This is a genomic window from Streptomyces sp. NPDC046379 (assembly GCF_055587785.1).
In genome coordinates this window covers 1-57671 of record NZ_JBVJFP010000011.1, presented here as the reverse complement: position 1 = coordinate 57671, position 57671 = coordinate 1, and the positions used below count along the sequence as shown (strand labels likewise).

At 73.6% G+C, this 57671-nt stretch carries 48 protein-coding genes (1 of these 48 running past the window's edge); 20 read left to right on the top strand and 28 right to left on the bottom strand.

Annotated features, from left to right (window positions below):
- Positions 1–1883, bottom strand: the 5' portion of a protein-coding gene (locus tag ACZ6KF_RS20085; RefSeq protein WP_469157882.1) for a SpoIIE family protein phosphatase. Its footprint begins 214 nt before the window's first position; 1883 of the gene's 2097 nt are visible here — the first part of the coding sequence; its start codon is at positions 1881–1883; its stop codon lies off the left edge, out of view.
- Between the two features lie 126 nt (positions 1884–2009).
- Complete coding sequence (locus ACZ6KF_RS20080) at positions 2010–3284, bottom strand: DUF6777 domain-containing protein (RefSeq protein WP_469239478.1); 1275 nt, start codon at positions 3282–3284, stop codon at positions 2010–2012.
- 119 nt (positions 3285–3403) lie between these two features.
- Between ACZ6KF_RS20080 and ACZ6KF_RS20075 the strand changes: the two genes are divergently transcribed.
- Positions 3404–4825, top strand: a complete 1422-nt coding sequence (locus ACZ6KF_RS20075; protein WP_469239618.1) for a lipase maturation factor family protein — start codon at positions 3404–3406, stop codon at positions 4823–4825.
- A 171-nt stretch (positions 4826–4996) separates the two neighbouring features.
- Here the strand turns inward: ACZ6KF_RS20075 and ACZ6KF_RS20070 are convergent, their stop codons facing one another.
- From ACZ6KF_RS20070 to ACZ6KF_RS20050, 5 genes are all read right to left on the bottom strand, one after another.
- Positions 4997–5110 (bottom strand): hypothetical protein, encoded by a 114-nt coding sequence (locus ACZ6KF_RS20070; protein ID WP_469239616.1) that lies wholly within the window; start codon positions 5108–5110, stop codon positions 4997–4999.
- 171 nt (positions 5111–5281) lie between these two features.
- The gene (locus ACZ6KF_RS20065; protein ID WP_469239476.1) at positions 5282–6196 is read right to left on the bottom strand and encodes an amidohydrolase family protein; all 915 of its coding nucleotides are present in this window, start codon (positions 6194–6196) and stop codon (positions 5282–5284) included.
- Complete coding sequence (locus ACZ6KF_RS20060) at positions 6193–7176, bottom strand: aldo/keto reductase (protein ID WP_356629100.1); 984 nt, start codon at positions 7174–7176, stop codon at positions 6193–6195. Before ACZ6KF_RS20060 ends, ACZ6KF_RS20065 begins: the two co-directional genes overlap by 4 nt.
- Positions 7173–7931: an SDR family NAD(P)-dependent oxidoreductase gene (locus ACZ6KF_RS20055; RefSeq protein WP_469239474.1), complete on the bottom strand. Its 759-nt coding sequence runs from the start codon at positions 7929–7931 to the stop codon at positions 7173–7175. The genes ACZ6KF_RS20060 and ACZ6KF_RS20055 overlap by 4 nt, the downstream gene beginning before the upstream one ends.
- On the bottom strand, positions 7928–9268 hold the full coding sequence (locus tag ACZ6KF_RS20050; RefSeq protein ID WP_469239472.1) for an enolase C-terminal domain-like protein: 1341 nt from the start codon (positions 9266–9268) through the stop codon (positions 7928–7930). Before ACZ6KF_RS20050 ends, ACZ6KF_RS20055 begins: the two co-directional genes overlap by 4 nt.
- Before the next feature lie 158 nt (positions 9269–9426).
- Here ACZ6KF_RS20050 and ACZ6KF_RS20045 point away from each other — a divergent pair, with 158 nt between their 5' ends.
- Positions 9427–10182 (top strand): FadR/GntR family transcriptional regulator, encoded by a 756-nt coding sequence (locus tag ACZ6KF_RS20045; RefSeq protein ID WP_469239470.1) that lies wholly within the window; start codon positions 9427–9429, stop codon positions 10180–10182.
- Here the strand turns inward: ACZ6KF_RS20045 and ACZ6KF_RS20040 are convergent.
- Entirely contained in the window at positions 10166–13183 is a 3018-nt protein-coding gene (locus tag ACZ6KF_RS20040; protein WP_469239468.1) for an alpha-mannosidase, read from the bottom strand. The two genes, ACZ6KF_RS20045 and ACZ6KF_RS20040, sit on opposite strands and share 17 nt — an antisense overlap.
- A gap of 233 nt (positions 13184–13416) precedes the next feature.
- Between ACZ6KF_RS20040 and ACZ6KF_RS20035 the strand changes: the two genes are divergently transcribed.
- Positions 13417–14763: an amidase gene (locus ACZ6KF_RS20035; protein ID WP_469175088.1), complete on the top strand. Its 1347-nt coding sequence runs from the start codon at positions 13417–13419 to the stop codon at positions 14761–14763.
- A 52-nt stretch (positions 14764–14815) separates the two neighbouring features.
- On the opposite strand, the gene ACZ6KF_RS20030 is transcribed toward ACZ6KF_RS20035, so the two are convergent.
- On the bottom strand, positions 14816–14989 hold the full coding sequence (locus tag ACZ6KF_RS20030; protein WP_356629112.1) for a hypothetical protein: 174 nt from the start codon (positions 14987–14989) through the stop codon (positions 14816–14818).
- A gap of 659 nt (positions 14990–15648) precedes the next feature.
- Between ACZ6KF_RS20030 and ACZ6KF_RS20025 the strand changes: the two genes are divergently transcribed.
- Together ACZ6KF_RS20025 and ACZ6KF_RS20020 are read left to right on the top strand one after the other, a co-directional pair.
- A complete protein-coding gene (locus tag ACZ6KF_RS20025) occupies positions 15649–15912 on the top strand; it encodes a hypothetical protein (RefSeq protein ID WP_469239467.1) in 264 nt (87 codons plus the stop codon).
- Positions 15909–16064, top strand: a complete 156-nt coding sequence (locus ACZ6KF_RS20020) for a hypothetical protein (protein ID WP_356629194.1) — start codon at positions 15909–15911, stop codon at positions 16062–16064. Before ACZ6KF_RS20025 ends, ACZ6KF_RS20020 begins: the two co-directional genes overlap by 4 nt.
- Here the strand turns inward: ACZ6KF_RS20020 and ACZ6KF_RS20015 are convergent.
- The 5 genes from ACZ6KF_RS20015 to ACZ6KF_RS19995 form a co-directional block, all read right to left on the bottom strand.
- A complete protein-coding gene (locus ACZ6KF_RS20015; RefSeq protein ID WP_469157890.1) occupies positions 16043–17518 on the bottom strand; it encodes an SDR family NAD(P)-dependent oxidoreductase in 1476 nt (491 codons plus the stop codon). The two genes, ACZ6KF_RS20020 and ACZ6KF_RS20015, sit on opposite strands and share 22 nt — an antisense overlap.
- A gap of 102 nt (positions 17519–17620) precedes the next feature.
- Positions 17621–18958 (bottom strand): wax ester/triacylglycerol synthase family O-acyltransferase, encoded by a 1338-nt coding sequence (locus ACZ6KF_RS20010; protein ID WP_469239464.1) that lies wholly within the window; start codon positions 18956–18958, stop codon positions 17621–17623.
- Between the two features lie 120 nt (positions 18959–19078).
- Complete coding sequence (gene glgC, locus ACZ6KF_RS20005; protein ID WP_356629118.1) at positions 19079–20299, bottom strand: glucose-1-phosphate adenylyltransferase; 1221 nt, start codon at positions 20297–20299, stop codon at positions 19079–19081.
- 52 nt (positions 20300–20351) lie between these two features.
- Positions 20352–21524 (bottom strand): glycogen synthase, encoded by a 1173-nt coding sequence (gene glgA / locus ACZ6KF_RS20000; protein WP_469239462.1) that lies wholly within the window; start codon positions 21522–21524, stop codon positions 20352–20354.
- A gap of 37 nt (positions 21525–21561) precedes the next feature.
- Complete coding sequence (locus ACZ6KF_RS19995) at positions 21562–22332, bottom strand: (2Fe-2S)-binding protein (protein ID WP_469239461.1); 771 nt, start codon at positions 22330–22332, stop codon at positions 21562–21564.
- Positions 22333–22560: 228 nt separating this feature from the next.
- On the opposite strand from ACZ6KF_RS19995, the gene ACZ6KF_RS19990 reads away from it, so the two are divergent.
- Positions 22561–23808, top strand: a complete 1248-nt coding sequence (locus ACZ6KF_RS19990) for a DMT family transporter (RefSeq protein WP_469239459.1) — start codon at positions 22561–22563, stop codon at positions 23806–23808.
- Here the strand turns inward: ACZ6KF_RS19990 and ACZ6KF_RS19985 are convergent.
- A complete protein-coding gene (locus ACZ6KF_RS19985; RefSeq protein WP_469239457.1) occupies positions 23798–25105 on the bottom strand; it encodes a transglycosylase family protein in 1308 nt (435 codons plus the stop codon). The genes ACZ6KF_RS19990 and ACZ6KF_RS19985 overlap by 11 nt on opposite strands.
- A 383-nt stretch (positions 25106–25488) precedes the next feature.
- Here ACZ6KF_RS19985 and gndA point away from each other — a divergent pair, with 383 nt between their 5' ends.
- Positions 25489–26937, top strand: coding sequence for an NADP-dependent phosphogluconate dehydrogenase (gene gndA, locus ACZ6KF_RS19980; protein ID WP_469175102.1), 1449 nt, complete (start codon positions 25489–25491; stop codon positions 26935–26937).
- Between the two features lie 552 nt (positions 26938–27489).
- On the opposite strand, the gene ACZ6KF_RS19975 is transcribed toward gndA, so the two are convergent.
- From ACZ6KF_RS19975 to panD, 3 genes are read right to left on the bottom strand one after another with little or no spacing between them, the layout of a single operon-like run.
- A complete protein-coding gene (locus ACZ6KF_RS19975) occupies positions 27490–28122 on the bottom strand; it encodes an aspartate/glutamate racemase family protein (RefSeq protein WP_469239455.1) in 633 nt (210 codons plus the stop codon).
- 5 nt (positions 28123–28127) lie between these two features.
- The gene (locus ACZ6KF_RS19970; protein WP_469239453.1) at positions 28128–28472 is read right to left on the bottom strand and encodes a GNAT family N-acetyltransferase; all 345 of its coding nucleotides are present in this window, start codon (positions 28470–28472) and stop codon (positions 28128–28130) included.
- Between the two features lie 30 nt (positions 28473–28502).
- Positions 28503–28922, bottom strand: coding sequence for an aspartate 1-decarboxylase (gene panD / locus ACZ6KF_RS19965; protein WP_469239451.1), 420 nt, complete (start codon positions 28920–28922; stop codon positions 28503–28505).
- Between the two features lie 391 nt (positions 28923–29313).
- Between panD and ACZ6KF_RS19960 the strand changes: the two genes are divergently transcribed.
- Genes ACZ6KF_RS19960 through ACZ6KF_RS19945 form a run of 4 tightly spaced genes read left to right on the top strand, consistent with a single transcriptional unit; the run spans position 29314 to position 34394 of the window.
- Positions 29314–30603: an extracellular solute-binding protein gene (locus ACZ6KF_RS19960; protein ID WP_469175106.1), complete on the top strand. Its 1290-nt coding sequence runs from the start codon at positions 29314–29316 to the stop codon at positions 30601–30603.
- Between the two features lie 10 nt (positions 30604–30613).
- Complete coding sequence (locus ACZ6KF_RS19955; RefSeq protein WP_469239449.1) at positions 30614–31636, top strand: carbohydrate ABC transporter permease; 1023 nt, start codon at positions 30614–30616, stop codon at positions 31634–31636.
- Entirely contained in the window at positions 31636–32529 is an 894-nt protein-coding gene (locus tag ACZ6KF_RS19950; protein WP_356629140.1) for a carbohydrate ABC transporter permease, read from the top strand. The genes ACZ6KF_RS19955 and ACZ6KF_RS19950 overlap by 1 nt, the downstream gene beginning before the upstream one ends.
- A 47-nt stretch (positions 32530–32576) precedes the next feature.
- Positions 32577–34394, top strand: a complete 1818-nt coding sequence (locus ACZ6KF_RS19945) for a CocE/NonD family hydrolase (RefSeq protein ID WP_469239447.1) — start codon at positions 32577–32579, stop codon at positions 34392–34394.
- A 24-nt stretch (positions 34395–34418) separates the two neighbouring features.
- On the opposite strand, the gene ACZ6KF_RS19940 is transcribed toward ACZ6KF_RS19945, so the two are convergent.
- Together ACZ6KF_RS19940 and ACZ6KF_RS19935 are read right to left on the bottom strand one after the other, a co-directional pair.
- Positions 34419–35477 (bottom strand): LacI family DNA-binding transcriptional regulator, encoded by a 1059-nt coding sequence (locus ACZ6KF_RS19940; RefSeq protein WP_469160739.1) that lies wholly within the window; start codon positions 35475–35477, stop codon positions 34419–34421.
- A gap of 123 nt (positions 35478–35600) precedes the next feature.
- The gene (locus ACZ6KF_RS19935; protein WP_469239445.1) at positions 35601–37130 is read right to left on the bottom strand and encodes a glycoside hydrolase family 43 protein; all 1530 of its coding nucleotides are present in this window, start codon (positions 37128–37130) and stop codon (positions 35601–35603) included.
- A gap of 675 nt (positions 37131–37805) precedes the next feature.
- Here ACZ6KF_RS19935 and ACZ6KF_RS19930 point away from each other — a divergent pair.
- Positions 37806–38021, top strand: coding sequence for an MbtH family protein (locus ACZ6KF_RS19930; RefSeq protein ID WP_469239443.1), 216 nt, complete (start codon positions 37806–37808; stop codon positions 38019–38021).
- Between the two features lie 309 nt (positions 38022–38330).
- On the opposite strand, the gene ACZ6KF_RS19925 is transcribed toward ACZ6KF_RS19930, so the two are convergent.
- Both ACZ6KF_RS19925 and ACZ6KF_RS19920 read right to left on the bottom strand, forming a co-directional pair.
- On the bottom strand, positions 38331–38492 hold the full coding sequence (locus ACZ6KF_RS19925) for a hypothetical protein (RefSeq protein WP_469239441.1): 162 nt from the start codon (positions 38490–38492) through the stop codon (positions 38331–38333).
- Positions 38493–39014: 522 nt separating this feature from the next.
- Positions 39015–40535 carry an MFS transporter gene (locus ACZ6KF_RS19920; protein ID WP_356629150.1) on the bottom strand — a complete coding sequence of 507 codons (1521 nt, stop codon included), beginning with the start codon at positions 40533–40535 and terminating at the stop codon, positions 39015–39017.
- 45 nt (positions 40536–40580) lie between these two features.
- Between ACZ6KF_RS19920 and ACZ6KF_RS19915 the strand changes: the two genes are divergently transcribed.
- Entirely contained in the window at positions 40581–41537 is a 957-nt protein-coding gene (locus ACZ6KF_RS19915; protein WP_356629152.1) for a helix-turn-helix transcriptional regulator, read from the top strand.
- Positions 41538–41560: 23 nt separating this feature from the next.
- On the opposite strand, the gene ACZ6KF_RS19910 is transcribed toward ACZ6KF_RS19915, so the two are convergent.
- The 4 genes from ACZ6KF_RS19910 to ACZ6KF_RS19895 all read right to left on the bottom strand — a co-directional run bounded on the left by ACZ6KF_RS19910 (position 41561) and on the right by ACZ6KF_RS19895 (position 47687).
- On the bottom strand, positions 41561–42220 hold the full coding sequence (locus ACZ6KF_RS19910) for a ScbR family autoregulator-binding transcription factor (protein WP_469160743.1): 660 nt from the start codon (positions 42218–42220) through the stop codon (positions 41561–41563).
- Between the two features lie 159 nt (positions 42221–42379).
- Positions 42380–43144, bottom strand: coding sequence for an SDR family oxidoreductase (locus tag ACZ6KF_RS19905; protein WP_356629156.1), 765 nt, complete (start codon positions 43142–43144; stop codon positions 42380–42382).
- Positions 43141–46557 (bottom strand): carboxylic acid reductase, encoded by a 3417-nt coding sequence (gene car / locus ACZ6KF_RS19900; RefSeq protein WP_469239439.1) that lies wholly within the window; start codon positions 46555–46557, stop codon positions 43141–43143. Before car ends, ACZ6KF_RS19905 begins: the two co-directional genes overlap by 4 nt.
- Before the next feature lie 221 nt (positions 46558–46778).
- Positions 46779–47687, bottom strand: a complete 909-nt coding sequence (locus ACZ6KF_RS19895) for a quinone oxidoreductase family protein (RefSeq protein WP_469239437.1) — start codon at positions 47685–47687, stop codon at positions 46779–46781.
- 218 nt (positions 47688–47905) lie between these two features.
- Between ACZ6KF_RS19895 and ACZ6KF_RS19890 the strand changes: the two genes are divergently transcribed.
- Positions 47906–48652 (top strand): ScbR family autoregulator-binding transcription factor, encoded by a 747-nt coding sequence (locus ACZ6KF_RS19890; RefSeq protein WP_356629162.1) that lies wholly within the window; start codon positions 47906–47908, stop codon positions 48650–48652.
- Here the strand turns inward: ACZ6KF_RS19890 and ACZ6KF_RS19885 are convergent.
- Positions 48622–49437: an aminotransferase class IV family protein gene (locus ACZ6KF_RS19885; RefSeq protein ID WP_356629164.1), complete on the bottom strand. Its 816-nt coding sequence runs from the start codon at positions 49435–49437 to the stop codon at positions 48622–48624. The genes ACZ6KF_RS19890 and ACZ6KF_RS19885 overlap by 31 nt on opposite strands.
- A 149-nt stretch (positions 49438–49586) precedes the next feature.
- Positions 49587–50474, bottom strand: coding sequence for a ScbA/BarX family gamma-butyrolactone biosynthesis protein (locus ACZ6KF_RS19880; RefSeq protein ID WP_356629166.1), 888 nt, complete (start codon positions 50472–50474; stop codon positions 49587–49589).
- A 268-nt stretch (positions 50475–50742) separates the two neighbouring features.
- Here ACZ6KF_RS19880 and ACZ6KF_RS19875 point away from each other — a divergent pair, with 268 nt between their 5' ends.
- The 6 genes from ACZ6KF_RS19875 to ACZ6KF_RS19850 all read left to right on the top strand — a co-directional run.
- Positions 50743–51885, top strand: a complete 1143-nt coding sequence (locus ACZ6KF_RS19875) for an IS701 family transposase (protein ID WP_469160749.1) — start codon at positions 50743–50745, stop codon at positions 51883–51885.
- 169 nt (positions 51886–52054) lie between these two features.
- The gene (locus tag ACZ6KF_RS19870; protein ID WP_469239434.1) at positions 52055–53269 is read left to right on the top strand and encodes an IS701 family transposase; all 1215 of its coding nucleotides are present in this window, start codon (positions 52055–52057) and stop codon (positions 53267–53269) included.
- A 369-nt stretch (positions 53270–53638) separates the two neighbouring features.
- Positions 53639–54841 (top strand): 3-deoxy-7-phosphoheptulonate synthase, encoded by a 1203-nt coding sequence (locus ACZ6KF_RS19865; protein ID WP_469239431.1) that lies wholly within the window; start codon positions 53639–53641, stop codon positions 54839–54841.
- Positions 54842–54893: 52 nt separating this feature from the next.
- The gene (locus ACZ6KF_RS19860; RefSeq protein ID WP_469160751.1) at positions 54894–55553 is read left to right on the top strand and encodes an isochorismatase family protein; all 660 of its coding nucleotides are present in this window, start codon (positions 54894–54896) and stop codon (positions 55551–55553) included.
- Entirely contained in the window at positions 55550–57478 is a 1929-nt protein-coding gene (locus tag ACZ6KF_RS19855; protein WP_469160752.1) for an anthranilate synthase family protein, read from the top strand. The genes ACZ6KF_RS19860 and ACZ6KF_RS19855 overlap by 4 nt, the downstream gene beginning before the upstream one ends.
- Before the next feature lie 97 nt (positions 57479–57575).
- A partial coding sequence (locus ACZ6KF_RS19850; protein WP_346073301.1) for a chorismate synthase occupies positions 57576–57671 on the top strand: 96 nt, incomplete at its 3' end.

Below are 57671 nucleotides of genomic sequence, written 5' to 3'. Positions count from 1 at the left end.
CCCCCCGTGAGGTTCCGCAGGGTCAGGATGGCGGCGCCCTCGGTGTGCATCAGGGCGTTGGTGATCAGCTCGTCGGCGACGAGTTCGACGTCGTCGGCGCGGTCGGCCGCGCCCCAGGCGCGGGCCGCGGCACGGATCATGTGCCGGGCCTCGCGCAGCGCCTCCGGGTCGCCGGGGGCGACGTGCTGCTGGAGGCGTCCGCCGGTCTGCGGGGTGTCCGGCCCGCGACGGCGCAGCAGGAGCAGCGCCACGTCGTCGTCGCCGCCGCGTTCGTCGGCCATGCCGATGAGCACGTCGGCGAGCCGGCGGACGTCCCGGGGGCCGGAGGCCATGAGGGCGGTGAGTTCCCGGAAGCCGTCGTCCAGGTCGGTGCCGGGCTGTTCGACCAGGCCGTCGGTGCAGAGCAGGAGCGTGTCGCCGGGGTCGAGTTCGAGGGTGGCGACGGGGTACTCCAGACTGCCGAACTCGGCGGACAGCCCGAGCGGCAGACCGCCGGCGACCGGGACGCGGCGGCAGTCACCCGCGTCGTCGCGGATCAGCGGATCGATGTGACCGGCCCGCACCGCCTGGACCACCCCCGTGGCCAGGTCGGCCTCCGCGTACAGGCAGGTGGCGAAGCGGTCGGTGTCCAGCTCGTGCAGGAAGACGGAGGCGCGGGCCATGACCGCGGCGGGCGTGTGGCCCTCGGCGGCGTAGGCGCGCAGCACGATGCGCAGCTGGCCCATGACGGCCGCGGCGTGCGTGTCGTGGCCCTGGACGTCTCCGATGACGGCCCCGACCCGCCCGCCGGGGAGCGGGATCAGGTCGTACCAGTCGCCGCCGATGTCCCGGCCGAGGGAGGCCGAGCGGTAGCGGACGGCGACGTCGGCGCCGGGGACGCTGGGGATGGTGCGCGGGAGCATGGCCTGCTGGAGGCCGGTGGCGAGGTCCTTCTCCTGCTCGTAGAACATCGCCCGCTGGAGGTTTTGCGCGATGCTGCTGCCGAGCGCGACGAGGATGTTGCGCTCCTCGGGCGTGAACCCGCTGCGGTCGTTGTAGAGCAGGCCGATGGCGCCGATCGGCCGCGCCTGGACGATGAGCGGCAGATAGGCGGCGGCGGTGACGCGCAGGTCGGTGAGGTGCGGCCACAGGATCGGGTAGCCGCGGGCGAACTCCTCCGGCGACTCGATGAACCGGGGGGTGAGAGTGCGGACGACCTCGCTCATCGGGTACGGCTCGTCGATCCGGGTGACCAGGGTGCCCGGCACGAAGCTGCCCTCGGGCCCCTCGGCGACCAGCCGGATCCGTCCGGCCTCGACCAGGCCCATGACCAGGCTGGTCGCGCCCAGGTGGGTGACGCCGTAGGTGTCCTTGAGCACGTCGATGACGTCCTGGACGGTGCGGGCGTGCGCGAGGGCGGCGGTGGTGACCTGGATGACGTCGGTGCGGTCGAGGCGGGTGTCGGCCGGGACCATGACGCCGTGGGTCGCCGGGTCGCTCAGTTCCTCGGTGGCGTCGCGGACGATGCCGATGATCCTGGTCGGCCGGCGCGAGGCGTCGCGGCGGATGTAGCCGTGGGTGTGGGTCCAGCGCAGGGTGCCGTCGCGGCGGCGGACGCGGAAGTAGGCGGCGTAGTTCTCGCTGCCGTCCTTGATGGCCTGGGCGACCATGGCGTCCAGGCGCTGGTTCTCGGTCGGCGGCACCCGGACGGCCAGGCCCTCCGGCCGGCCGTTGAACTCGCCGGGCAGCAGATCGAAGATCTCGTGCGCCTGGGCGTCCATGTGGAACAGCCCGGCGTCCAGATCCCAGTCGAAGCTGCCCATGCGGTTGAGCGCCAGAATCGGATCGGCGTGGGCGGGCCAGTCGTCCGGGAGTGACTGGGCGCTCGCTCCCCGATCAACCATGCGCCCACCTTGCCAGTATTTGCCCGGATATTCGACCGGGTCGGATCGGACCGGTGACCGGACCGGTACTCGTTGACCGGTGACGTCGGTGACGTCGGTGCCGGTTCGGTGACACGGGTCGGCGCGTCAGTCGGCGAACACGCCGGTCGGGCTGCCGAAGATGCTGCCGTCCGCCTCGCCGGCGCCATCGCCGCCGCCGTCGCCGTCGCCGTCCGGGCCATCCGGCTCGTCGGGGGCGTCGGGGACGAGTCCGCCGCCGTCGGGCGGGTCGGGCGCGTCCGGTACGGTCGCGGGTCCCGCGTCGCCCGCCCCGGCCTCCGGCCTCGGTACGGCGTCCGCGGCGTCCGCGGGCTCCGGGACCCCGGCCCCGTCGTCCGCCGCCCGGGACGGATCGGCAGGACCACCCGGCTCCCGCGGCGACCCCGAGGCGGTGTCGGCGAGCACCGGCGGCTCCTCGGGGTCCGAGGACTCCGAGGACTCCGAGGACTCCGAGGACTCCGAGGCCGGGTCCGGGGCGTTCGCCGCCGACCGGTCCTCGGCCGGGCTCGCGCCCACGCTCGGGCTCGCCGCCCGGTCCGTGCGCTCCGCCCCGTACGGCCCCGGCATCACCCGGTCGTGCCGCACGTCCGCCCCCACCTCGCGCTCCACCCACGCGCCGTCGTCGATGTCGACGATCGTGAACGTCCCGACGGCCCGGGGCGCCGGCGTCACCACGACGACCCGCTCCGGCCGGTACCCCGCCCACGTCCCGGCCGCACCGCCGACGGCGCTCCGCGTCGGGACCGGCGGCGCGAGCGGATTGCCGCAGGCGCAGCGCACCCGCGGGACGCCCCGCGTGTCGACGAGCACGGCGGTGCCCGCCTGGAGGGCGGCCTGGTACGCCACGGCCCGGCCGGCGCGGTATCCGTGCCCGGTGACGCGGGTGTCGGCGCGCAGCACGACCGGGGTGAGCGCACGCAGGTGGGCCGGGATCGCCGCCTCCACGATCCCGGCCGCCCCGGCGAAGGCGCGCGCCCTGTCCGGGTCCGCGGTCGGCAGGCGGTCGACGTCGCAGTCGGCGGCCCGCCGGCGACCGGCGTAGAGGCCGGGCGTGCCGCCGGAGTGGCGGCGTACGCCCGTGAGGGCTGCCGCGGGGTCGGCGCCGGAACGGGAGCGCGCGGCCGGGGGCGTTCGGGTGAGCGGTGGCGGGGTAGCCGGGGAGGTGGCCGTGGCGTCCGTGAAGGGGCCGGGTCCGCGGGCCGCGGCCGGCAGGAGGACGAGTCCCGCGCCGGACGGCGCGTCGTACCGCGCGGCGCGTTGGTCCCCCGGCCGGGCGATCTGGCCGACGACGCCGCACCCGGCGACGAGCAGCGTCGTCAGGAGGGCGCAGGCCGCGCCGAAGGCTCCGGTGGGTCTGTGCACCGTGTTCTCCCGACTCGTCCGGGCAGTTCGTTCACTATTGTCTGCTTCACTCGCTCGGGTCACGCAAACGGAAGAGACGCTGACGCGCGGTGACGAGGGCAGGAGAGGAGCGCACGGGCGTGGACTGGTTCACCGCATCCGACTACTGGCTGAGCCGGCTGGTCTTCCAGCGGGCGCTGGCCGCCGTGTACCTGGTGGCGTTCCTGACGGCGGCCCTCCAGTTCCGGGCGCTGATCGGCGAGCGCGGGATGCTGCCGGTGCCGCGGTTCGTGGAGCGGACGTCGTTCCGGCAGGCGCCGAGCCTGTTCCGGCTGCACTACTCCGACCGCTTCTTCGCCTGCTGCGCCTGGGCGGGGTGCGCGGTGTCGGCGGCCCTGCTGGCGGGGCTGGACTTTCTGCTGCCGCTGTGGGGCGCGATGCTGCTGTGGCTGGTCCCCTGGGCGCTGTACCTGTCGATCGTCAACGTGGGCCAGACCTGGTACGGGTTCGGCTGGGAGTCGCTGCTGCTGGAGGTCGGTTTCCTCGCCGTGTTCCTCGGCAACGACGAGGTCGCGCCGCCGGTCGTGGTGCTGTTCCTGCTGCGCTGGATCCTGTTCCGGGTGGAGTTCGGCGCGGGCCTGATCAAGCTGCGCGGCGACGCGTGCTGGCGGAAGCTGACGTGTCTGGACTTCCACCACGAGACCCAGCCGATGCCGGGCCCGCTGAGCTGGTTCTTCCACCGTCTGCCGAGGCCGCTGCACCGGGTGGAGGTGGCCGCCAACCACGTCACGCAACTCGTGGTGCCGTTCCTGCTGTTCGCCCCGCAACCGATCGCGTCGGCCGCCGCCGCGCTGATGGCCGTCACGCAACTGTGGCTGGTGCTGTCCGGGAACTTCTCCTGGCTGAACTGGATCACCATCGTGCTGGCCCTGTCGGCGATCCGCTTCCCCGGCGAGTCGCCCTCCGCGCCCGGCGCGCCGCTCTGGTTCGTCGTCGTGGTCCTGGCCGTGGCCACGCTGATCGCGTTCCTCAGCCACCGGCCGGTGCTGAACATGGTCTCCCGCCGCCAGGTCATGAACCGCTCCTTCGACCCGCTGCACCTGGTCAACACCTACGGCGCGTTCGGCAGCGTCAACCGGGTCCGGTACGAGATCGTGATCGAGGGCACGGCGGACCCGGTGGCGCGCGAGGACTCCGACTGGCGCGAGTACGAGTTCAAGGGCAAGCCCGGCGATCCCCGGCGCTGGCCGCGCCAGTTCGCCCCGTACCATCTGCGGCTCGACTGGCTGATGTGGTTCGCGGCGCTCTCCCCCGCCTACGCCGGAGCGTGGTTCGGCGCGCTGGTGGAGCGGCTGCTGGAGAACGACCGCGACACGCTGAGGCTGCTGCGCCGCTCCCCCTTCCCTGCCGACGAACCGCCGCGCTTCGTCCGCGCCCGGCTGTTCCGCTACCGCTACACGACCTGGCGCGAGCTGCGGGAGACGGGCGCGTGCTGGGAGCGGACGTTCGTGCGCGAATACCTGCCCCCGACGCGGCTGGCGAGGGCGGCCGGGGGTGCGTGAGGCGCGTCGTCAGCGCTTGGCCGCGACGTGGTAGGCGTTCAGCGGGTCGTCCTCGACCGTCTTGACGTCGACGGCGCGGAAGCCGGCCTCCGCGACCATCCGGAGGGCCGTCTGCTCGCCCCGGACGGCGCCCAGCCGTCCCGGCGAGGTCGTCGGGGCCGGCCTCGGTGGTCAGCGAGGCGGCGTGCCCGGGCGGGAGCCGGTACGCGCCCCGCTCCGGCTCGTACTCCACGACGCCGCCGACTCGCGCACGTACCGCTCGTCCAGGCCGGCGGCCGCGGCGATCTCCGCGCCGGTCGACGGCGGAAGGCCGGCCGGCGTCGAACGGGCCGTCCTGATGGCCGACGCCGTTGAGCAGCGCGAGCGCCCCCCTTCCGCCGATCCGCATTCGCCGCATTACGCCGGCATTCTCCCGGCGAGTCGCCCGCACGGGGAAGGCGGGACGGCCTGTCCGGGTCAGAGGCCGTAGACGCGGACGGCGGTGCCCTCGAAGACCTCCGTCCGCTCGGGCCCGCTCAGGCCCTCGGTCAACTCGTGCGCCGCGGCGAGCACTTCGCCGTAGTCCGCCGCCAGGGTGCTCACCGGCCAGTCCGAGCCGTACATCAGCCGGCCGGGACCGAAGGCCTCCAGGACGGTGTCGGCGTACGGGCGCAGGTCCTCGACGGTCCAGGAGGCGGGGTCGGCCTCGGTGACCAGGCCGGAGAGTTTGCAGACGGTGTTGGGCAGGGCGGCGAGGGTGCGCAGGTCGCGGGCCCAGGGGTCGAGGGAGCCCGAGGCGACGGGCGGTTTGCCCGCGTGGTCGAGGACGAAGGTCAGGCCGGGGAGGGCCCGGGCCGCCCCGGCGCAGGCGGGGAGTTGGTGCGGGAGCACGACGAGGTCGTAGACGAGTCCGGCGTCCGCGACGGCGGCGAGGCCGCGGCGCACGTCCGGGCGCAGCAGCCACTCCGGGTCGGCCTCGCCCTGCACCTGGTGGCGGACGCCCTTGAGGCGGCGTCCGCCGGGGAGGGCGCGGAGGCGGGCGAGTTCTTCGGCGACGTCGGGGCGGGTGAGGTCGGTCCAGCCGACGACGCCGGCGATCAGGCCGCGCCCGGCAGCCGGCCCGTGCCGTTCCTCCCGTTCCTCCCGTTCCTCCCGTTCCTCCCGTTCCTCCCGCTCGTCGCGCTCATGGGCGAGGGCGAGGAGTTCGGGGGTCTCCTCCGGGACGGTGACCGTCTGGACGAGCACCGTGCGGTCGACGCCGGCCGCGGCGGCCTCGGGGGCGAGGTCGGCGAGGGTGAAGTTCCGCCGTAAGGGGGCGAGTCCGCGTCCACGGATCCAGTCCTGGTCGCGTACCGAGAGGTCCCAGACGTGGTGGTGGGCGTCGACGGTCACGCCGGGTCCCCGGTGGGCACGGGGGCGTCGGGCGGGAGCAGTCCGGTGTCGCGCAGCTCCTGCCAGAAGGCGGGCGGGACGGGGGTGCGGAACTGTTCGGCGCAGTCGTCCACCTCGGCGGCGCTGCGGGCGCCGGCCAGGACGCTCACGACCGCCGGGTGGGCGGCGCAGAAAGCCAGGGCGGCGGCGCGCAGGGTGGTGCCGTGGCGCTCGGCGAGGGACTTCAGGCGCAGGGCGCGGTCGAGCAACTCGGGGGGCGCGGCGGCGTAGTTGTAGGTGGCCCCGGGCTTGGGATCGGCCAGCAGGCCGGAGTTGAACGCTCCGCCGACGACGACGGCGACGCCGCGCTCCTCGGCGGCGGGGAGCAGTTCGGTGAGCGCGCTCTGGTCGAGGAGGGTGTAGCGGCCGGCGCACAGCACCACGTCGACGTCCGTCTCGCGCACGAAGCGGGTGAGCATCTCCGCCTGGTTCATGCCCGCGCCGATCGCGCCGACGACGCCCTCGGAGCGCAGCCGCTCCAGTGCCGGGTAGCCCTCGCGGAAGGCCTGTTCGGGGTGGTCGTCGGGGTCGTGCAGGTAGACGATGTCGACGCGGTCGAGGCCCAGGCGCTCCAGGCCGGCCTCCAGGGTGCGCCGTACGCCGTCGGCGGTGAAGTCCCAGACGCGGCGGTGGGTGGCGGGGACGGCGAAGCCGTTGGCCAGGTCGTCGCCGACGGAGTCGGGACGGCCGACGGGTTCCAGGCGCCGGCCGACCTTGGTGGAGAGCGTGTAGGCCTCGCGCGGGTGGGCGCGCAGGGCGGCGCCGAGGCGGCGTTCGGACAGGCCGAGGCCGTAGTGGGGCGCGGTGTCGAAGTAGCGGACGCCCTGCCGCCAGGCGGCGGTGACGGCCTCGTGCGCCTGCTCGTCGGTGAGCGGGGCGTACAGGTTGCCGATCCCGCCGCCGCCGAAGCCGAGCGGGCCCATGTCGTGGCGCAGGCTCATCGTGCCCCCTCCGGTCGCAGTCGCAGGCCCTGCATGCCGCCGTCGACGGCGAGGGCGGTGCCGGTCGTCGCGCCGGACAGCGGGCTGGCCAGGTAGGCGATGGCGCCCGCGACCTCGGCGGCGGAGACGAGACGGCCGGTGGGCTGCCGGGCCTCCAGCGCGGCGCGTTCGGCGGCCGGGTCGTCGGCGGCGTCCAGCAGCCGGGCGACCCACGGCGTGTCCGCGGTGCCGGGATTGACGCAGTTCACGCGGACGCCCTCGCGCAGGTGGTCGGCGGCCATGGCGAGGGTGAGGGACTGCACGGCCCCCTTGGTGGCGCTGTAGAGGGCGCGCTGCGGGAGCCCGGCGGTGGCGGCGATGGAGCAGGTGTTGACGATCGCGGCGTGCTCGGACCCGCGCAGGTGGGGCAGGCAGGCGCGGGCCGTGCGGACCATGCCCAGGACGTTGACGTCGAAGACGCGGTGCCACTCGTCGTCGGGGTTGTCCTCCACGGTGCCCTGCGCGCCGATGCCCGCGTTGTTCACCAGGACGTCCAGGCCGCCGAGTTCGGCGACGGCCGCCGCGACCGCCGGGCGCACGGAGGCGTCGTCGGCCACATCGGCCCGGTACGCGAGCAGCGGCTCGCCGACCGGCTTCGGGTCCAGGTCCAGTACGGCCACCCGGGCGCCGCGCGAGGTCAGGAGTTCCGCGGCGGCCCGGCCGATGCCGCTGGCGCCGCCGGTCACCAGGGCCGTGAGGCCCTCGAAGTCGTTCATGCCGTCCGCCCCTTCTCGCGGTCGGGGTCGGCGGCCCAGTACGCGCCGCCGGGATAGGTGTACCGCGCGACGGACTCGGGCCGCATGGCGGCGGAGAAGCCGGGCGCGGTGGGCGCCGTGTAGTGACCCTCGCGGATCACCACCGGGTCGAGGAAGTGGTCGTGCAGATGGTCGACGTACTCGATGGCGCGGTCCTCGGTGGTGCCGGCGACCGCCACGTAGTCGAACATCGCCAGGTGCTGGACGAGTTCGCACAGGCCGACGCCGCCGGCGTGCGGGCAGACCGGCACCCCGAACCGGGCGGCGAGCAGCAGGACGGCGAGGTTCTCGTTGACGCCGCCGACGCGGGCGGCGTCGAGCTGCAGGACGTCGATCGCGCCGGCCTGGAGGAGTTGTTTGACCACGATCCGGTTCTGGGCGTGTTCGCCGCTGGCGACCTTCACCGGGGCGACGGCCCGGCGGATCGCGGCGTGGCCGAGGATGTCGTCGGGGCTGGTGGGCTCCTCGATCCAGTAGGGGTCGAACTCGGCGAGGGCGCGGGTCCAGCGGATCGCCTCGTCGACGTCCCAGCGCTGGTTGGCGTCGATCGCCAGGCGGACGTCCGGGCCGACGGCGGCGCGGGCGGTGCGGCAGCGGCGGACGTCGTCGGCCAGGTCGGCGCCGACCTTGAGCTTGATCAGCCGGAAGCCGTCGGCCACCGCGGCGGTGGCGAGCCGGGTGAGCTTGGCGTCGTCGTAGCCGAGCCAGCCGGCGGAGGTGGTGTAGGCGGGGTAGCCGCGCTCCAGCAGGGCGCAGGCGCGCGCGCCGGCGCCCTCCCGGCCACGGCGCAGGAGGTCCAGCGCCTGCTCGGGGGTGAGCGCGTCCGTGAGGTAGCGGAAGTCGACCTGGCGGACGATCCACTCGGGCTCGGCGTCCGCGAGGAACCGCCACAGCGGCTTGCCGGCGCGTTTGGCGGCGAGGTCCCAGACGGCGTTGACGACGGCGCCGATCGCCATGTGCATCACGCCCTTCTCGGGCCCGAGCCAGCGCAGCTGGCTGTCGCCCACCAGGTCGCGGCTGAGGGTGGCCGGGTCGGCGCACAGCTCGTCGACCGACCGTCCCACGACATGCCCGCGCAGTGCGTCGATCGCGGCTACCTGGACGTCGTTGCCCCGCCCGATGGTGAAGGCGAACCCGTGTCCCTCGTGGCCGTCTCCGGCGTCGGTGCGCAGGACGGCGTAGGCGGCCGAGTAGTCGGGGTCCGGGTTCATGGCGTCGGAGCCGTCGAGGTCGCGGGAGGTGGGGAAGCGGATGTCGTGGGTGTCGAGGGCGGTGATGCGGGCGGGGGTGGGGGTCACTGCTGGCCCTTTCGTGGGCGACGGGGCGACTGCCGCATACTTATCAGACCACTTGGGCCCGGCGACACCCCGCAAGCCGGAAAACTCTCTCCAACGGACGTAATGGTCGGACCACTTCTCCCGCTACACTGCGGCGACGCACCGACGGGAGAAGCCACGTGGACGAGACCGCGGCCGGGGGGCCCGCCGCCCGCAGGGGCACGGTCACTCAGCACGCCATCGAACGGATCAAGGCGATGATCGCCGACGGCCTGCTGGAGCCCGGCCAGCGGCTGCCCACCGAGCGGGACCTCGCGGTACGGCTCGGCCTGTCCCGCAGCTCGATGCGGGAGGCGATCCGCGCGCTCACCGTCCTCGGCGTGCTGGAGGCCCGGCACGGCTCCGGCGTCTACGTCACTCAGCTCAGGGCCGGCGACCTGCTGGAGACGTTCGGCGTCGTGGCCGATCTGTCCCGCGGCCCACGGCTCGCCGAACTGCTGGAGGTGCGCCGCGTCCTGGAGTCGGCGGCGACCGCGCTGGCCGCCGCCCGGATCACCGCGGAACAGCTGGCGCAGGTCGGGCGCCATGTGGCGGCGATGGAGGCGACCGACGACCCGGAGGAGGTCCTCGCCCACGACCTCGCCTTCCACCGCGCGATAGCGGCGGCCTCGGGCAACGAGACGCTGGCCGCCCTCCTGGACGGCCTGTCCTCGCGCACCTTCCGCGCCCGCGTCCACCGGGGCCGCCACGAGGAGGGCGCCTTCGCCCGCACCCGGCGGGAACACGCCGCCATCCACCGCGCCCTGGCCGCCCGCGACCCGGAGGCGGCCCGCGCGGCGGCGGCGGCGCACGTGGGCGAGGTGGAGGCGTGGCTGCGGGAGCGGGACGGGTCCGGCTCCGGAGCCCGGGCGTCGGGCCCTACCGCCGGAGCCTGAGCGTCATCAGCTGGAACGGCCGCAACGCCACGGCGATCCGGTCGCCGTCGGCGGTGACCGCAGGCGCGTCGGGCAGCGGGCGTTCCAGCAGGTCCGTGACCTCGACGCCGGTGACGGGGAAGCCGGCCGTCAGGGTGGTCCGGGCCCGGCCGCCGTGGGCCTCGTGGAAGCGGACGACCACGTCGCCGCTGCGGTCGTCGGCCAGCTTGACGGCCGTGATCACGACAGCGTCCGCGTCGGCCGTGACCAGCGGGGCGACCTCGGCCGCGCCGGTGTGCCGCCGCTCCGGCAGGTTGATCCGCCAGCCCTCGCGCACCGCGTCCCCGATGTCCGCGCCCGGCACCAGCGCGTGCCGGAAGCGGTGGACGCCCTGGTCGGTCTCGGGGTCGGGGAAGCGCGGGGCGCGCAGCAGGGAGACCCGGACCGTGGTGGTCGTGCCCCGGTCGGCGCCTGCGCGGACGGTGCGGGTGACGTCGTGGCCGTACGTCGAGTCGTTGACGACCGCGACGCCCCAGCCGGGTTCGGCCACATGGACGAAGCGGTGGTTGCAGGCCTCGAACTTGGCGGCCTCCCAGCTGGTGTTGGTGTGGGTGGGCCGGTGGACGTGCCCGAACTGGGTCTCGGCGGCGTACCGTTCGGCGTGCACGTCGAGCGGGAAGGCCAGCTTGAGGAACTTCTCCGTCTCGTGCCAGTCCACCTCCGTGTCCACGACCAGCCTCCGCTCCCCCGGCGGCAGCGACAGCACCTGGGTGACGCGGGAGGCCCCGAAGGACCGGACGACGCGCACCGACGCGCCGTCGTCCCCGGCGGCGACCTCGTCGGCGTCGGTCAGGTCGGTGACGGTGTTGCGGTAGAACTCGTCCACGTCCCAGGCGTCCCACTTGTTCGGGAAGTCGGGGTGGAGTTGGAGGAGGTTGGCGGCCCCGCCGGGGGCGACGGTCTCCCGGCCGGCGGCGATGTCGTACACCGACACGACCAGTCCGGCGGGGTCGATTCCGACGCGCAGCAGCCCGTTGTCCAGGACGTGGCCGCCGGCCGGGCGTGCGGTGAGGGTGGTGCGGCCCTGGGCCACGAGGGGTGCGGCGCCGCCGGCCGGGACGCCGGAGCGGGTGTGCGGGGCCGCGTTGAAGACGAGCGGCATGGCGCCGTCGCCGGCCAGTGCCCGCTGGGCGGCGTCGACGATCGCCTCCAGTTCCGCCGCGACCCGCTCGTAGGTGCGGCGGGCCTCGCGGTGCACCCAGGCGATGGAGGAGCCGGGCAGGATGTCGTGGAACTGGTGCAGCAGCACGGTCTTCCAGATGCGGTCCAACGCGTCATAGGGGTAGGGGAATCCGGTGCGTACGGCCGCGGTGGCCGCCCACAGCTCCGCCTCGCGCAGGAGGTGCTCGCTGCGCCGGTTGCCCTGCTTGGTCTTTGCCTGGCTGGTGAGCGTGGCGCGGTGGAGTTCGAGGTACAGCTCGCCCACCCAGACGGGCGGGGCGGTGTACTCGGCCTCGGCCTTGGCGAAGAACGCGGCCGGGGTCTCCCACTCGACGGTGGGTGAGCCCTCCAGGCTGCGCAGCCGGGTGGCCCGGGCGACCATCTCGCGGGTGGTGCCGCCGCCCCCGTCGCCCCAGCCGGTCGGCGCGAGGGAGTGCCGGGCGGCGCCCTTGTCGCGGAAGTTGCGCACCGCGTGGGCGAGTTCGGCGCCGCTCATGGTGCAGTTGTAGGTGTCGACGGGTGGGAAGTGGGTGAAGATCCGGGTGCCGTCGATGCCTTCCCAGAGGAAGGTGTGGTGCGGGAAGCGGTTCGTCCGCGACCAGGAGATCTTCTGCGTCAGCAGATGGCGGGAACCGGCCGCGGCGATGATCTGCGGGAGCCCGGCGGCGAAGCCGAAGGTGTCCGGCAGCCAGGCCTCCTCGTTGTCGACGCCGAACTCCTCGATGAAGAACCGCTTGCCGTGCACGAACTGCCGGGCCATCGCCTCCGAGCCGGGCATGTTGGTGTCGGACTCCACCCACATGCCGCCGGCCGGCACGAACCGGCCGTCCGCCACGGCCTTCTTGACCCGCGCCCACACCTCGGGCCGGTGTTCCTTCACCCAGGCCCACTGCTGGGCCTGCGACATGGCGAAGACGAACTCGGGCTCGTCGTCGATGAGGGCGGTCATGTTCGCGGCCGTGCGCGCCACCTTGCGGACCGTCTCGCGCAGCGGCCACAGCCACGCCGAGTCGATGTGGGCGTGGCCGACCGCGCTGATCCGGTGCGCGGAGGGCGCGGCCGGCGCGGACAGGACCGCGGTGAGCCGCGAACGGGCGTCGGCGGCGGTGGCGCCCACGTCCTGGAGGTCGACGGCGTCGAGGGCGCGCTCCACCGCGCGCAGGATCTCCCAGCGGCGCGGCGACTCCACCGGCAGCTCGGCCATCAGGTCGCCGAGCACCTCCAGGTCGGCCACCAGCTGCCACACCGTCTCGTCGAAGACGGCGAGGTCCATCCGGCCGAGGGTGTACTGCGGCTCGCTCCCGGCGGTCTCCCGGTCGCCGAGCGGCGTCGGCCGGAAGCCGCGGTCGCCGAGGATCACCGGGTTGGACGCCGCCTCGATGTGCAGCCGCACCCGCTCGCCGCCGGCGACGGGGGCACCGATGCGGACCCACTGGTTGCGCGGGTTCAGCCCTTTCACGGGGGTGCCGTCGGGGCGGTACACCAGGCCCTCGCACTGGAAGCCCGGCATGTTCTCGTCGAACCCGAGGTCGAGGACCGCCTCCACGGTCCGGCCCGCCCACTCCTCGGGCACGGTCCCGGTGACCCGGAACCAGCTGGTGCCCCAGGGGACGCCCCACCGCGCGCCGGCCCCGATGGGCTCGTGCGGGGCGGCAAGGCCCTCGGCGACCGGCACCGGCTCGCCGGGCGCGTGCCACACCGCCACTTCCAGCGGCACGGACCGCGGGTGCACGGCGGGGCGGACGCGTTCGTCGAGGACTCGCTTCAGACGGGCCTCGACCAGGGTGCGGTCGTCGTGCATACGGGGGTCCTCCCGGTTCGTCGTCGGTCGGCGGTCGGTCGGGGTGTCGGCCGGAGGCCGGCGGGCGAGGTCCGACGCTGTCTACAGCTCCCCTGCGGCGGACGCTTCGAACCGTCCGGCGTCCGGGGGACCGCCGGACCGGTCGTCTCGACGCGGGGCCCGGCTCGGGGGCACAGTACGTACTCACCAGTAAGCCTCATCGCCAGTCAGCCCACATGAGCCGAGGAGCGCCCGTGACCAGCTGGGTCGGACGGACCGCCGTCGAGATCGCCGCCGCCGTACGGGAGAAGCGGGTCACGCCGCGGGAGGTGGTCGCCGCGCACCTGGAGCGGATCGAGCGGCTGGACGGCCGGATCGGGGCGTTCCGCCGGGTGCGCGCCGAGGCCGCGCTCGCCGAGGCCGACGAGGTGGGCGCCCGCGCCGATCTGGCCGAACTGCCGCTCGCCGGCGTGCCGGTGGCCGTCAAGGACAACGTGGCGGTGCGCGGGGAGTCCCTGCGCATCGGCTCGGCGGCGACTTCTCCGGCGCCCGTCGGCCGGGACCACGTCACCGTGGCCAGGCTGCGGGCCGCGGGCGCGGTGGTCGTGGGGCTGACGAACGTCCCGGAGCTGTGCGTGTTCGGCACGACGGAGGGCGTGCACGGCACCGCCCGCAACCCGTGGGACCTCGGCCGTACGGCGGGCGGTTCGTCGGGCGGGAGCGCGGCGGCGGTCGCCGCGGGGCTGACGCCGGTCGCGCTGGGCAACGACGGCATGGGCTCGCTGCGCATCCCGGCGGCCAACTGCGGGCTGGTGACGATCAAGCCCGGTCACGGGGTGGTGCCGGCGGGCATCGGCGAGGGCGACTGGTTCGGCATGTCGGAGAACGGCCCGCTGGCGACGACCGTGGCGGACGCGCGGCTGATGCTGTCCGTCCTGGCCGACGCGTGGCCCGTACGGCGGGAGAGGCCCGGCACGCTGCGGGTCGCCGTCTCGCTGCGCAGCCCGATCGCCGGGGTGCCCGTGGCCGGGCCGTACACGGAGGCCGCGCGGGAGGCGGCCGGGGTGCTGATGAAGGCCGGTCACCAGGTGCGGCGCGCGGATCCGCCGTACCCGGTGTCGCTGGGGGCGGTCGCGCTCGCCCACTGGACGGCGGGCACGCACGTCGACGCGGCGGGGCTCGACCGGCGGCTGCTGGCCCGGCGCACCCGCGTCCACGCCGCCGTGGGCCGGCTGTTCACGGGGGTGGCTCGCGGCGGCGGGAGCCGGGAGGCGCTGCGGCGTCGGCTGGAACCGTTCTTCGCGGAGTACGACGTGCTGCTCACGCCGGCGCTGGCCCGGCGCGCGCCGCGGGCCGAGCCGTGGCACGAGCGGGGCTGGCTGCGCAATGCGGCCGTCAACACCGCCTACGCGCCGATGACGCCGCCGTGGAACCTGACGGGCTGGCCCGCCATGGCCGTCCCCATGGGCGCGCTGCCGTCGGGCGCGCCGTGCGCGGTCCAGCTGGTGGGGCCGCCGGGGACGGAGGCGCGGCTGCTGGAGGTGGCCGAGCGGCTGGAGAGCCTGCGCCCGTGGCGGCGGACGGCGCCGGTGGCGGAGTAGGGACCGGGCATGGGCGTGAGTGGGACACGCCCATGCCGGGGATCGCGAGGCGTCAGTCGACGCTGGGCAGGATGTGCGGCTCGGCGAGGTCGTCCTCGTAGCCCGCCAGGCGGATCGGGGCGGACCTGGCCCACACGTCGAGGCTGCCGAGCTCGCCGGGCCGGCGGCCCGCCCGCTCGGTGCGTTCCCTGGGGCGCTGTTCGCGATTCGTCTTCTCCGGTGTCACCGCGCACTCCTTATGTGTCGGTCACCCCGCCGGGGCCGCGCCGGCCGGTCTGCGGTCCGCTGCCGACGCCCGCGGGGGTCGTGGGTGTTGCCTGGTCGGACGCGGTGGCGTCGGTAACTCACCGGAGAGCAGGCCGTTGTGCACCGGCCGGTCCCGGGACGGACGATGGGTGTGGGTGGGGACCCGTTGTCGCTGTCCGTCCACACCAGGTTAACCAAATGAGCGGCCCCCCGCTCGATGGGGACGGAAAACAATGCGTAACCGTAACGAGTCACCACCCGCACAACATGCGGACATGTGACGGTATTTGTTACACAAAGGACTCAAAGCGACTCGGGGTGACTCACCCATTCGGCTCATCTCCCGAACATCGGTGCCCTCTTGCGGCGTCGTGGGCCGCGCAGTTCGGGTCCCGTTGGCCGGTTCGCAAGGCGGCCATGATCCGCCGGCGGACGCAACGGCTTGTCCGGCGGGAGGACTGACGCATGGAACTGCGCAGTGTCGAAGAGCTGATGGAGCTGCTGAACGCCCGCCGGGGGCGCCCGGGACATCCCGGAGTGCACCGGCGACCCGGTCGACCCGCACGAGCACGCGCTGCAGACGGCCGCGCTGCTGCGCCGAAGTCGCCCCGCCGACAAGGCACTCAGATCGCGGGCCTGGTGCACGACGTGGGCCGGCTGCTGCGCCCCGGCCACGGCCCCGCGCGCCCCGGCCACGGCGCGGACGCGCTCCGCCCGCTGCTGGGCGAGCGGGTCTCCCGCCTGGTACGGCTGAACGTGTCCGCCGCCCGCTACCTCGCCCTCGTCCCACCCGACCGCGGCCCGTCCCCGCGCGGCGCGCTCGCCCTGGTGCGGCAGGGCGGCCCGACGACCCCGGCGGAAGCCGCCGGGGTCGAACAGCCCCGCTCGCCGAGGACGCCGTGACGCTGCGTCAGGCCGACGCCGCGGGCCGCGTCGCCGGCTTCGACGCGGGCGTGCCGGAGGACTGGCGCACGGTCCTGGAGCTGGTGGCGGCGCGCCGCGCCCCGCTGCCCGTCCCGGACGCCGTCCGGCATCACCACTTGCCGGGCGCGTAGTCCTTCAGGAAGACGCCGTACAGGTCCTCGCCCGCCTCGCCGCGCACGATCGGGTCGTACACCCGCGCCGCGCCGTCGACCAGGTCGAGCGGGGCGTGGAAGCCGGCCTCGGCGAGCCGGACCTTGTCCGGGTGCGGGCGCTCGTCGGTGATCCAGCCGGTGTCGACGGCCGTCATGAGGATGCCGTCCTTCTCGAACATCTCCTGCGCGCTGGTGCGGGTGAGCATGTTCAGGGCGGCCTTGGCCATGTTGGTGTGCGGGTGGCCGGCTCCCTTGTAGCCGCGGGCGAAGACGCCCTCCATGGCGGAGACGTTCACGATGTAGGTGCGGCGCGAGGCGGAGGCCGCCATCGCCGGACGCAGCCGGCTGATCAGGATGAACGGCGCCGTCGAGTTGCAGAGCTGCACCTCCAGCAGCTCGATCGGGGTGACCTCGTCGACGGTCTGGACCCAGCTGTTGGTGTCGTGCAGGTCGGGGACGAGGCCGCCGGCGTCGATCGCGGTCCCGGCCGCGATGCGCTCCAGGGAGGCGGATCCGGAGACCAGGGCGAGGTCCGTCACCTCCTGCGCGGTGAGCGCGCCGCCGCCCGCGACGGGCAGGGCGGCGACCGCGCCGGAGCCGAAGGTGCCGATCACCTCGGCGGCGGGCAGTTCGCCCGCGGGCAGCGGACCGGACTCGGCGGCGACCAGCTCGCTGTAGGCGCCCGGGGAGCGCCGTACGGTCTGGGCCGCGTTGTTGATCAGGATGTCCAGCGGGCCCTCGGCGGCCACCGACTCGGCCAGCGCGACGACCTGGGCCGGGTCGCGCAGGTCGATGCCGACGATCTTCAGCCGGTGGATCCACTGGTCGCTGTCGGGCTGGGCCTTGAAGCGGCGGATCGCGTCGTTCGGGAAGCGCGTGGTGATCGTGGTGTGCGCGCCGTCGCGCAGCAGCCGCAGTGCGATGTACATGCCGATCTTGGCCCGGCCGCCGGTGAGCAGCGCGCGCTTGCCGGTGAGGTCGGTGCGCGCGTCGCGGCGGGCGCGGTTCTCGGCGGCGCACTTCTGGCAGAGCTGGTGGTAGAAGTAGTCGACCTCGACGTACCGCGTCTTGCAGATGTAGCAGGAGCGCGGACGCTGGAGTATCCCCGCGATCTGCCCCTCCTCGACCCGCGAGGACGGCAGGATGCCCTCGGTCTCGTCGTCGATGCGCTGCGCGGAGCCGGTCGCGGTGGCCTCGGTGACCGCCCTGTCGTGCGCGGTCTTGGCGGCCCGGCGCTCCTGGCGGCGGCGCTGCTTGACCGTGCGGTAGACGCCCGCGGTGGCCCGGCGCACGGCGATCGCGTCGGGGTGGTCCACGTCCAGCTTGTCGAGTTCCTCGAGCACGCTCAGGCAGACGGCCAGCCGCTCCGGGTCGATGCCGGGCCCGTACACGACCTCGTCCGTGGCCGCCGAGCCGTCCTCTGTCACCGTCATCGCGCTGCCGTTCCCTGGTTCCGCCGTGCGGCGCTCCGGTGGCCGCCGCATTCGAACGGCAGATTTTACGGAGCGCGGGCCGCACCGCCAAACCCGTCATGATCACGGGGCGCAGGCCGCCGACAGCGTCCGCGCCTCCTCGGTCAGGGCGCGGGCCAGCCCGTCCAGGTCCGGCACGGCCCGTCCGTCGGCGACGAGGCCGTAGTGGACGCGTCCGCGGTACGTCGAGACGGCGATCGCCAGTGACTGCCCGCCGGCCAGCGGGGCGAGCGGGAAGACCTCGGTGAGCGGGTTCCCGCCGAGTCTCAGACCGAGGCCGGGCAGCGGCACGCTGGTGACCAGGACGTCGAACCAGAGCCGGGCGGCCTGGCCGACCAGCGGGCCGCCGAGCCGGTGGCCGAGGGCGGGGACGTGGTCGGCGAGCAGCGCGACGGCGCCGGGGCCGCGGTCGGGTCCGGCGTCCTTGTTGCGGTCCATCGCGGTGCGCACCGCGTCGAGGCGGCGGCGCGGGTCGGGGTCGTCGACCGGGAGCCGCAGCAGGTACCCGGAGAGCCGGTTGCCCTGCGGGTGGGCGGTGCGCGGGCGGCGCCGGGAGACGGGGATCAGCGCGCGGGGCGCCACGCCGTCGCTGCCGTCGCCGCGCTCGTCCAGCCAGCGGCGCAGCGCCCCGGCGACGACGGCGATCAGTACGTCGTTGACCGTGCCGCCGGCCGCCTTGCGGACGCGGTGCACGTCGTCGAGGTCGAGGACCGCTCCGGCGGTTCGGCGGGTGCCCGACGGCTCGCAGACCAGGGCGGGCGAGGTACGCATGCCCAGCGTGGCCCCGGCGACGCGGGCGCCGATGTCCAGGGCGCGGGCGGCGTCGGCGAGGGCGCCGCGCAGCAGCGCGGGGAGCCCGCGCACGTGGGGCACGGGCAGCGCGGGACGCGCGGGCGGTTCGGGGCGGGGGCGGTGCGGCGGCAGGTCGGTCGGATCCAGGACCGCGGCGGCGAGGGTCAGCGCGCGCAGTCCGTCGGCCAGGGCGTGGTGGAACTTGAACAGCACCGCGAAGCGGACGCCGTCCAGGTCCGGCACGACGTGCGCCTCCCAGGGCGGCCGGCCCCGCACCAGCGGGCGCTCCATGAGCCGGCCCGCGGCGTCGTGGAAGTCGGCGGCGGGCTCGTGCAGCCGGACGTGATCGAGCGGGTCGAAGCCGGGGTCGGGCTCGCGGGCGGCGCCGCCGAAGGCGTACGGGGCGGCGAGCGGCTGCCAGACGTCCCGGATGCGCATCCGCAGTCCCGGCACGGCGGCGGCGCGGGCGGCCAGCAGGTCGGCGGCGTGGGCCCCGGCGGAGGGCGAGGCGGCCGAGAACACGCCGAGGGCGCCCAGGTGCATCGGGCTCCGCTCGGACTCGATGTTCCAGAACGCCAGGTCCAGGGGGGCGAGCAGGTCAGGGGTCACGGGGGCCTCGCGTCGACGGTGGAGGGGCTGCAGTCAACCGTCCCGGCCGATTACGGTCAAGTACGATCAGGCTACGCACAGTTAACAACAGATTAAACGCGGCCCCGTGCCCCCCGCCCGCTACGACACCCGCCGGCCCTTGCCGAGCGCGATCACGCCGCCCTTGGACACCGTGTACAGCTCGCCGTCCCGCTCCGGGTTCACGCCGATCGTCGCGCCCGGCGGCACCTCGACGTTCTTGTCGAGGACCGCGCCCCGCACCACCGCGCCCCGCCCGATGTGCACGTTGTCGTGCAGCACCGATCCCTGCACCACCGCCCCCGGGTCGACGACCACGCCCGGCGACAGCACCGACCGGGTGACCTGCCCGCGGATCAGGCAGCCGGCGCTGATGATGGACTCGCTCGCCATCCCGCCGGCGTTGAAGCGGGCCGGGGAGAGCTGGTAGGAGTGCGTGTAGATCGGCCACTGCCGGTTGTAGAGGTTGAAGGCGGGCCGCTCGGCGATCAGGTCCATGTGGGCGTCGTAGTAGGCGTCGAGCGTGCCGACGTCCCGCCAGTAGCCCTGGTCGCGGCTGGTCTCGCCGGGGACGTGGTTGCCGCCGAAGTCGTACAGCGCGGCCTCGCCCCGCTCGGTGAGCTGGGGCAGGATCGAACCGCCCATGTCGTGCACGGACTTGGGGTCCTCGGCGTCGCGCTGGAGCGCCTCGATGAGGGCCTTGGTGGTGAAGACGTAGTTTCCCATGGAGGCGTAGACGCAGTCCGGGTCGTCGGCCAGGCCCGGCGGGTCGGCGGGCTTCTCCAGGAACCGTTCCACCGTCCGCCCGTCCGAGCCCGGCGTGATCACGCCGAACGCGGACGACTCGGTCCGCGGCACCCGTATCCCGGCGACCGTCACGCCGGCCCCGGACTCGATGTGCTGCTCGACCATCTGCCGCGGGTCCATGCGGTAGACGTGGTCGGCGCCGAACACCGCGACGTACTCGGGCCGTTCGTCGTGGACCAGGTTCAGGGACTGGAGGATCGCGTCCGCGCTGCCCAGGTACCAGCGCGGGCCGAGCCGCTGCTGCGCCGGGACGGGCGTGACGTAGTTGCCGAGCAGGCTCGACATCCGCCAGGTGGTGGTGATGTGCCGGTCCAGCGAGTGCGACTTGTACTGCGTGAGCACGCAGATGCGCAGGATGTCGCCGTTGACGAGGTTGGAGAGCACGAAGTCCACGAGGCGGTAGGTGCCGCCGAAGGTGACCGCCGGTTTGGCGCGGTCCGCGGTCAGGGGCATCAGGCGTTTGCCCTCCCCGCCCGCGAGTACGATGCCGAGCACCGAAGGCCCACCACGACGCATGGCCGCTCCCCTCACCCTGGTTGACCCAACTTCTGCCCCAGGGTCGTCAGGGCTAAGCCTGTTCGAGGATCTCCGCGTAGAGCCGCGCCGTGCGCCGGGCGATCGCGTCCCACCCGAACTCCCCCACGGCGCGCTCCCGTCCGGCCTCGCCCATCCGCCGGGCGGCCTCCGGGTCGCCGAGCACCCGGTCCAGCGCCCGCGCCAGGCCCGTCTCGAACACGGCGTGCTCCTCGTCCACCGGCACCAGCAGTCCCGTCACGCCGTCCTCCACGACCTCCGGGATGCCGCCGACCCGGGAGGCGACGACGGGCGTGCCGCAGGCCATCGCCTCCAGGTTGACGATGCCGAGCGGCTCGTAGACCGAGGGGCAGACGAACACGGCGGCGTGCGTGAGGAGTCGGATCACCTCGGGGCGGGGCAGCATCCGCGGGATCCAGTGCACGCCGTCGCGCACCCGGTCCAGTTCCTCGTACAGCTCGCGGAACTCCCGGTCGATCTCCGGGGTGTCGGGCGCGCCGGCGCACAGCACGACCTGTGCCGAAGGATCGATGTCCCGCACCGCGCGCAGCAGATGGGGCACGCCCTTCTGCCGGGTGATGCGGCCGACGAACAGCACGAAGGGGCGGGCGGGGTCCAGGCCGAGGCGGTCGAGGACGTCGGTGGCCGGATCCGGGCGGTACAGCTCGGTGTCGATGCCGTTGTGCACGACGTGCACCCGGGCCGGATCGAGCGCCGGGTAGCAGCCGAGGATGTCCTCGCGCATGGCGCCGGAGACGGCGATCACCGCGTCGGCGGCCTCGATCGCGGTGCGCTCGGCCCAGCCGGACAGGGCGTACCCGCCGCCGAGCTGCTCGGCCTTCCAGGGGCGCAGCGGCTCCAGGGAGTGCGCGGTCATGACGTGCGGCACGCCGTGCAGGAGCTTGGCGAAGTGCCCGGCGAGGTTGGCGTACCAGGTGTGGGAGTGGACGAGGTCGCGGCCCTCCAGCGCGGCGGCGACGGAGAGGTCCACGGAGAAGGTGCGCAGGGCGTCGTTGGCCCCGTCGAGCGCGCTCCAGGGCCGGTGCCGCACGACGCCGGAGGCGCGGTCGGCGGTGGAGCCCTCGCCCCAGCAGTGCACCTCGAGGTCGACCAGCGGCCGCAGTTCCCGGGCGAGGAACTCGACATGGACGCCCGCGCCGCCGTAGACGTCCGGCGGGTACTCCCGGGTCAGCAGTCCCACGCGCACCGGGAACCCCCCATCTCGACGGTTGTCCCGTTCATGGTCACCCAGATGTGCCGCGTGCGGAAGACCGCGGCGGCCTCGGGAAGCAGCAGTCGCCGCAGACGCCGCCGCCCGGGACGCGGTAGTACAGGCAGCAGCTGCGCCGCCGGAAGCCGCCGCCCGTGCCGGTTCCCCCGGTCCGGGTGAAGGCGCCGGTCGCGGCGAGCGGGGGGTGCGCGAACAGTTCCGCGGTCAGGGAGCGGGTGCGGGCGGCGACGTCCGCGCGGGCGTGCGCCCGCGCCCAGCGTTCCAGTTCGCGGGCGGCCCCGGCCAGCGCGGAGGCGGCGTTGCCCCACAGCAGCCCCTCGGCGAGCCGGTGGCGGGCGCGCAGGGCGAGGGCCAGCGGGCGCAGATGACCGTCCACGACGACCGCGGCGAGCGTCCCGGCGTCCCCCGGCGACGGCCGCGGAGCGGACAGCCACAGGTCGTCGGGGGCGCTCGCGTCGGGGTCCCAGTGCAGCAGCCGGGGGGCGAGGTCGGGGACGCTGCCGTACAGGGCGGCGCTGCCGAGGGCCGCCGACCAGAGCCGGGCGGCGAGCCCCTGCTGCGCGACGGAAGCGGCGACCCGCGCCTCCGGGGCCCGGATCGCCCCCGCCACTTTTCGGACCCGCGCCGCCAGCGGATCGGGGTGCGCGCCGGGCCTCCGGAGCGCGTAGGCGTCGGCGAGGGTCGGGAGCGCGGCCCGCGAGCCGTCGGCGTCCTCCACGAAGGTGCGCAGGACGAAGAACGGGCCGAGCGGCCGGAGGGCGGCGAGGCCGGGGTCGAGGTCCACGAACAGCAGTAGTAGCAGGGCTCGTCGGGGATGTCCCCAGGGGGGCGGGGAGCCGGGGTGCCCACCCTGGGGATGACGGAGGCCCCGCCGTACTCCATCGGCAGTACGACTCATTGAGTGCTCCAGGACGACGCCGGGAACAGAACGACGAGGCATCGTGTTGGTTATGAGAGCCGAACTGTCGCCGCGACGGGCCAGGAGCCCCCGCCTCCCGCAGAGGAGCAGCGCATGAGCGCCCTCGCGTTGTCCGTGCTGCTGTCGCTCGTCTCCGCCGTCGCGTACGCGGGAGGGGCGATCGTACAGGAGCGCGTGGCGGCGTCGTCGCCGGGCGAGGAGTACGTCCCCGTGCGGCGGCCCGTCTGGTGGGCGGCGGTGGCGCTGAACGGTCTCGGCGGCCTGCTGCACGTCGCGGCGCTCGCCTACGGCCCCTTGAGCGTCGTCCAGCCGTTGGGGGCCCTCACCATCGTGTTCGCGCTGCCCATGGCGGCGCTCTTCGTCCGTCGCAGGGCCGGCGCGACGGCGTGGCGCGGCGCGATCATGGCGACGGTCGGGCTCGCGGGTCTGCTGTCCCTGGTCGGCTCCTCCGGATCGGGGTCGCTGAACGGCACCCAGCAGGCGGCCGTGTTCATGGCGACCGGCGGCGCGGTCCTGGCCCTGATGATCGCCGGCCGCGCGGCGCACCGGCACCCCGCGGTGCGGGCCATGTTCCTGGCCACCGCCTCCGGCATCGCGTTCGGCATGTCCTCGGTGTTCACCAAGACCGTCGCGGTCGACTGGACCGGCGGGCCGTCGGCCGCCGCCGTGCCCTCCCTGGCCGCGATCGGCGTGCTGGCCACGGCCGGGCTGCTGCTGTCGCAGGCCGCCTACCGGGGCGCGGGGCTCGCGGCGCCGCTGGCCACGCTGACCGTCGTCAACCCGGTGGTGGCGGCCGCGGTGGGCCTGACGATGTTCGGCGAGACCTTCCGGTACGGCACCGCGGGCACCGTGCTCGCGCTGGGGTGCGGCGTGGTGGCGGCGGGCGGTCTGATCCTGCTGACGACGGAACGCATCGCACGCACCGAGGCGGCGGGCTCGGAGAGCGGGACGGCCGGGACGGAGGGCGGCGGGACGCCCGGGGCGGAGGACCAGGCGTCCGGGGAGTCCTTGTCCGGGGAGTTCCTGGGCGACGTGCTCTGCGGCCCGTCCCCCTCTCCGGAAAGCGTGCCGGCCAGGGCGTCCCGGGCGGGCGCGCCGTCCGGGACCGAGGCCGTCGGCGCCGGACGGGCCGCCGCCGCGCCGGCGCCCCGCCGGGAGGACGCCTCGGCGCCCGCCGCGGCTCCGGCCGGCTCCCCGCAGCGTCCGGCGGACGACGAGCCGACCCCGGTGGGAGCCGGCGCCCATCCGCCGCTTTCGCCCTACTTCGCCGGCGTGTGCGCGTCGTACGTGTCGGTGGTCTTCCCCGCAATCGACCCGCACCGCGTACGCGTCAAATCCTGACGCCCCCGGCCCGGAGGTACGCCAACGGGTCGACGTCGCTGCCCCAGCCGGGCCCGGTCCGCACCTCGAAGTGCAGATGCGGGCCCGTGCTGTTGCCCGTGGAGCCGGAGCGGCCGATGCGCTGGCCGGCGCTCACGGGCTGGCCGGACTTCACGGAGATCGCCGAGAGGTGCGCGTACTGGCTGTAGCGGCCGTCGTCGTGCCGGACGATCACCTCGTACCCGAAGGAACCGGCCCAGCCGGCGCTGACGACCCGGCCCTGCGCCACGGACTTCACGGAGGTGCCGGTCGGCACGGGGAAGTCGACGCCGGTGTGGTAGCCCTTCGACCAGTGCGTGCCGGAGACGCGATAGGCGGTGCCGAGGCTCCCGCTGACGGGGGCGACGCGCGAGGCGCCGCCGTTCGGGCGCTCCTCGCGGTCGGCGCGCTCCCTGCTCTCGGTGCGCTCGGCGGGCTTCGGCGCGGGTTTGGGCTTGGCCTTCGCCTCGGTGCGCGGCTGGGCCTCGGTCTTCGGCTTCGCCTTGGGCTTGGTCTGCGTCTTCGGCTTCGCCTCGCCCCCGGGCCCCGCCTCGGTCTTCGGCCGGGCCTCGGGCCGGGGGACGGGGGCGGGTCGGGCGGCCTGGCCGCGCAGGTTCAGGCGCTGGCCGGGGATGATCAGGTCGGGGTCGGCTCCGACGGTCTCACGGTTGGCGGCGTACAGCCCCTGCCAGCCGCCCCGCACGCGCTCCTCGGCGGCGATCCCGGAGAGGGTGTCGCCGCGGACGACGGTGTACATCTCCGCCTTGCCGGCCCGGGACTGCGGCGTGGTCTGCGGCTGCACGTCGGCGACGGAGGTGCCCGCCGAGGCGGGTCTCGCCGCGGTGCCCGTGCGGGCGCCGCCACCGGGGCGCGCGTCGGGGCCGGCGTCGGGGCTCTCGCCTCCGCGGGTGAGCCCCGCGCGCTCGGAGCACACCGGCCAGGCGCCGGGCCCCTGTCCGTCGAGGACCTTCTCCGCGACGGCGATCTGCTGGTCCTTGGTGGCCAGGTCGGCGCGCACCGCGTACACGGTGCCGCCGTAGGCCTCCCAGGTGGACTGGGTGAACTGGAGGCCGCCGTAGAAGCCGTTGCCGGTGTTGATGTTCCAGTCGTTGGTCGACTCGCACGCGGCGACCTTGTCCCACGTCTCCACGTCGGCGGCCTGCGCGGCGCCGGCGCCGACGAACGGCAGGGCCATGCCCGCGCCGCCCGCGGTGACGGTGAGCGAGGCGCGGTTGATCCTGTTCGGCTGATACCGGCGGTGCCGGCCGCGTGCGGCCATGAGAAGAGCCCCCTCGACATGCGTCCGGAGGCCAAAAGTAGGCGGGCTCGACAGGCGGTGACAAGGCGGCAATCGGCCGCCTCATGAGGACAAGTGGCCAGGAATTCCCCCTCGGTTGGCCGGTTCGCACGGCCCGCGAGGCGGGGGACGGGTTCGGCGCGCATCGAGGGCGCGGGCCGTCGCCCGGCCGAGGTGCGACGACGTTACCCGCACGTCAGGACGACCGGAGCAGTCATACTGACGGCCACGAGGCCGCATACCCCAGGGCCCTCACCAGCCCCACGACACAACAGGCACCACACACGCGCCACAAGCGCGACAAGCAGGACAGGCACGACAAGCACGACAGATCATTACAAACACCCTCAGGAGGACCAGGCGGTATGAGCGCTTCGGAAAATTCGGCCCAGATCGGCGTCACGGGTCTCGCGGTCATGGGCCGCAACCTCGCCCGGAACTTCGCGCGCAACGGTTACACGGTCGCGGTGCACAACCGGACGGCGGCGCGCACGCACGCCCTGGTGGAGGAGTTCGGCGGCGAGGGCGCGTTCGTGGCGTGCGAGACCGCCAAGGAGTTCGTGGCGGCGCTGGAGCGGCCCCGCCGTCTGGTCGTCATGGTCAAGGCCGGCGAGCCGACGGACGCGGTGATCCGGGAGTTCGCCCCGCTGCTGGAGCCCGGCGACATGATCATCGACGGCGGCAACGCGCACTTCGCGGACACCCGCCGCCGCGAGCGCGAGCTGCGGGAGCAGGGCATCCACTTCGTCGGCACGGGCGTCTCCGGCGGCGAGGAGGGCGCGCTCAACGGGCCGAGCATCATGCCGGGCGGCTCGAAGGAGTCGTACGAGTCGCTGGGCCCCATGCTGGAGAGGATCTCCGCGAAGGCGGCGGACGGCGCCCCGTGCGTGACCCATGTCGGCCCGGACGGCGCGGGTCACTTCGTGAAGATGGTGCACAACGGCATCGAGTACGCCGACATGCAGCTGATCGGCGAGGCGTACCAGCTGCTGCGCGACGTGGCCGGGTACTCCCCCGCCGAGATCGCGGAGATCTTCCGCACCTGGAACACCGGGCGGCTCGACTCGTATCTGATCGAGATCACGGCCGAGGTGCTGTCGCACGTCGACGCGGCGACGGGGAAGCCGTTCGTGGACGTGGTGGTGGACGAGGCGGAGCAGAAGGGCACGGGCCGCTGGACGGTCCAGATCGCCCTCGACCTGGGCGTGCCGGTCTCCGGGATCGCCGAGGCGGTCTTCGCCCGTTCCCTGTCGGGGCACGCGGCGCTGCGGGAGGCCTCGCGGGGCCTCGCCGGTCCGAAGGCGTCGCCGCTGAGCGGGGCGGAGGCGGGCGCGTTCGCCGACCGGGTGGAACAGGCGCTGTACGCGTCGAAGATCGTGTCCTACACCCAGGGCTTCCACGAGATCGCCGCGGGCAGCGACGAGTACGGCTGGGACATCGACCTCGGGCAGGTGGCGTCGATCTGGCGGGGCGGCTGCATCATCCGCGCGGCGTTCCTGGACCGCATCCGCTCCGCGTACGATGCCCGTCCGGACCTGCCGAGCCTGCTGTCGGACGAGACGTTCGCGCAGGAGATCGCGGCGGCCCAGGACGACTGGCGCGAGGTCCTGGTCGCCGCCACCCGCCAGGGCGTCCCGACGCCGGGCTTCGCGGCTGCCCTCGCCTACTACGACGCCCTGCGCGCCGAACGGCTGCCCGCCGCGCTCACGCAGGGGCAGCGGGACTTCTTCGGCGCGCACACGTACCGGCGGACGGACCGGGAGGGGTCGTTCCACACGCTGTGGGGCGGGGACCGGTCGGAGACGCCGGCGTAGGCGACGTCGCGAGAGCACCGGCCGCGCCGAGGGCCGGTGCTCCATGGGCCGCCTCCCGGCCGCGCCGCTCGCGGCGAGCCCCGCTCGTCGAACGGGGCCGACGGCTCCGACGTCAGGAGAGCGGCGGTCCCGGCTCGGGGTGTGGGACGGGCTCGGGGCCCGGCGGGATCGGGGACGGGTCGGGGCCGGGTACCGGGTCCGGTCCCGGACCGGGGCCGGGGTGGGGCGGGGCGGGAGGCTGCGGTGTGGGCTCGGGGCCCGGACCGGGAGACGGTGGAGTCGGCTCGGGGCCGGGGCCGGGGCCCGGTTCCGGCGCGGGCACCGGGTGCGGGGGCTGCGGCTCCGGTCCCGGGGTCGGCGCGGGCGGCACCGGGTCGGGATACGGGTTGGTCATGGTGTCCTCCGGCCAGTCGGTGAACGTCGGCTCTGGACTACTCCCCGCGTACCCGGCGCCCTGTGCGGTCAGTCACCCGACGGGGGCACTGCGTGGCGCAGGCGGGCGTGCGCGCCGAGCGCCCTCACGGGACCGACCACGTCCGCCGCGGCGGACGTTCACGCGAGGCGGGCCGCCTCCGCCGCGGCGGCGAGTCCGGGCCGCGGGCTGGACAGGACCGGCACCGCGGTGGAGGCGAGCCGCTGGGCCGGGGCCATCGACGCCTGGGCCAGCACGATCACGTCGGCGCCGGTGACCGCGTCGGCAGCGGCGGCGACGAGGCCGACGTACGCCTCGATGTCACCGGCCTCGAAACACGCCCACGCGCCGGCCACCAGCTCCGTACGCACCTGCACGGACCGGCCGGCCGCACCCGCCTCCTCCTCCAGGAGGGCCACGGTCGGCCCGAGCGTGGACGCCAGCGCGGCGAGGACGACGACACGCGGTCCGGCGGCCACCGCGGCGGCGGCCATCGGGCGGTCGACGCGCAGCACCGGCACCGCTGCCCCGGCCGCCTCGGCCACGCCGCCGAGGGTGGAGCAGGTGCACAGCACGGCGCGCGCCCCGTCGGCGACGGCGCGGTCCAGCAGGGCGCGTACGTCGCCGGCCACGGCCTCGGGACCGTCGCGGCGGGCCCTCACCAGCAGGTCCTCGTCCACGAGGTGGCGCAGCCGCAGTCCGGGCCGGTCCTCGTCGCGCAGGGCGTCGAAGACCGGGACGTGGACGGGCGAGGTGTGCAGCAGGGCGAGCACGCCGCTCAGAACCGCCCGGGGTGCGCCACGAGCCACTCCTTCGCCGCGCGCAGCTGCTCGGGGTCGGCGGCCGGCGCCTGCTCCGGGTGGCGTTCGGCCCATGCGACGACGTACGGGCACAGCGGGGCGACGGCGACGTCCTCGCGGGCGGCCACGGCGTACAGCTCGGTCGCCAGGGCGCCCGCGATGCCCTTCCCCTCGTGGGCGGGTTCCACGACGGTGTGCACGGGGACCAGGGCGGTGGCCGGCGACTCGAGGACGAAGTACTCGATGCGCCCGACGACCTCCTCGCCGTCCAGCGCTTCGAGGCGGCCGGCCGCCCGGTCGTCACGGATCACGATGTCGCTCATGGGCTCGCTCGCTCCTGGAACGTCGGTCGGTCAGGCCGGCACGGCCTGCGGGCTGCGCTGCTGGTCCGAGCCCGGCACGGGAGCGCTCGGGTCGCTGCCGAGTTCCACGATCCGGTTGTCGCCGTCCACGTGCACCACGCGCGGCTTCATGGACCGTGCCTCGGCGTCGGCGACCTGAGCGTAACTGATGATGATCACCAGATCGCCGGGATGCACGAGATGGGCGGCGGCCCCGTTCATCCCGACGACCCCCGAACCGCGCTCGCCCTCGATGACGTACGTCTCCAGCCGGGCGCCGTTGGTGATGTCGACGATGTGCACCAGCTCGCCGGGCAGCAGATCGGCGGCGTCGAGCAGGTCCGCGTCGATGGTCACGGATCCGACGTAGTGCAGGTCGGCCTGGGTGACGGTGGCGCGGTGGATCTTGGACTTGAACATGGTGCGCAGCATGGAGACACTCCCGGTTCGTCTGCTCCCTGCCTGCTTCTGCGGGTCAAGGGCGTTGTCGGGAGAGTACATCGACGGGCATCTCCGGTCAGCCGGCGACGGGTGTTGAAGGACTCACACCTCCCCGCGGCCGCCCCGGCCCGACGGTGTTCGGCCCGGCGCGACGGTGTCCGGCCTGATGCCGCCGAGCACATTCCCGTCGCCGTCACCCCGCCTGTTCGTCATCACGAACGACTGTCGATCCGTCGGTAACGATTGGGCAACTTGCGAAATTTTTTGGTTGCTTCGCATTCATTTTCGGCGATAGACCTGGCTCCTGCTTCGCGGATGGCCCATCAATTTGCGCAAAGTAATCAGCAGTTGGATCACCGACGACACATCAGGGAGTTCCACGATGACGAGGAAGACCCGCAGCGCGACGGCTGCCGCGATCGGCCTGTGCATCGCCCTCGCCGCTGCCGGCTGCGCCGGTGGCGACGCGGGCGGCGGCGCCTCCGACGGGCAGGGCACGCTGACCCTCTGGACGAACGCGATGGAAGGGCGCGGTGCGCAGTACTGGAAGGACGCCGCGAAGGCGTTCCAAGCCCTGCACCCGGACGTCACGATCAAGGTCCAGTCGGTGCAGAACGAGGACCTCGACGGCAAGCTGCAGAACGCGCTCAACTCGAACTCCGCACCCGACATCTTCCTGCAGCGCGGTGGCGGCAAGATGCGGGCCATGGTCGACGCCGGCCAGATCCGGGCGCTGGACGTGACCGACGCCGACAGGGCGAACGTGGGCGAAGCGGCCCTCGAAGGCGTCTCGATCGACGGCAAGGTCTACGCGATGCCGCTCGACACGCAGCCCGAGGGCATCTACTACAGCAAGTCCCTGTTCGAGAAGGCCGGCATCGCCTCGCCGCCGACGACGATGGAGGAACTCAAGGACGCCGTCGCGAAGCTCAAGGCGATCAAGGTCGCGCCGATCGCCGTCGGCGCCAAGGACGCCTGGCCGGCCGCGCACTGGTACTACAACTTCGCCCTGCGCGAGTGCAGCCAGGAAGCCATGCAGGAGGCCGCCGCGTCGCTCACGTTCGACGACCCGTGCTGGACCGAGGCCGGCGAGGACCTCGCCGACCTCCTGGAGACCGACCCCTTCCAGAAGGGGTTCCTCACGGCGACGTCGCAGCAGGGGGCCGGGTCCTCGGCGGGCCTGATCGCCAACCGCAAGGCGGCCATGGAGCTCATGGGCACCTGGAACCCGGGCGTGATCGCCGATCTGACCCCGGACAAGAAGCCGCTCCCCGACCTCGGGTGGTTCCCCTTCCCCGCCGTGCCCGGCGGCAAGGGCGACCCGACCGCCGTCATGGGCGGCGCCGGCGGATACTCGCTCTCCAAGAACGCGCCGGACGAGGCCCTGGCCTTCCTCCAGTTCGTCGTGACCAAGGAGCAGCAGGAGGCCTACGCCGAGGCCTTCGACACCGTCCCGGTGAACAAGGAGGCCCAGGGGGTCGTCACCGAGCCCTACAACATCTCGGCGCTGCAGGCCTTCAACAAGGCCGCCTACTCCATGCAGTTCCTCGACATCGTGTACGGCCAGAACGTCGGCAACGCCATGAACGTCGCCGTCGTGAACCTGCTGGCCGGCAAGGGCTCCGCCGCCGACATCGTCGAGGACGTCAGGGCTGCCGCCGAGAAGGGCTGAGTAAGCAGACATGAGCGACACCCTGGGCACCGACATGGCCGACGGCCGCACGGCGCGGGGCACGCCCGGATCCGGGGACGCGGTCGAGGCCGTGCCCCCGGATCCGCCGCGAGCGGCCGCGCACCGCCGAGGCCGTGCCGGGACGCGACTGGAGATCGCCGTCCTGTCCGCACCGGCGGTCGTCACGTTCCTGGCGTTCGTGATCTTCCCGGTCGCGCTCGCCGCCTACTACGGCTTCTACCGGTGGAAAGGCTACGGAGAGCCCACCGACTGGGTCGGTCTGAACAACTACGAGCTGATCCTCACCGACCCCGCGTTCCACGACGTGCTGTGGCACAACGGCCTGATCCTGGTGCTTTCGCTGCTCGTCCAGGGGCCGCTGGCGATCGTCCTGGCGCTCCTGCTCAACCAGAGGATCCGCGGCCGCTCGGCCATCCGCGTCCTGATCTTCGTGCCCTACATCATCTCCGAGATCATCGTCGGCACCGGCTGGAGCCTGGTGCTCCAGAGCAACGGCGCCGTCAACGACCTGCTGCACCGCATCGGCCTGGGCTCCCTGCAGGCCGACTGGATCGCCGACCCGGACCTGGCCATCTGGACGCTGCTGGCCATCATCACGTGGAAGTACATCGGCTTCGCGGTGATCCTGATGCTCGCCGGCCTGCAATCGATCCCCGACGAGATCTTCGAGGCCGCGCAGATCGACGGCGCCTCCTACTGGCAGATCCAGCGCCGCATCACGCTGCCGCTGCTGGCGCCGACGATCCGCATCTGGGCCTTCCTGTCGATCATCGGCTCGCTGCAGTTGTTCGACCTCGTCTACATCATCTGGGGCCAGTACGTCTCGGGCACCGCGGGCACCTCGACCATGGCGATCTACATGCTCGCCCAGGGCCGCAACGCCGGCAATTACGGCTACGGCAGCGCCGTCGCGGTCGTGATGTTCGTGATCTCCCTCGTCGTCGCGCTGATCTACCAGCGTTTCGTCCTGCGCCGCGACCTCCGGGGCGCCGTCACGGAAGGGACCGTGTGATGAGCGCGTCGACCTCCGCCTCCCGGGTGTCCCCCGCGCCGGCGCCGAAGGCGCCCACCGGCCGCCGCGTCGGGCCGCAGAAGTGGGGCAGCCCTGTCACCTACTTCGTCGCGCTGCTGTTCGTCGGCGTCTGCGTCGCACCGGTGCTCTACATCGTCCTCGGCGGATTCCGCACCAACGCGCAGATCACCACGGACCCGGCCGCCCTGCCGAGCCCCTGGGTGACCGGCAACTACACCGGCATCCTGAAGTCGACGGTGTTCTGGGGGCAGTTCGCCAACTCCCTCATCGTCGCGATCGCCAGCACCGTCGGCATCGTCGCCCTCGGTCTGATGGTGAGCTTCGCGATCGCACGCTACGACTTCAGGCTCAAAGGCGCGCTGTACTCCCTGTTCGCCGCGGGCCTGATGTTCCCGATGGTCATCGCGATCACTCCGCTGTACCTGGTCATCAAGGACCTCGGCCTCGTCGACAACCTGCTCGGCGTGATCGTCCCGCAGATCGCCTTCGGCCTGCCGACGACCGTCATCATCCTCGTGCCGTTCCTCAGAGCCATCCCGCACGAGATCGAGGAGGCCGCCGCCATCGACGGCATGAGCCGGCTCGGATTCTTCTTCCGCATGGCGGTCCCGCTGTCGCTGCCCGGTGTGGTCACCGTCGGCATCCTCGGGTTCGTCGGCAGCTGGAACAACTACCTCCTGCCCCTGTACGTCCTCAACTCGCAGGCGAACCACACCCTGCCGCTCGGCGTCCAGGTGTTCTCCTCGCAGTACTCCACGGACACCGCGAAGGTGCTCGCCTTCACCTCACTCGCCATGCTGCCCGCGCTGGTCTTCTTCTCGGTCTTCGAGAAGCGCATCGTCGGCGGCCTCACCGGCGCGGTGAAGGGGTGACGCCGGTGCCGGGCCCCGGACCGGACCGCCCCGCGCCCGCCCCTGCCGTGCCTTTCGGCAGGGGCGGGCCGCCGACCGACGGCGCCACCCGGCCCGCCTCGTCCTCGCGCCGTTCCCCGGAGGCGACCGCCGCACCGGCGGACCCGGTCGCCGAGCGCCGAGAGGTGACCTGCGCGCTGCGCGACGGAACACGGCTTCGGACCGTCCTGCTGGTTCCCCACGGGACCGGGCCGTGGCCGGCCCTGCTGACCCGCCATCCCTATGACGTGGCCCGGGAGGAGCACGACGGGATGCTGGACGTCGGGCGCCTCGTCGCCGCCGGTTACCTCGTCGCGCTGCAGGACGTACGGGGCCGCTTCGGCTCCGAAGGCGTCTTCGACCCTTGCGCGCAGGAGGTCGCCGACGGCGCCGACGCCGTGGCCTGGCTCGCGGCACGCCCGGAGTGCACCGGCGCCGTCGGCATGTGGGGCGCGTCCTACGCCTCGGACACCCAGTTCGCCGCCCTTCTCGGCGGCGCCCCGGCGCTGCGGGCGATCGCTCCCGCCATGACGCCGGCGATGTCGGCGCTCGACGGTTTCCGGTTCCGCGGCGGGGTGCCGGAGATCGGGAGCACCCTCGCGTGGACGCACTACGCGATCGCCCCGGACATGATCGCCCGCATCGGCTCCGCCCGCGAACGGGAGGCCGAGCGGAGGCGGTGGGAAGCGACCGAACGCGCGATCACGACCCTCGACGCGTTCCGGGCCGCGGACCCGTCCGCGGGGCGGGACGCGGAGGCGATCGTCCGCTGGGGTCTCGGCCTGTTGCGGGAGCCGCTCGGGTCGGCGCGTCACCGCGCGGGCAAGATCGTCGACCGGATCGACGCCATCGACGTCCCGGTCTTCCTGATCGGCGGGTGGTTCGACGTCTTCCTCGGATCGACCCTGGAGGTCCACCGGCGGCTGCGGCGCCGCGCGAAGGACGCCGGCGGGCCGGTGCCCCGTCTTCTGGTCGGCCCCTGGACGCACGACGACATGTCGGGCCGGACGGCCGGTGTGGACTTCGGGCCGGGCGCGTCCGCCGACGATCTCGGCGGCGACGGAGACCTCACCGCGCAGCACGTTCGGTGGTTCGACGCCGTACTGGGCACGGGCGCGACGGACATGCCGCCGGTGCGCGTGTTCCTGATGGGCTCGAACCGGTGGATCGAACTGGAGGAGTTCCCGCCGCGGGACACGCGGACGCTGGAGCTGTACCTGAACGCCGGGGGAACGCTCGCGACCGAGCCGGCCGGGAGCGCCGAACGACGGCTGCCGAGCGATCCGGCGTCCCCGGTGCCGACCCGGGGCGGTGCGGTCCTGCTCTTCGGGACGTTCGGGGCGGGTCCCGCCGACCAGGCGGCGATCGAGGCGCGGCAGGACGTGGTCTCGTGGCGCACCGAGCCGCTCGCCGGGGAACTCACGGTGATGGGCACGGTCCACGCCGTCGTCCACCTCGTGACCACGGGAACGGACGCGGACGTGGTCGTGCGGCTGTGCGACGAGCACCCGGACGGCGTCAGCCGCGTCGTCACCGACGGCGTACAGCGGGGGTCGGCGCGGTCCGTCGACCCGGTCACCGGCCTGGGCGACAGACGGCCGGTCGAGCCGGGCCGGGATCAGGAGTTCGTCGTGGACCTCTGGTCGACGGCGCACACGTTCCTGCCGGGCCACCGGGTGCGCGTCGACATCGCACCGAGCTCGTCCCCCCGCTGGGACGTCGGACGCAACGCCTTCCAGCCGGCCGGGGCGAGCACGCCGCCGACCGCGGCCGAACACACGATCCTTCAGGGCGCTGCCCGTCCGAGCCGCCTGGTCCTCCAGGTGGTGCCGACCGCACCGCGATGAGACCGGCGGACACGCCCGCCCGCGTCAGCGGCTCGGCGCGGCGGTCGCCGGGGCGGGTCCGGTGGAGGCGCGGACGACCAGTTCGGTGGCCAGCTTCATGCGGGCGGGGGGTCGGGCGCCGCCGTCCTCGCCCCTGGAGAGCTCGACCAGCAGCTTGACCGCCGCGGCGCCCAACTCGGTGCTGGGCTGTCGGACGGTCGTCAGCCCGGGGGTGATGCACTGCGCCTCGGGCAGGTCGTCGAAGCCGACGACACTGATGTCCTCGGGTACCCGCAGGCCCCTTGCGCTCAAGGCGTCGTAGACGCCCAGTGCCATGGAGTCCGCGCAGGCGAAGATCCCCGTGATCCCGGGGTCGCCGTCGAGCAGGGCGTGGGTGGCGGTCACCGCCTTGGCGCGGTTCCAGCCGCCGTGGGCCACCGACACCGTGGCACCGCCGGCGGTCGCCGTGTCGGCAGCCGCCCGGAAACCGTCGACGCGGGCCCGGCTGAAGAGATGGCGGGCATGGCCGGCGACCACCCCCATCCGCGCATGGCCGAGGGACAGCAGGTGCTCGGCGGCCATACGGCCGCCTTCCCAGTTCGCCACGCCGATGCTCGCCACGCCTGACGGCGGTGTGGTCATGGGGTCGATCAGCACCACGGGGACGCCCGCGGCGAAAAGCGCGCCGAACTGCGCCGAGGCAGGGTCGACCAGCGTCCCGATCACGCCGAGGGTGCGCCTTCTCAGCACCCTCGACACCCAGTCGCTGTGCGGATCGGCGAGCGTCAGGACGACGTCGAGTCCCGCTGCCGCCGCTTCCCGCCCGACCCCCGCTGTCAGCAGGTTCGCCCATGATCCCTCGAAGTGGGTCACCACGAGGTCGAGCACACTGGACCAGCCGTTCTCGTCCCGCACGCCCTCGCTCTTGGACCCGGCCCGGCGGGTGTAGCCGACGGCCTGCACGGCTTCCATGACCCTCGCGCGCGTCTCCGCCGAGACGTCGGTTCCGCCTCGCAGCACCTTGGACACGGTGGGCACGCTCGTACCGGCGGTCTTGGCCACCAGGGACAGGGTGGGGCGCGATCCGGCTGGTCGGGGCGGCATGAGGGAAAGGTTAGCCCAACCGGGGCAGGGGCCTTCCGCGAGCCGGGCAGGCGGATCGAGCGGGGTGCGGGCCGGCCGCGGACGGATGCCCTCGGGGTGCGGCGCCCGCCCGCGCCCCGTGTCTCACACGGACGGTGCCGGGGCCGGGGCGTACTCGAACCGGTCGAAGGCGACCGTGCCCTCGGTGGCGTACATGCCGATCACCCGGCCGGTGAAGCCGCAGGCGACCTCGGTGGACAGGTAGCGCCCGTCCAGTTCGGCGAGCGGCCGGGCGTCCGGGGCGTCGGGATCGCCGAGCCAGAAGGCGATGGTGTCGGGGCCCGTGGTGCCGCCGTCGGTGAGTTCGGGCGACGCGGGGACCAGCCCTGACGTCCGGATGGTCACGGTGAGGGGGAGCGGCCCGGCCGGAACCGGCAGGCGGGCCAGGGTCTGGCGCAGCGGTCCGATCCGGGCGACGACGCCGACCTCCCCTTCCCCGGCCTCGACCTCGTAGTGGTGGGCCTCGTCGAGGCGCACGCAGAGACCGCCGCGTCCCGTCCCCGGGTCGATCACGGCGGTGACGCGGCAGTCGTGGTGCTGCTGGCGGCGGCCGACGAAGGTGTACCCGGGGCGGTCCAGGGTGGGGCCGGTGGCGTTGAGGACCAGCCATCCGGGGCGGTCGGTGAGCGACCAGGAACCCTCCGGGCGGGCGAACGGCGAGATCCAGTGCGGCGCGAGAGCGGGACCCTCGAAGTCGTCGCGGGCGGGCGGGGCCGGAACGGGATGCCAGGCGCCGCCCGGTGCCGCGTGGCTGTCGGGAACGGGCCCGACGACGGGCCAGCCGTCCTCGTCCCACGCCACGGGGGTCAGGAACGTCTCGCGGCCGAGCACGTGCACGTCGGGCGTGAAGCCGCGGGGGCGGACGCCGAGCAGCACCATCCACCAGCTGCCGTCGGGGGCCTGCACCAGGTCGGCGTGACCGGTGTTCTGGATGGAGCGGGCGGTACCGCTGTGGGACAGCAGGGGGTTGGCGGGCGCGCCCTCCCAGGGGCCGCGCGGGGAGCGGCTGCGGGCCACGGACACGCTGTGGCCGCGTTCCGTGCCGCCCTCCGCGATCAGCAGGTACCACCAGTCGCCGATGCGGTAGAGGTGCGGCGCCTCGGGGTACTTGAGACCGCTGCCCGACCACGTGGCGAAAGGTCCCTCCAGCACCGCGCCCCCGACCGGGTCGATCCTGGCCATGTTGATGCCCCCTTCGGGGCCGGAGAAGGCGCACCAGCAGGTGCCGTCCTCCTCCCACGCCAGGTCGGGGTCGATCCCGGACAGGTCGATCCAGACCGGGTCGCTCCACGGACCCTCGGGCCGCTCCGCCGAGACGACGAAGTTGCCGCCGCCGTCGACATTGGTGTTGATGACCCAGAAGCGGCCGTCGTGGTGGCGGATCGTGGGGGCGTAAAGACCTCCGGACGCCTTGGCCCCGGGGACGGGCAGCGGCAGTTGCCCGGCCCGGTCGAGCACGTTGCCGATCTGCTCCCAGTGCACGAGGTCCTTGCTGTGGAAGAGCGGCAGCCCGGGGAAGTACTCGAAACTGGAGCACACCAGGTAGTAGTCGTCACCGACCCGGCACACGCTCGGATCGGGGTGGAACCCGCTGATCACAGGGTTGCGGTACATGTGCACGAAAAACGTTCCCCCTTGAGCGGCCGGGCACCGTGAAGCGAGTTCCAGGGCCGTCCCGTCAGGGTCCTGCCCGCAGTCCGCAGATTATATGCACAGCCAATCAGTCCTACGGGAGAGCTCGAGAACACTCGAACGAGTGCATTTACCTGGCCCATTCGGCCCCCACGGTCACGAATCGGCTACGGTAATCAACGAGCGGATACCGGAACCCGCCGACGAGAAATTCGACCCGGAATCGCGACCTCCGACATGCATACTTCCGTCCGTCCAGGCGTGCGCCGCTTCGGTGTCCGCGGTGCCCGAGGTCATTGTCCTCCCCGTCGTATCGCGCCCTCTTCGCGCTGCCGGTCGTATCGCGTCGCGTTTCCCGTCACGGCCGATCGTATTGCAGCGCTTTTTCCACCCTTTCCCCCTGTCGCTTCACCCGTCGCGCTTATCGGGGTGACCGCGACCCGCACAAGGGTGTTCTCATCACATGCCGTCTCTGCTGGGCGCCGCAGCCGGATCACGGATACCGCCCCGGCCGTACGTCGCCGGCCGCATCGGATCCCAGGAGATCCCACCCGGCACGACAGGATGACCCAGGCCGGCCCGGATCGGTCCGGTCCTGGCCACCAGGATCGCCGAGGTCTCCGGCGACGCCACCACCAACCAGGAGGACTGATTCCCATGACCAACCCCTTCGACGACCAGAACGGCGCCTTCCTCGTGCTCGTCAACGACGGCAACCAGCACTCGCTGTGGCCGCAGTTCGCGGATGTCCCCGCGGGCTGGACCGTCCTCCACGGCCCCGACGCCTACGCCGCGTGCCTGGAGTACATCGAGCGCAACTGGACCGACATGCGGCCCAAGCGCTCCGCCGACGCCATGGACGCCCAGCGGTAGCGCGGCCGGCATGACCTCCACCGGCACCCCGGCGACCCCGCCGCGGCACCGCGCCCGCCCGCGGCCCGCCTGGACCCGTACCCGCTCCGACGCCCGCATGCGGCGCGAGAGCCCGGTCCGCGCAGCGACCAGGGCATCCGGCGCCTCACCCGGCACCCCGACGTCGAAGCGGCACTGGGCGAGCTGCGGCTGTCCAGCGACCGGGACCGGACGACCCGCGCGTACAGCGCGCTGGGCGGTGATCTGAAGGCCTCCGGCCGGCCCGACCCGGTGATGACCGGCACCGGCCCACCTCACACGCCCGGCCGCTCAGGCGGACGACCGGGCCTTCACCGCCCGGCGGGTCGAGGCGCTGTGCCAGGGCACCCAGCGGATCGTCGACGAGGCGGTCGTGGCCGGGCCGTCGATGGACCTGATCAGGGCGGTCGCCTCCCCGCTGCCGCTGTCCGCCGTCCGCGAGCTGTTCGGCATCGCGCCGGGTACCCCCTGCGGGCGAAGGGCCGGTTCCGCCGCATCGGCCGGCTCTGCGAGGACATCGACGAGCGCGAGGCGGCGATCGAGCAGTACCCGGCCGGGCCCGCGCGCCCTGCCGTCGGCGCTGGGCGCCGAACTCGGCTCGGCGCCGGCCCGTCACGCGGGTAGCCCGTCCGCCGCCGTCACAAGGCCACGAAACCGGTACCGTCCGCGCCACCACTTCAAGGCGGCGCCGTCCGGTTGCGTCAGCGCCCGCCGCCCCTCCCGGACTGCGTGCCGCCGACCGGGCTCCTTCGAGTGGCGCTCCTGCCCCGGACTCGCTTCTCCCTCGTGGCCCGGGAGGCGGAGGTGGTCACGGACGTGGCCGCGCGCCTCGCCCGAGCGTGCGGCGCGGACCGGGTCTGACGGCCGGGCCGAGCGCCCGAGTCCGTCCTGCGGACGGGCGCGCGGATCACCCGGACAGGAATTCTGTCCGGGTGATCGGGCCCGCCCGGGGCGAGCGGACGTCCTGACGGATCGTCAGGCAGCGCTCTGCGCCCGGTCCGGAGTGTCCTGGGGAGAGAGGTCGGGGTCCTTCGGCGTCGCCGGCTTGGGCAGCCAGCGCAGCGCGAGGACACCGAGCACCAGGTGCAGGAGGCTGGCTGCGATGGCGGCCGCGTGCAGGCCGGTGACGAAGGCGGACTCCGCGTCCTTCACGACCGAGGGCGCCAGGTCCGGAAGCTGGAGCGTCTCGTCGAGGGTGGGCGCGAGGTCGGGCCCCTGGACCCGGAAGATCAGTGCGGCGAGCGAGCCGAGCAGCGCGATGCCGAGGGCGTTGCCGATCTCGTTGCTGGTCTCGGCGATCGCGCCCGCCGAGCCGGCCCGCTCCGGGGGGACGGCGCCGACCGCGGTGTCCGCGACGACGGCGAAGGAGATGCCGTAGCCGACGCCGGCGACGACCGTCGAGGCGACGTACCAGCCGACCCCGCCGGTGGTCATGGTCGGGAGCAGGAGCAGCAGCCCGGTCGCGATGGAGAAGTGACACAGGATCAGGGCGGTCCGCTTGCCGATGCGGTCGACCACCATCGGGGTGACGATGCAGGTGGTGGTGAGCACCACGGCGCCGGGCAGGGCGAGGAACGCGGCGTGCAGGACCGACAGTTCGAGGACGGACTGGAGGTAGACGCCCGACAGATAGGCCGACGCCGACCACGCGGCCAACGGCAGCAGACCGGTGATGATGGCGACCGTGAAGACGCGGTCGCGGAAGAGCGAGAAGTCCATCAACGGGTGCTCCAGGCTCCGCTGCCGCAGGCCGAACCACGTCAGCAGCGCTGCTCCCGCCAGTGCCGCGACGACGGGGACGGCGGAGACGCCTTCGGCCGCCGCGTGCTTGAGGCCGTAGATCGTCAAAAGGAGGCCGAGCGCGGAGGTGGCGACGCTGAGCACGTCGACGCGCCCCGGCCTGGTCGCGCGCACCTCGCCGAGCAGAACCGGCGCGAAGATCAGGAAGAGGGCGATGACGGGAAGGTTGACCAGGAAGACCGAGCCCCACCAGAACCGCTCCAGCAGGAGGCCGCCGACGATGGGTCCGATGGCGAACCCGGCGGCGAACGCCGCGGCGAAGATGCCGATGGCCTGGGCGCGCCGGCGCGGGTCGCCGAACAGCTCGCTCAGCACGGCCAGCGCGGAGGGCAGGAGCGTCGATCCCGCCACGCCCATGAGGGCGCGGGCGGCGATGAGCAACTCCGGGGAGGGGGCGAACGCCGCCAGCGCGGATCCGATGCCGAAGACCGTCGCGCCGATCATGAGCAGTTTCAGGCGGCCGTACCGGTCGCCGATGCTGCCGAACGCGATGAGGAGGGAGCCGACGGCGAAGCCGTAGATGTCCAGGATCCACAGGGCCTGGTCGGCGGTCGGAGTGAGCGCCTGGCTGAGCCGGGGCATGGCCAGGAACAGGATCGATCCGTCCATGGCCACCAGGAGCACGGGCCCGAGGATCACCAGCAGTCCGAGCCAGGCCCGTCGTCCGGGCGGATTGTGCGTGTGCTGTTCAGACATGCCTTCACGGTCCGGCACGGCCCGCGGGTCAGCCATCCCCATGCGATGGGTACACCCAGCAGGTATACCCACCGGGGTGCGAGGGCGGCCTACCCTCATGTCGTGGAGAACCTTGGAACGTTCTTGAAGAGTCGCCGTGACCGGGTCAAGCCCGCCGAGATCGGTCTGCGTACGTACGGGAGCGCCCGCCGGGTCCCGGGACTGCGGCGCGAGGAACTCGCACAGCTCGCGGGAGTGAGCGCGGGGTACTACACACGCCTGGAGCAGGGACAGGTGGAAACGGCCTCGGAGCAGGTTCTCAACGCCCTCGCCCGGGTGTTGCAACTCGACGAGATCGAGCGCGTCCACCTGCACAACCTCGCCCGCCAGCCCGCCAATCCCGGACTCTCCGAACCGGGCCAGGAGTCGCCCCATCCACGCGTGCTCACGCTCCTGGAGTCCCTCGACGAGGCGACACCGGCGATCGTGCTGGGCCGGCGCGGGGACGTGCTCGCGTGGAACCGCACCGGTCACGCGCTCGTCGCCGAGCACGTCGACTTCGACGCGGTGCGGGAGCCGGCGCGCCGTCCCTCGATCCCCCGGATGTTCTTCCTCGACCCGCTCACCCGCGACCTGTACCGCAACTGGGACGAGCTGGCCCATGTGCACGTCGCCTATCTCCGGCTCACCGCGGGCCGGTTCCCCACCGACGCGCGCCTCGCGGGACTGATCGGGGAACTCACCATGCGCAGCGACGACTTCGCGATGATGTGGGCGGCCGGGGAGGTCGCCGACTGCACCGTCGGCACCATGCAGCTGCAGCATCCCACCGTCGGCGCCGCGAGCGTCACCTACCAGGTCTGGCTCCAGCCGGACAGCCCCGACCACCGGCTCGAGATCTACACCCCGAACGACGCGAGTTCCGCCGACGCCCTGCGGATCCTGACGCACCAGGAGCGCACGGACACCGAGAAGGAGCACCAGGCGAAGCGCTGCCGGCCGGCCGAGGACGTCGCCCCCTGACGGTGCGCCGGCGGCGGTCCGGGTCAGGGGTGGTACACGCGGCCGGCGTCCGCGTCCGTGGCCGTACCGAGCAGCCGTTCCGCGCGGTACGGGGAGGTGTCCAGCTTGGCGAGGACGCCGGTGCTGGCGACGTTGGGCAGGATCAGCTGGTAGAGCCGGGCGATCTCCTCGGACAGGTCGAGCCCCTCCGGCAGCGCCTCCGTCACCAGTTGCACCCCGGTCCAGGCGCCCACGGTCAGCCGGGCGATCTCGCTGGGGACGGCGTGCGGCAGCAGTTCGCCGCGTTCCTTGGCCTCGACGAGCAGGTCCTCGCCCAGGCGGATCCAGTCCGGCCAGCGCGTGCCGAACAGGCCGCGCGCCCGTGGGTCGACGGACAGCTGGACGGCGGCGCGCAGCATCGGTTCCCGGGGCAGCCGGTGGGCGAGCACGAGGCCGAGGTCGACCCATTCCTGGAGCTTGTGCGTCTGGGGCGCGATGCCCTCGCGGGTCACCGCCCGCGCGAGCACGCCGTGCGCCATCGCCTCCTTGGTGGGGAAGTGGAAGTACAGGGCTCCGCGGGTCAGCCCGGTGCGCTCGATGAGCGCCGCGATGGTGGCCGCCTCGTAGCCGACCTCGATGAACAGGCTCGCCATGGCCTCGAGAATGGCCTCACGCGTACGGATCGCACGCTCCTGCCGCGCCATTCGGCCACCCCCCGGACTCCCACGTCCCGCCGGGACGCTGAACTGTGCTTCGTATTTCAGCCATGAAATACCGTATGTTCGGTATGTTACCAAGCTCGGCGGGCGGCACGCGGAGCCGGGACGGGGGCTGCCCCGGCTCCGCGTCCCGGGCGACGGGGGTCACTGGTTGACGAAGCCGCCGTCCACGGGCAGCACGGTCCCGGTCAGGAACGGGCAGCGGTCGCTCAGCAGCCAGGCGGCGGCGGCCGCGACCTCCTCCGGCGCGGCCGTACGGCCCTGCGGCGTCATCGCGTTGACCGTCCGCTCCAGGCCCGGGTTGCGGCGGAACCAGTCCTCGGTGATCTCGCTGCGCGTGGTGCCCGGCGCGACCGCGTTGACCCGGACGCCGTGCTGGGCGTACTCGTCCGCGGCGGCCCTGGTCAGGCCGATCACCGCGTGCTTGGCCGCGATGTAGGGCGCGGCGGCGGGTATCGCCACCAGCCCGCCGACGCTGCTGTTGTTGACGATCGCGCCGCCTCCGTGCCGGAGCATGGCGGCGATCTCGGGACGCAGACAGTTCCAGACGCCGCGGACGTTGACGTCCATGACGGTGTCGTAGACGTCGTCGGTCATCAGATGCAGGGGGGTGCGGTCGCCGCCGACGCCGGCGTTGTTGAACGCCCCGTCCAGCCGCCCGTATTCGGACTCGGCGAACCGCACGGCGCGCACCGCGTCCTCGGCGTCGGTGACGTCGCAGACCACGTACGCCGCCTCGACGCCCTTGGCGCGCAACCGCTCGGTCAGGTCCGCGAGGCGGTCCGCCCGGCGCGCGGCGAGCACCACCGTCGCCCCCTCCTGGCCGAACACCCCGGCCGCGGCGGCGCCTATGCCGCTGCTCGCTCCGGTGATCAGGACGACTTTCCCGGTGAGGAGATCTCTGTTCATGCCCGCGTGCCTACCACAGGGGGCATCAGGGCCTTGAGGTCCCTGGCGTACTTCTCGACAAGGCCGCGGGTGAGGCCCGGGATGTCCCGGTACCCGTCGACGGCGCCGGACCGGACCGCCTCGCGGAACCGTTCGGACGGGACGGCGGAGCCGGGCACCGGCTCCTCGGGCTCCTTGAAGCCGTGCAGGATGGGCAGCGCCGCGTACTGCCGCCGGTCCTCGGGCAGCGCGCGCATCGCCGCCTCGAACCGCACGTACCAGTCGGCGTGGTCGTCGATCCGTTCGATGCGGTGGCCCGCTTCCACCAGCCAGTCGACGAAGGTGTCCAGGGACACTCCGTCGTCGTTCGGGTTCACCAGGCTGTACGTCCGGTACGCGGCGGAGGCCGCGGCGCCGCCCAGGGCCACCACGGCCGCGGCGGTGAAGTCGACGGGCAGACCGTCGTAGTGGGCCCGTGCTCCGTCCGCGCGGTAGAAGGTGCGCGGCGCGACGCCGGTGGCGAGGACGCTGAACAGCAGGCGGCTGAACATGTCGGGGACGTTCAGCTGGCCGCCGTACCTGCTGTGCGCGAGGATCATGTTCGAGCGGAAGACGGTGACCGGCAGTCCGCACAGGTCGTGCGCCTCCCGCAGCAGCACTTCGCCGGCCCACTTGCTGGTCGCGTATCCCCCGGCGTAGCCGCCGTCCGCCTGCAGCACCGGCATCGCCGTGCGGACGTCGGAGTCCTCGTCGAGGGCCGGGCGGTCCGGGTGGGCGTGGGCGACCGCGACGCTGGAGATGTAGGTGAACGGCTTGATCCGGCCGGTCAGGGCGAGCCGGACCAGTTCGGCGGTGCCGACGACGTTGGCCTCGAACAGGTGCGGGTAGGGCAGCACGTGGTTCACCAGCGCGCCGGCGTGCACGATCAGGTCGGCCTCGTCGGCCAGCCGGTTCCAGGTCTCCTCGTCCAGGCCGAGGCGCGGCTCGGCCATGTCGCCCGCCACCACCTCCAGATGGCCCGCGGCCAGTGCCTCGTACCTGCGCACCAGTTCCGGGTCGCCGCTGTCGAAGGCGGCGTCCAGCCGTCGCCGGGCCGCGGCGGCGTCCTTGCCGCGGACCAGCGCGATCAGCCGCCCGCCCGCCGGGGCCAGTCGCTCCAGCCACTCCAGGGCGAGGAAGCGGCCCAGGTAGCCGCTGGCGCCGGTGAGCAGCACGGTGCGCGGCTCCCCCTCGGACCGGGGCAGTTCCCGTGCCCGGGCGAGGGTGCGTGCGTCGATGAACCTGTCGAGGGCGAGGTCCTTGGCGTGCACCTCGGTGGCGCCCTCGCCGTGCACCGAGGCGAAGGTGGGCCGCTCCTGGGCCGTCCCGCGGCGGGCCTCGATGTGCTCGGCCAGGTGCCCGAGGTCGTAGGCGGGGCTGATGACCACGTCGACCGGAACCCGTACGCCGAAGGTGTCCTGGAGCAGGTCGGAGAACTGCACCGCGGACAGCGAGTCCCCGCCCAGGTCCCGGAAGTGGGCCTGCGGGGACACCTCGGCCGTCGATCCGGCCAGCAGTGCCCGGGCGGCCCGCTGCACCGTCTCCAGGGCCGGCCGGCCTGCCCCCTCCCGGCGGATCTCGGCCAGTTCCTCGCTCTCGCGGGCAGCGGTGTCGGCGTAGAGCTGTTCGAGACGCCCGCCGTAACGTTCCACCAGCTTGGGCCACAGCAGCTTGCGGTGGTCCGAGAGCAGGCCGTTGGCCTGGCTGAACGGCTCCGTCTCGATCAGGACGTCGCGCGGGATCTCGTACGAGTTGAGCCCGACCTCCTTGGCGAGCTCCTGGAAGGAGCGGCTCAGCCGCCGCTTCAGCGCCTGCTCGTCCCCGCCGGTCTCGCGCAGCGCGTCGGGGGTGGGGACGACCACGGCGAGCAGGTACGACCGCTCGCTGTTGCCGTACACGAAGATCTGCCGGACCAGCGGGCTCGCCGCGAAGACCGCCTCCAGCCGGGAGGTGGCGACGAACTCTCCCTGCGAGAGCTTCAGTACGTTCTTGCGCCGGTCCACGATCGCGATCCGGTCGGGTCCCAGCTCCGCGACGATGTCGCCGGTCCGGTAGTAGCCGTCCTCGTCCAGCAGTTGTGCCGACAGCTCCGGCTGCTTGTAGTAGCCGGGGATGATCGCGTCGCTCTTGAGCAGGAGTTCGCCGCGCGGGTGGGGCGAGTCGGTGCCGAAGTAGCCGAGTTCCGGCACGTCGGCCAGCTTGTAGTCGACGACCGGCGGACGCAGCAGCACCCCGTCGACGGAGACGCCGGCGGCCTCGGTGGAGCCGTAGACGTTGTGCAGCTCCAGGCCCAGCAGGGACTCGGTGAACGCGGTCAGTTCCGCGGACAGCGGCGCCGAACTGTTGCTGGCCCAGGTGACCCGGCCGCCGAGGACGTTGTCCCGGATGTCCGCCCGCACCTCGGCCTCGGCCGTCTCCCGGTCGGCGCCGGCGGCGGTGCGCCGGTCGACCTCGCTGAGGAACCGCTGGTGGAGCATCTCGCACACCCGGGGCACCAGCGACAGCTCCGTGGGCCGCGCCAGCGCGATGTCCTCGAAGAACGTCGACAGATCGCTGCTGGCGGTGAAGTAGCTGGTGCCGCCGCGCACCATGGTGGCCTTCAGCGAGGAGTGGCCCGCCACATGGCTCATCGGCATGTAGTGGAAGGTGACCGCGTAGGTCTCGTCGAACAGTTTGGACCAGGCGCCGCCCCACATCGCGGCGGCCAGCCGCTCGGTGTACATGGCGCCCTTGGGCGTGCCGGTACTGCCGGAGGTGTAGATCAGCATCGCCAACGGGTCCTCGCCGTCGGCGGCCGTGAACAGCGGGGCCTCGGGCAGGGCGGCGCCCCGCTCGACGACGTCCCTCAGGGTGTCCACGACGACGGCGGGCCGGGTGCGGGCCAGTCGCTCGCGGGCCGCGGCCAGCGCCTCCCGGTGGTCGTCGGCCTCGGGGTGGTGGTCGAAGACGACCAGGCGCCGCACCGAGTCGCTCTCGCGTATCAGATCGACCGCGGCGTCCAGCCGCTCGGCGGACGCGGCCACGGTGAACGGCTCGGTCTCCGCGACGATCGACCGCAGCTGCGCGGGTGCGGCGCTGGTCTGCAGCGGGACGGTGACGGCGCCGAGGTGGATGCAGGCCAGGTCGATCGTCGCGTAGTCGCGGCTGGTGAAGCCGAGCAGCGCCACCCGCTCGCCGGCGTTCAGCGGACGGTCCGGATGGTGGTGCCAGTCGCTCGCCACCGCGCGGACGCGGTCCCACAGCTCGCGGTAGCTGGTCGTCTCGTAGCGGGGCAGCAGCCGGATCGCGACCCGGCCCGTCTCGGCGTCCCGGGCGTACTCCTTCACACGTTCGCCGATGGCGGGCCGGTCCGCGTGGCGCTCCATGACGGATGCCATCACTTGCGCAAGTCGCATTCTGGGTCTCCGCGTCGCATGAGTGGCCGACTTCAGGGGTGAGGAGTCGGGCGCCCGGCGGGTGCGCGCCGGTGCGTCCATGGGCGACACCGCGTGCCGAGGGGCCGTGGTGGGCTGCGGCCCCGCGCCGGTTCCGGCTCGTCACCCGATGCTAGGCACAGGCGGACGCGATCCCCGGGAATCGGTCGACGATCTGTCAGGTCCGGCGGCGGACCCCTGTGTCAGGGGCGCAGCACCACCTTTCCGGTGGTGCGCCGGGCGAGCAGGTCCTCGTGGGCGCGCCGGGCCTCGGTGAGCGGGTACGGCTCGTGCACCACCGGCCTGAGCCTGCCCTCGGCGGTCAGCGCCAGCAGTTCCCTCAGCGGGCCGGTGAACGCGCCCTCGGCGGCCAGGGTCGGACGCAGCCAGAAGCCGACGACGGCGGCGTTCAGCCGGCCGAGGCGCGCGGGGTCGACGGGGGTGAAGCCGGTGCGGGCGGAGTTGCCGTAGCTGACCAGGCGGCCGCCCGGGGCGAGCGATTCCAGCGCGCTGTCGAAGAGTTCCCCGCCGACGGCGTCGAGGATCACGTCGGCCCGCTCCGGCAGGGGGTGGGCGACGGCGGCGTCCGCGCCGAGGTCGAGGGCGAGCCGGCGCTTCTCCGGCGTGGAGGCCTGCGCCCAGACCCGGCCCGCGCCGAACTCCCGGGCCAGCTGCACGGCGAGGCTGCCCACGCCGCCCGCCGCCGAGTGCACGACGACGGTCTCGTCGGGCCGCAGCCGGGCCGCGGTCCGCAGCAGGTGCCAGGCGGTCAGGCCCTGCACGAGCAGCGCGAGGGCCGCTCCGGCGTCCAGGTCCTCGGGGATCTCCACCAGGGCGGACTTCTTGGCGACCGCCTGCTCGGCGTAGCCGTGGGACACCCGCGCCAGCACTCGCCGGCCGTCCTCGGCGCGGCCCACGACCTCGCTGCCGGGGATGTGGGGCAACTGGTCGGCGGCCAGGTAGGAACCGTCGGTCTGATGGGTGTCGGCGAAGTTCACGCCGGCCGCCTCGACGTCGATCAGCACCTCGTCCGGGCCGGGCCGGGGGGCGGGAGCGTCGACGACGGTGAGCACTTCGGGACCGCCGAAGCGGTCGAACCGTATGGCGATCATGGTGGGCACGATATCGCGCCAGTGTCGGTAACGGCCCGTATGTGCGCGTTGTCGACGTGGTAAGAGTGGACGGTACACGGGGACGTGCACCCGCGAATGCGCCGTGGTCGGACGCCCGGTATCGCCTGCGGCACGCCCGCGTGCGGGTCACTCCTCGTTCCCCCGCACCCGCTCCACCCGTCTTCCTGCTCCTCTCTTCTCCCGGAGTGCGAATCACCATGCAGGACCGTGCCGCGAAGACACGCCGTCAACTGATCCGATCCGCCGCCGAGCTCTTCAACCGCGGCGGCTTCGCCGGATCCTCCATCGGGCAGATATGCGCCCTCGCCCGGGCCAGCCACGGCGCGTTGCACTTCCATTTCGGGAACAAGCAGGCCCTCGGCGAGGCGGTCGAGTCCACGGCGGCGGAGATTCTGCTGTGCGTGACCGGGCAGGTCCCGGACCAGCACCCCGAACCGCTCCAACTGCTCGTCGACACCTCGCACACGCTCGCCGAACGGGTCGCCCGCGACCCGGTGCTCAGGGCCGGGTTCGGCCTGGCGCACGACGCGGCCTGGGAGAGCGCGGGGAGTCTGTGGCAGCACTGGCGGGACTGGGTGCACGGGCTGCTCCGGCTGGCCCGGCAGCAGGGCAGTCTGGCCCCGGGGGTCGACCTCGACGACGCGGTCTCGGCCGTCACGGCCGTGATGGCGGGGCTGGAAGGGCTGGGACGCGACCCCGGCCACGCCGGGGTCGCGCTGTCGGTGACGCCGTTCTGGCGGCTGGTACTGCCGCAGCTGGCCGCGGAGGCGGTGCGCGACGGGATCGACGCGGCCGGCCGGCCGGCCTCGGCGGCCGGCGAACCGCCGTCGGCGCACTGGCGGTCGACCGAGGGGGCGGCGCCGCACGAGTGCGCCGCGATGTCCGACGCCGAGCTGTGCCGCCTGCCCGGGGACTACAGGGAGATGAGCGGCTCCGCCTCGTAGGCCCGGTGCAGCAGTTCCACGAACGCCGGCGCCTCGGGCAGCGGCGCCGGGCCGATCCTGTGGACCGCGACCCCGGGCGTCCATGAGTTCATGACGGCGGCGCCCGCCAGCTCCGGAAGGTCGGCGGGCGTGACCTCGCGGACCCGCTGGGCGACGCCGAGTCGGTCCAGCTGTCTGCGGACGACGCCCATGGTGACCCCGTCGAGCATGTCGGCCGCCGGCCACACCACGCCGGTTCCGTCCCAGAAGGCCAGGTTCCAGATGGACCCCTCGCTCAGCCGGCCCCGGCGGTCGGTGAACGCCACGTCGTCGCAGCCCTGTCGCACCGCCTGCCGCAGGAAGTAGGTCTTGGCCGGTTCTCCGACGTGCTTGACCGAGGGCAGGAACCGCTCGTGCTCGACGACGCCCAGGGTGAGCGGCCCGGCGGGGCCCGAGGCGGGCGGCGCGGTGCGCACGAGCAGTTCGGGCTCCTCGTCGGGTGCGGCCACCGTGAACTCCCCGGACGGCAGGTAGACGGTCGCCGTCAGCGAGAGGTCGGCCGCGGCGTCGGCGACGGCGGCGCGCAGCCAGGAGAGCACCCGGTCGTCGGGCAGGGCGCGGCCGAACAGCTCCAGCGAGGCGTGGCGCAGCCGGGCGAGGTGCAGATCGAGGCCGCGCACCCGGCCGGCGCGCACCTGCATCGCGGTGAAGTGGGCGTATCCGGCGAAGGCGAGGGGCGCCAGGTCCGCCGCGCCGGCCTCGCGGTCGTTGCGCCGGGTGGTGGTCGTCGCATGGGTCGTCGTCACGCCGTGCCCAACGATCCGGGTGCCGGGCGGACACCCCTGGTCTCCGCGGGGGCGCGGCGCCGGTCCGGTGCCGCGCATCGGGTCCTCCGCGGGGGGCGCGACGGCCGGTCGGCGCCGGGCCGGTCAGGCGCGGGGCGGTGAGCCGGCGGTCAGCCTCCGGTGCGGAAGTCGACGCGGAAGGCGGCCTCGCCCTCCTGCGTCCCGGTGACCCGGACCGAGCCCGGCTCCGGCAGCGGCTCGGCCTCGATGTGGCAGGGACGGTCGAATTCGACGTACCGCACATAGGTGGCCTCGATGCCGGTGGCCGCGAGGGCGGCCGGGGCGAGCAGGGCGCGCGCCGCCTGGTCGGCGGCCTCCAGCAGGGCCAGGCCCGGCACGTGGTCGACGGGGTGGTCGAAGATCAGGTGGTTGCTCGGGTCGTTGCGCAGCAGCCAGCGATGGGGGCGGTCCCCGGGGGACAGCATGACGTCCGCCGCGGACGGCCGGGCCACCAGCCGGGCGTCCACGGGCGCCGGCACGGCCCAGGCGCCCCAGTCGACATGGCGGCGGGCGCCCCGGAGACGGGCGTAGACCCGCTCGGAGATCCACGCGAACTCGGCCTCGGCACGGGCCAGTTCGCTCCCGTCGAGCGACACCTGGAAGGACATCCGCAGGGCCTTGGTCGTGCGTCGCCTGCCGCCGTTCTGCGCGACGGCGATCCGCACGTCCGGCGCGGACGCGCGGCCGCGGGGCGGGCGAAGGCCGGGGACGAGGGTGAAGGAGAGGAAGCTCAGCACGGTCTGGTGCGTGAGCGGGACGTCGTAGGCGGCGTGCGCGACGACCAGTCCCGTCTGCCGGACGGTCTGCGCGAGCAGCCGCGGGTCGTACGGCAGGTCGCCCTCCGCGGCGGGCCATCTGACGGAGAGTGAGAAGCGCCGGTCGCTCAGCCGCTGCCAGCCGGTGACGAGCAAGTTCTCCTCGCGCCGCAGGTGCGCGTAGGCCCCGAGGAGAGCGGGTGACAGGGCGGACGGGCGAGGGGTGGGTATGACGCCGAACAACGTTCCCCCTGAGTCGGATCGGTCAGGCCCTAATCAGTGCGCGGTTAAAGTACCGGATCTCCGTTCGGTTTTGGTCAGAGTATGGGCGAGCCCAAGAGCCGGTAAAGAGCGCAGACAGGCCGGGCGGCCGGAACGGACCGTGCGCCTCCGGAGGTTCGTCCGCGCACACCGCCGCTGGCGCAAACGTGCGGGTCGTTCTGCGCGGACGCCGTATAAACGAAACAGGACGACAGTCCTTTTTCGACGGGCGGACGTGCGGGGAGCGGCGATGCGGCAGCACCGGGACGCGGCGAGAGAGGGCTCCGGGGCGGAGGCCCTGGACGCCGAGTTCTGCCGGCGGCTGTTCGGCTCGCTGCACCGCGACGGGCAGCGGGCGAAGGCCGAGCAGTACGTCCGCGGGCTGCTGTCGGTGCCCGGGCGCAAGACGCTGCGGAGCATCGCGGCGCGATTCGGGGGAGCGTCGGCGCAGCAGAGCGTGCACCACTTCATCACCGCCTCGCCCTGGGAATGGACGCCCGTCCGGCACGCCCTGGCCCGTCAGGCGCAGCGGACCCTGGCCCCGGAGGCGTGGGTGATCGGCTCGACGCTGATCCCCAAGACCGGCCCGCACTCGGTCGGCGCGGACCCGCAGCCGACCTCGCTGGGCACGGTCAACGGCCAGCAGGCGGTGGGGACATGGCTGGCCTCGGAGCGGTCGGCGGTGCCGGTCGACTGGCAGTTGCGGCTGTCCGCCCGCTGGACGGCCGGCCCCCTGCGGGACCGGGCGGGCGTCCCGGCGGACGCCGCGTCGAGCACCGTCGAGGAGTGCGTGCGGCAGGCGGTGGCGGGGCTGCTGGCGATCGGGCGGATGGCTCCGCTGCCCGTGGTCGTGGACGTCGCGGAGGCGGACGGCGTGGCGGTCGCGCGGCATCTCGCCTCCACCGGGCGGCCGTTCGCGGTACGGGTGAGTCCGGCGGCGCCGGTGCGGATCGACCGGGCGGCGCTGCCCAGACACGGCGATCTCCAGCGCACCGCGGGCGAGCTGGCCGAGTCCCTCCCCCGTCTGCGCCGGCAGGTGGGGCACGGGAAGAGGCGCACGACGGCCGCGGCGATCCCGGTGGTCGCCTCGTCGGCGGGGCGGGACGCGATGACGCTGGTGGCCGAGTGGCGCCCCGGCCGGCGGACCGACCGGCGGCTGTGGCTGACCGGCTTCGCGCCCTCCCGCCTCCCGGCCGCGCTGCGTCTGACCCGGCTGCCGGAGGTGGTCGAGCAGGATCTGGCGGAGATCTCGGACGAGGTCGGTCTGCGGGACTTCGCGGGACGGTCGTTCCCGGGCTGGCACCGGCACATCACGCTCGCCTCCATCGCCCACCTGATCGCCGCCTCCGCACGGCCCCGGGCCGCCGCACGGACCGACGGGCATCCGGAGTGACGCCTCCCACATTCACGGGACTACCGTCCGGTAATTTGACACTCTCACCCGGCCGGTGATGACTCAACTCCCCCCAAGCCCCTTACTCTCGGCCAGGGCATCACTCAGCGTTCCCGTTCGAGCTGACGGATGCACCACGGCACGGGTCGGTTCATCAGTGAGGAGATTCATGCTCAGCTATGACCTGCATCCCACGACCACGGCACGCGGCAGCTCTCCCCCGCCCTTCGCGTCCGGTTCGCACGACGCCGTCCTCACCGAGATCTCCTCCCTGCTCTTCGCCTCGCTGTCCCGCAGCGACCAGTGCAGAAAGGCCATGCAGTACTTACGGGGCCTGCTCGAGACGCCGGGGCGCAAGTCCATCCGCAACATCGCCGCGCTGCTCGGCGAGCAGGTGTCGGAGCAGAACCTGCACCACTTCATCTCGGCCTCCACCTGGGACTGGGTGCCCATCCGCCGGGCGCTCGCCCGTCACTGGCTCGGCGCCGTCCCGCCGCGGGCGTGGGTGGTGCAGCCGGTCATCATCCCCAAGACCGGACGCCATTCGGTCGGCGTGGACAAGCACTTCTTCCCGACCCTGGGGCAGGTCCTGAACGCCCAGCGCACCATCGGGGTGTGGGCCGCCTCGGACACGGTCAGCGCCCCGGTCAACTGGCGCCTCCATCTGCCGCAGGCGTGGCTCAAGGACGACCTCCGGCGCAGTCAGGTGGCGATCCCGGACGGGGTGCCGGCGGAGACGCTGAGCGAATGCGTCGTCCGGGCCTGTCTGGAGGCGGTGACGCAGTGGGGCCTGCCGGTGCGGCCGTTCGTGCTCGACTCGTGCGAGGTGCACGCCGTGCCCATCTTCGAGAAGCTGCACGCCGCGGGAATGCCGCTGCTGGTCAGCGTGTGCGAGGACCATCCGCTCACCGTCGTGGATCCCGCGCTGCCCGCCGCCGGACGGGGACCGCTGACCGCCGAGCAGATCATGATCATCGTCAGGGACCTGCGGCGGCCCGTCGTCACCGCGGACCACGTGCCGGGTGCGGCGCCGAGGACCCACTGGGCCGCGACCGTGCGGGTGGCCGGCCCGTCCCTGTCCGGTCCGGCTCCGGGCCAGGGCGAGGTGGTGCTCCTCGGGGTCGGCGACGAGGGCGGGCGCTGGCCCGCGAAGCTCTGGCTGACGAATCTGGCCACCACCCCGCCGGCGTCCCTGGTGCGACTGAGCAGGCTGGCCGAGCGGGTCGAGCAGGACTTCACCGAGATCGCCGACCGGGTGGGCATCCGGGACTTCTCCGGGCGCTCCTTCGGCGGCTGGCACCGTCACACGACCCTGGCGTCGGCCGCGCACGCGGTCGTCGCGCTCGCCCGCACCTCTGCGGAGCAGCCGGCGGCCCGGGTCTGACGGCCGCTCCCCGCCACTGCCCGCCGCGGCCGGTGGGCGGACGGTTCCCCACCGTCCGCCCACCGGCCGTCGCCGTGTGCGCGCACGCCGCGCGAAGCCGGGCAGGTTGCGCAGTCCGACGGGCGCGAGGCACGGCGACGACGCCCGTGCGTCGGCGCGCCGACTTGACATATCGCCGGTCACTTGACGGATGGCGCGTCACCTGACGGAGTACCGCGCACCTTGTTGGTGGCCGCCCGCCATCCGTCGCACGATTCCCTGCGTCGCGGGGCCTCGCTCCCCGCCCTTCCTCGTCGCTCCTCGCCCTCCGGCCCGTTCCCTTCCTCGCTTCCCGCATCGCCGTACGTCTTGTCGCGATTGGAGAAACCAGTGGACGACGCTCTGCTCGACCTTCGACACGGACAGGCGTTGCAACAGCCACCGTGGGACGACGAGGGACAGGTGCTGCGCGTGCGGAAGGAACTCGCCGCCCTGCCCGCGCTCGTCGACGCGGCGGACGTGAAGACCCTGCGCTCGATGCTGGCGCGGGTGGCCGCGGGCCAGGCGCACGTGGTGCAGGCCGGCGACTGCGCGGAGGATCCCGCCGAGTGCACGCCGGGCCATGTGGCCCGCAAGGCGGGCCTGCTGAACATGCTCGCCGGGCAACTGGAGATGGACACCTGCCTGCCGGTGGTGCGCGTCGGCCGGATGGCCGGCCAGTTCGGCAAGCCCCGCTCCCGCCCCACCGAGCGGGTCGGCGACCTCGAACTGCCGGTCTACCGCGGCCACATGGTCAACAGTCCGGAGCCCGACCCCGTGCTGCGGCGCCCCGACCCGCAGCGGCTGCTGTCCGGTTACCGGGCCGCCCACGCCGTCATGGGCTGTCTGGGCTGGCTCGGGGGCGCAGGCCCGGCCCGCATCGGCGCCCCCGTCTGGACCAGCCACGAGGCGCTGCTCCTCGACTACGAGGTCCCGATGCTGCGCCGGCAGCCGGACGGAGAGCTGCTGCTCGCCTCCACCCACTGGCCGTGGATAGGCGAGCGGACCCGGCAGCTCGACGGCGCCCATGTGGCCCTGCTCGCCGAGGTCGTCAATCCGGTGGCCTGCAAGGTCGGTCCCCGGATGACGGAGGAGGAACTGCTCGCCCTGTGCGAACGCCTCGACCCGCGGCGGGAGGAGGGCAGGCTGACCCTCATCGCCCGGATGGGCGCCGGAACCGTCGCCGAGCGGCTGCCCGCGCTGGTGGCGGCGGTCCGCGCGGCCGGGCACCCGGTGATCTGGCTGACCGACCCGATGCACGGCAACACCGTCACCACCCCGGACGGGCTGAAGTCCCGCTTCCTGGAGACGGTCGCGCGAGAGATCGACGAGTTCCAGCACGCGGTGAGCGCCGCGGGCGGGGTCGCGGGCGGACTGCACCTGGAGACCACCCCCGACGACGTCACCGAGTGCGTACGCGACGCATCCGAGGTCGGCCTCGTCGGCACCCGGTACACGAGCTTCTGCGACCCGCGGCTCAACCCCGGCCAGGCCCTCTCCGTGGCCTCGTCCTGGTGGCTCACCGGCCGCCGGACCCGGTCGGCCGCGGCGTGACCGTCCCCCCTGGCCGCCACCCCCACCGAGACAACCATCCGAGAGGACAGTCATGGCGGGCATACCCCCCATCGAGCCGTATCCGCTGCCGTCGGCGGACGACCTGCCCGGCAACACCGCCGGGTGGTCCGCGGACCCGGACCGCGCGGTGCTGCTCGTCCACGACATGCAGCGCTACTTCCTGCGCCCGTTCCCCGCGGCGCTGCGCGAGCCGCTGGTGCGCAACGCCGCCCGGCTGCGCGAACGGGCCGTGCTGACGGGCATGCCGGTGGCGTACACGGCGCAGCCCGGCGGCATGACCGACGAGCAGCGCGGTCTGCTGAAGGACTTCTGGGGGCCCGGCATGCGCGTGGACCCCGCCGACCGCGAGGTCGTCGAGCCGCTCGCGCCGGGGCCGGACGACCAGGTCTTCACCAAGTGGCGCTACAGCGCGTTCTTCCGCTCGGGCCTGCTGGAGTGGATGCGCGCACACGGCCGCGACCAGCTGGTGCTGTGCGGCGTGTACGCGCACGTCGGCGTGCTGATGACCGCGGTCGACGCCTTCACCCACGACATCCGGCCGTTCCTCGTCGCCGACGCGGTCGCGGACTTCTCGGCCGGGGACCACCGGCTGGCCGTCGAGTACGCCGCCCGGCGCTGCGCCGTCGTCACCACCACGGACGCCGTCCTCGGCCGGCTCGACGCCGCCCGCACGGCCGGAGCGCGCGCATGACCGCGACCGGCCCGGTCCTCGACCGGATCCTGACGGAACGGCCCGGCCCCTTCGCCCTGTTGCACCGCCCGGAGGCCGGCGGGCCGGACACCGTGGACGTCCTGCTCGGCACGGTCTCGACGCCGCGGACCCTGGCGGACCTGCCCCTGCCCGAGCGGGCCGCGCCGGCCGGCGCCCCGCGCCACGAGCTGCTGACGCTGATCCCCTACCGGCAGATCACCGAGCGCGGCTTCGCCGGACCGGACGACGGCGAACCGCTGATCGCGATGACCGTCACCGACCAGGCGGTGCTCTCCCTCGACGAGGTCCTGCGCCGGCTGCCGGACGTGCCGATCACGCTCACCGGCGGCCACTTCGACGTGGGCGACGACGACTACGCGGAGACGGTCCGCCGGGTCATCAAGGAGGAGATCGGCACCGGCGAGGGCGCCAACTTCGTCATCAAGCGTTCGTTCGTCGCCGACATCACCGACTACTCCCCGCACAGCGCGCTGTCGTTCTTCCGCCGGCTGCTGCGCGGCGAGTCGGGCGCCTACTGGACGTTCGTCGTCCACACCGGCGACCGGACCTTCGTCGGCGCGACCCCCGAGCGGCACGTCAGCCTCTCCGGCGGCACCGCCGTGATGAATCCCATCAGCGGCACCTACCGCTACCCGCCGACCGGGCCCGCCCTGCCCGGGGTGCTGGAGTTCCTCGCCGACGGCAAGGAGGCCGACGAGCTGTACATGGTCGTCGACGAGGAGCTGAAGATGATGGCCCGGATCTGTGAGTCCGGCGGCCGGGTGGCGGGCCCGTACCTGAAGGAGATGGCCCGCCTCGCGCACACCGAGTACTTCATCGAGGGCCGCACCGCCCTCGACCCGCGCGCCATACTGCGCGAGGCGATGTTCGCCCCGACGGTCACCGGCAGCCCGCTGGAGAGCGCCTGCCGGGTGGTCGAACGGTACGAGCCCGAAGGCCGCGGCTACTACAGCGGCGTGGTGGCCCTCATCGGCCGCGACGCCGCGGGCGGCCGAGCGATGGACTCGGCCATCCTCATCCGCACCGCCGACATCGACCACGCCGGCCGCGTGCGGATCGGCGTCGGCGCCACCCTCGTCCGTCACTCCGACCCGGACTCCGAGGTCGCCGAGACCCGCGCGAAGGCGGCCGGGCTGCTCGCGGCGCTCCGGGCGGACGGCCCGGCGGACGGCCCGGCGGACGGTCGGGGACCCGGCGCGCACGCCGTGCGCTTCGGCGACCACCCGGACGTACGGGCCGCCCTGGCCCGGCGCAACACCACGCTCGCCGGGTTCTGGCTGGCCGGTGGCGGACGACCGGAGCGGTCCGTGCCGGACCTGGCCGGCCGTCGGGTGCTGGTGGTGGACGCCGAGGACACCTTCACCTCGATGATCGACCACCAGCTCCGCTCCCTGGGCCTGACCGTGACGGTCCGCCGCTTCGACGAGCCGTACGCCTTCGACGGCCACGACCTGGTCGTCATGGGCCCCGGCCCCGGCGATCCGCGCGAGGCCACGCATCCCAAGATCGCCCACCTGCGGTCGGCGGTGGACACCCTGCTCGCCGAGCGGCGGCCGTTCCTCGCGGTCTGCCTCAGCCACCAGGTGCTCAGCATGCGGCTCGGCTTCCCGCTGGTCCGCCGCGAGACGCCGAACCAGGGCGTGCAACAGGAGATCGACTTCTTCGGCGCCCGCGAACGGGTCGGCTTCTACAACACGTTCGCCGCGCGCAGCACCGAGGACGCGGCCGAGTGCGAGGGCGTGGGCCTCGTCGAGGTCAGCCGCGCCCCGGACACCGGTGAGGTGCACGCGCTGCGCGGCCCCCACTTCGCCTCGATGCAGTTCCACGCCGAGTCGGTGCTCACCGAGGACGGCGTACGCCTCGTCGGCACCCTGATGGCCGAGGTCCTGGGCGTCCGGCTGTGACCGCGGGGGCGGCAGACGGACGCCCCCGGGGACGCCCCGGTCCGGGCACGACGACTCGGCTGTTTTCCGACTTCGTTGCGAGCAGTGAGGAGCACCGATGAGCAGGTTGCGCTGGCTGACCGCGGGGGAGTCCCACGGTCCCGCACTCGTCGCGACGCTGGAGGGCCTTCCGGCAGGTGTGCCGGTCACCACG

Coding starts and splice junctions, on each gene's coding strand:
- ACZ6KF_RS19985 (WP_469239457.1), bottom strand. CDS start 25,105: ATGGCCGCACGCGGCCGGCACCGCCGGTATCAGCCGAACAGGATCAAC.
- ACZ6KF_RS19855 (WP_469160752.1), top strand. CDS start 55,550: ATGACCGCGACCGGCCCGGTCCTCGACCGGATCCTGACGGAACGGCCC.
- ACZ6KF_RS19910 (WP_469160743.1), bottom strand. CDS start 42,220: ATGGCGCGGCAGGAGCGTGCGATCCGTACGCGTGAGGCCATTCTCGAG.
- ACZ6KF_RS19950 (WP_356629140.1), top strand. CDS start 31,636: ATGAGCGCGTCGACCTCCGCCTCCCGGGTGTCCCCCGCGCCGGCGCCG.
- ACZ6KF_RS19915 (WP_356629152.1), top strand. CDS start 40,581: ATGGGTACACCCAGCAGGTATACCCACCGGGGTGCGAGGGCGGCCTAC.
- ACZ6KF_RS19970 (WP_469239453.1), bottom strand. CDS start 28,472: ATGAGCGACATCGTGATCCGTGACGACCGGGCGGCCGGCCGCCTCGAA.
- glgC (WP_356629118.1), bottom strand. CDS start 20,299: ATGCGTCGTGGTGGGCCTTCGGTGCTCGGCATCGTACTCGCGGGCGGG.
- ACZ6KF_RS20055 (WP_469239474.1), bottom strand. CDS start 7,931: ATGAACGACTTCGAGGGCCTCACGGCCCTGGTGACCGGCGGCGCCAGC.
- ACZ6KF_RS19935 (WP_469239445.1), bottom strand. CDS start 37,130: ATGTACCGCAACCCTGTGATCAGCGGGTTCCACCCCGATCCGAGCGTG.
- ACZ6KF_RS19920 (WP_356629150.1), bottom strand. CDS start 40,535: ATGTCTGAACAGCACACGCACAATCCGCCCGGACGACGGGCCTGGCTC.
- ACZ6KF_RS20040 (WP_469239468.1), bottom strand. CDS start 13,183: ATGCACGACGACCGCACCCTGGTCGAGGCCCGTCTGAAGCGAGTCCTC.
- ACZ6KF_RS19860 (WP_469160751.1), top strand. CDS start 54,894: ATGGCGGGCATACCCCCCATCGAGCCGTATCCGCTGCCGTCGGCGGAC.
- ACZ6KF_RS19960 (WP_469175106.1), top strand. CDS start 29,314: ATGACGAGGAAGACCCGCAGCGCGACGGCTGCCGCGATCGGCCTGTGC.
- gndA (WP_469175102.1), top strand. CDS start 25,489: ATGAGCGCTTCGGAAAATTCGGCCCAGATCGGCGTCACGGGTCTCGCG.
- ACZ6KF_RS19905 (WP_356629156.1), bottom strand. CDS start 43,144: ATGAACAGAGATCTCCTCACCGGGAAAGTCGTCCTGATCACCGGAGCG.
- ACZ6KF_RS19990 (WP_469239459.1), top strand. CDS start 22,561: ATGAGCGCCCTCGCGTTGTCCGTGCTGCTGTCGCTCGTCTCCGCCGTC.
- ACZ6KF_RS19940 (WP_469160739.1), bottom strand. CDS start 35,477: ATGCCGCCCCGACCAGCCGGATCGCGCCCCACCCTGTCCCTGGTGGCC.
- panD (WP_469239451.1), bottom strand. CDS start 28,922: ATGCTGCGCACCATGTTCAAGTCCAAGATCCACCGCGCCACCGTCACC.
- ACZ6KF_RS20015 (WP_469157890.1), bottom strand. CDS start 17,518: ATGACGGTGACAGAGGACGGCTCGGCGGCCACGGACGAGGTCGTGTAC.
- ACZ6KF_RS19925 (WP_469239441.1), bottom strand. CDS start 38,492: ATGCCGAACAGCTCGCGGACGGCGGACAGCGGCAGCGGGGAGGCGACC.
- ACZ6KF_RS19895 (WP_469239437.1), bottom strand. CDS start 47,687: ATGATCGCCATACGGTTCGACCGCTTCGGCGGTCCCGAAGTGCTCACC.
- ACZ6KF_RS20060 (WP_356629100.1), bottom strand. CDS start 7,176: ATGAGCCTGCGCCACGACATGGGCCCGCTCGGCTTCGGCGGCGGCGGG.
- ACZ6KF_RS19875 (WP_469160749.1), top strand. CDS start 50,743: ATGCGGCAGCACCGGGACGCGGCGAGAGAGGGCTCCGGGGCGGAGGCC.
- ACZ6KF_RS19890 (WP_356629162.1), top strand. CDS start 47,906: ATGCAGGACCGTGCCGCGAAGACACGCCGTCAACTGATCCGATCCGCC.
- ACZ6KF_RS19930 (WP_469239443.1), top strand. CDS start 37,806: ATGACCAACCCCTTCGACGACCAGAACGGCGCCTTCCTCGTGCTCGTC.
- car (WP_469239439.1), bottom strand. CDS start 46,557: ATGCGACTTGCGCAAGTGATGGCATCCGTCATGGAGCGCCACGCGGAC.
- ACZ6KF_RS19955 (WP_469239449.1), top strand. CDS start 30,614: ATGAGCGACACCCTGGGCACCGACATGGCCGACGGCCGCACGGCGCGG.
- ACZ6KF_RS19870 (WP_469239434.1), top strand. CDS start 52,055: ATGCTCAGCTATGACCTGCATCCCACGACCACGGCACGCGGCAGCTCT.